This window comes from Myxococcus guangdongensis, assembly GCF_024198255.1.
GTDB classification, from domain to species: Bacteria; Myxococcota; Myxococcia; order Myxococcales; family Myxococcaceae; genus Myxococcus; species Myxococcus guangdongensis.
In genome coordinates this window covers 114,727-172,397 of the sequence record NZ_JAJVKW010000009.1, presented here as the reverse complement: position 1 = coordinate 172,397, position 57,671 = coordinate 114,727, and the positions used below count along the sequence as shown (strand labels likewise).

At 70.8% G+C, this 57,671-nt stretch carries 43 protein-coding genes (2 of these 43 only partly in view); 20 read left to right on the top strand and 23 right to left on the bottom strand.

Annotated features, from left to right (window positions below; all coding sequences use genetic code 11):
- The 8 genes from purH to pssA all read right to left on the bottom strand — a co-directional run.
- Nucleotides 1–1,310: the 5' portion of a bifunctional phosphoribosylaminoimidazolecarboxamide formyltransferase/IMP cyclohydrolase gene (gene purH / locus LXT21_RS26620; protein WP_254041004.1), read on the bottom strand. The gene continues 235 nt to the left of window position 1, outside the view; the window shows 1,310 of its 1,545 coding nt (coding positions 1–1,310); its start codon is at nt 1,308–1,310; its stop codon lies off the left edge, out of view.
- A 104-nt stretch (nt 1,311–1,414) separates the two neighbouring features.
- On the bottom strand, nt 1,415–1,906 hold the full coding sequence (locus LXT21_RS26615) for a sigma factor-like helix-turn-helix DNA-binding protein (RefSeq protein WP_141322767.1): 492 nt from the start codon (nt 1,904–1,906) through the stop codon (nt 1,415–1,417).
- A gap of 60 nt (nt 1,907–1,966) precedes the next feature.
- On the bottom strand, nt 1,967–2,491 hold the full coding sequence (locus LXT21_RS26610) for a MerR family transcriptional regulator (protein ID WP_223750101.1): 525 nt from the start codon (nt 2,489–2,491) through the stop codon (nt 1,967–1,969).
- A 348-nt stretch (nt 2,492–2,839) separates the two neighbouring features.
- Nucleotides 2,840–5,122, bottom strand: a complete 2,283-nt coding sequence (locus LXT21_RS26605; RefSeq protein WP_254041003.1) for a serine/threonine-protein kinase — start codon at nt 5,120–5,122, stop codon at nt 2,840–2,842.
- A 22-nt stretch (nt 5,123–5,144) separates the two neighbouring features.
- Nucleotides 5,145–7,583, bottom strand: a complete 2,439-nt coding sequence (locus tag LXT21_RS26600) for a protein kinase domain-containing protein (protein ID WP_254041002.1) — start codon at nt 7,581–7,583, stop codon at nt 5,145–5,147.
- Nucleotides 7,584–7,727: 144 nt separating this feature from the next.
- Nucleotides 7,728–8,072, bottom strand: a complete 345-nt coding sequence (locus tag LXT21_RS26595) for a hypothetical protein (protein WP_046713170.1) — start codon at nt 8,070–8,072, stop codon at nt 7,728–7,730.
- 197 nt (nt 8,073–8,269) lie between these two features.
- On the bottom strand, nt 8,270–11,221 hold the full coding sequence (locus tag LXT21_RS26590; RefSeq protein ID WP_254041001.1) for a choice-of-anchor D domain-containing protein: 2,952 nt from the start codon (nt 11,219–11,221) through the stop codon (nt 8,270–8,272).
- Between the two features lie 162 nt (nt 11,222–11,383).
- Nucleotides 11,384–12,028, bottom strand: coding sequence for a CDP-diacylglycerol--serine O-phosphatidyltransferase (gene pssA / locus LXT21_RS26585; protein WP_254041000.1), 645 nt, complete (start codon nt 12,026–12,028; stop codon nt 11,384–11,386).
- Between the two features lie 154 nt (nt 12,029–12,182).
- Between pssA and LXT21_RS26580 the strand changes: the two genes are divergently transcribed.
- Nucleotides 12,183–14,699 carry a penicillin acylase family protein gene (locus LXT21_RS26580; protein ID WP_254040999.1) on the top strand — a complete coding sequence of 839 codons (2,517 nt, stop codon included), beginning with the start codon at nt 12,183–12,185 and terminating at the stop codon, nt 14,697–14,699.
- 375 nt (nt 14,700–15,074) lie between these two features.
- The gene (locus LXT21_RS26575) at nt 15,075–15,524 is read left to right on the top strand and encodes a DofA protein (RefSeq protein ID WP_254040998.1); all 450 of its coding nucleotides are present in this window, start codon (nt 15,075–15,077) and stop codon (nt 15,522–15,524) included.
- 27 nt (nt 15,525–15,551) lie between these two features.
- Here LXT21_RS26575 and LXT21_RS26570 read toward each other — a convergent pair whose 3' ends face one another.
- The gene (locus LXT21_RS26570; RefSeq protein WP_254040997.1) at nt 15,552–16,370 is read right to left on the bottom strand and encodes a ThiF family adenylyltransferase; all 819 of its coding nucleotides are present in this window, start codon (nt 16,368–16,370) and stop codon (nt 15,552–15,554) included.
- A gap of 496 nt (nt 16,371–16,866) precedes the next feature.
- Between LXT21_RS26570 and LXT21_RS26565 the strand changes: the two genes are divergently transcribed.
- Nucleotides 16,867–18,225: an alpha/beta fold hydrolase gene (locus tag LXT21_RS26565; RefSeq protein ID WP_254040996.1), complete on the top strand. Its 1,359-nt coding sequence runs from the start codon at nt 16,867–16,869 to the stop codon at nt 18,223–18,225.
- Between the two features lie 10 nt (nt 18,226–18,235).
- Here LXT21_RS26565 and LXT21_RS26560 read toward each other — a convergent pair whose 3' ends face one another.
- Nucleotides 18,236–20,023, bottom strand: a complete 1,788-nt coding sequence (locus LXT21_RS26560; protein ID WP_254040995.1) for a sigma 54-interacting transcriptional regulator — start codon at nt 20,021–20,023, stop codon at nt 18,236–18,238.
- A 132-nt stretch (nt 20,024–20,155) separates the two neighbouring features.
- A complete protein-coding gene (locus LXT21_RS26555; protein WP_254040994.1) occupies nt 20,156–20,746 on the bottom strand; it encodes a GNAT family N-acetyltransferase in 591 nt (196 codons plus the stop codon).
- Between the two features lie 207 nt (nt 20,747–20,953).
- Between LXT21_RS26555 and LXT21_RS26550 the strand changes: the two genes are divergently transcribed.
- The 9 genes from LXT21_RS26550 to LXT21_RS26510 are packed head-to-tail and all read left to right on the top strand — an operon-like array spanning nt 20,954 to nt 31,434.
- On the top strand, nt 20,954–21,658 hold the full coding sequence (locus LXT21_RS26550; RefSeq protein ID WP_254040993.1) for a hypothetical protein: 705 nt from the start codon (nt 20,954–20,956) through the stop codon (nt 21,656–21,658).
- A gap of 3 nt (nt 21,659–21,661) precedes the next feature.
- Entirely contained in the window at nt 21,662–22,456 is a 795-nt protein-coding gene (locus LXT21_RS26545; RefSeq protein ID WP_254040992.1) for a DUF4126 domain-containing protein, read from the top strand.
- A gap of 24 nt (nt 22,457–22,480) precedes the next feature.
- On the top strand, nt 22,481–23,107 hold the full coding sequence (locus LXT21_RS26540; RefSeq protein ID WP_254040991.1) for a 4Fe-4S single cluster domain-containing protein: 627 nt from the start codon (nt 22,481–22,483) through the stop codon (nt 23,105–23,107).
- A complete protein-coding gene (locus LXT21_RS26535) occupies nt 23,104–24,189 on the top strand; it encodes a hypothetical protein (RefSeq protein WP_254040990.1) in 1,086 nt (361 codons plus the stop codon). The genes LXT21_RS26540 and LXT21_RS26535 overlap by 4 nt, the downstream gene beginning before the upstream one ends.
- Complete coding sequence (locus LXT21_RS26530) at nt 24,186–24,752, top strand: hypothetical protein (protein ID WP_254040989.1); 567 nt, start codon at nt 24,186–24,188, stop codon at nt 24,750–24,752. The genes LXT21_RS26535 and LXT21_RS26530 overlap by 4 nt, the downstream gene beginning before the upstream one ends.
- On the top strand, nt 24,749–26,866 hold the full coding sequence (locus tag LXT21_RS26525; RefSeq protein WP_254040988.1) for an AAA family ATPase: 2,118 nt from the start codon (nt 24,749–24,751) through the stop codon (nt 26,864–26,866). The genes LXT21_RS26530 and LXT21_RS26525 overlap by 4 nt, the downstream gene beginning before the upstream one ends.
- The gene (locus LXT21_RS26520) at nt 26,859–27,125 is read left to right on the top strand and encodes a hypothetical protein (protein WP_254040987.1); all 267 of its coding nucleotides are present in this window, start codon (nt 26,859–26,861) and stop codon (nt 27,123–27,125) included. The genes LXT21_RS26525 and LXT21_RS26520 overlap by 8 nt, the downstream gene beginning before the upstream one ends.
- Entirely contained in the window at nt 27,125–30,391 is a 3,267-nt protein-coding gene (locus LXT21_RS26515; protein WP_254040986.1) for a hypothetical protein, read from the top strand. The genes LXT21_RS26520 and LXT21_RS26515 overlap by 1 nt, the downstream gene beginning before the upstream one ends.
- Nucleotides 30,388–31,434 carry an AAA family ATPase gene (locus tag LXT21_RS26510; protein WP_254040985.1) on the top strand — a complete coding sequence of 349 codons (1,047 nt, stop codon included), beginning with the start codon at nt 30,388–30,390 and terminating at the stop codon, nt 31,432–31,434. Before LXT21_RS26515 ends, LXT21_RS26510 begins: the two co-directional genes overlap by 4 nt.
- Before the next feature lie 51 nt (nt 31,435–31,485).
- Here the strand turns inward: LXT21_RS26510 and LXT21_RS26505 are convergent, their stop codons facing one another.
- The gene (locus LXT21_RS26505; RefSeq protein WP_254040984.1) at nt 31,486–32,952 is read right to left on the bottom strand and encodes a hypothetical protein; all 1,467 of its coding nucleotides are present in this window, start codon (nt 32,950–32,952) and stop codon (nt 31,486–31,488) included.
- A 203-nt stretch (nt 32,953–33,155) separates the two neighbouring features.
- On the opposite strand from LXT21_RS26505, the gene LXT21_RS26500 reads away from it, so the two are divergent.
- The 5 genes from LXT21_RS26500 to LXT21_RS26480 all read left to right on the top strand — a co-directional run bounded on the left by LXT21_RS26500 (nt 33,156) and on the right by LXT21_RS26480 (nt 40,061).
- Complete coding sequence (locus LXT21_RS26500) at nt 33,156–34,646, top strand: hypothetical protein (RefSeq protein WP_254040983.1); 1,491 nt, start codon at nt 33,156–33,158, stop codon at nt 34,644–34,646.
- A gap of 44 nt (nt 34,647–34,690) precedes the next feature.
- Nucleotides 34,691–36,052, top strand: a complete 1,362-nt coding sequence (locus LXT21_RS26495; RefSeq protein WP_254040982.1) for a WGR domain-containing protein — start codon at nt 34,691–34,693, stop codon at nt 36,050–36,052.
- Between the two features lie 7 nt (nt 36,053–36,059).
- Nucleotides 36,060–37,211 carry an STM4014 family protein gene (locus tag LXT21_RS26490; RefSeq protein WP_254040981.1) on the top strand — a complete coding sequence of 384 codons (1,152 nt, stop codon included), beginning with the start codon at nt 36,060–36,062 and terminating at the stop codon, nt 37,209–37,211.
- Between the two features lie 95 nt (nt 37,212–37,306).
- A complete protein-coding gene (locus LXT21_RS26485) occupies nt 37,307–38,515 on the top strand; it encodes a type 2 periplasmic-binding domain-containing protein (protein WP_254040980.1) in 1,209 nt (402 codons plus the stop codon).
- A gap of 211 nt (nt 38,516–38,726) precedes the next feature.
- Nucleotides 38,727–40,061, top strand: coding sequence for a reverse transcriptase family protein (locus LXT21_RS26480; RefSeq protein WP_254040979.1), 1,335 nt, complete (start codon nt 38,727–38,729; stop codon nt 40,059–40,061).
- Nucleotides 40,062–40,118: 57 nt separating this feature from the next.
- On the opposite strand, the gene LXT21_RS26475 is transcribed toward LXT21_RS26480, so the two are convergent.
- From LXT21_RS26475 to LXT21_RS26425, 11 genes are all read right to left on the bottom strand, one after another.
- Nucleotides 40,119–43,271, bottom strand: a complete 3,153-nt coding sequence (locus tag LXT21_RS26475) for an efflux RND transporter permease subunit (RefSeq protein WP_254040978.1) — start codon at nt 43,269–43,271, stop codon at nt 40,119–40,121.
- Nucleotides 43,272–43,283: 12 nt separating this feature from the next.
- Nucleotides 43,284–44,447 carry an efflux RND transporter periplasmic adaptor subunit gene (locus tag LXT21_RS26470; protein WP_323394996.1) on the bottom strand — a complete coding sequence of 388 codons (1,164 nt, stop codon included), beginning with the start codon at nt 44,445–44,447 and terminating at the stop codon, nt 43,284–43,286.
- Between the two features lie 360 nt (nt 44,448–44,807).
- Nucleotides 44,808–45,731, bottom strand: a complete 924-nt coding sequence (locus LXT21_RS26465) for a carboxylesterase family protein (RefSeq protein ID WP_254040977.1) — start codon at nt 45,729–45,731, stop codon at nt 44,808–44,810.
- Nucleotides 45,732–45,901: 170 nt separating this feature from the next.
- The gene (locus LXT21_RS26460; protein WP_254040976.1) at nt 45,902–46,132 is read right to left on the bottom strand and encodes a hypothetical protein; all 231 of its coding nucleotides are present in this window, start codon (nt 46,130–46,132) and stop codon (nt 45,902–45,904) included.
- A 168-nt stretch (nt 46,133–46,300) separates the two neighbouring features.
- The gene (locus tag LXT21_RS26455; protein WP_254040975.1) at nt 46,301–47,185 is read right to left on the bottom strand and encodes an STM4011 family radical SAM protein; all 885 of its coding nucleotides are present in this window, start codon (nt 47,183–47,185) and stop codon (nt 46,301–46,303) included.
- Nucleotides 47,182–48,498, bottom strand: a complete 1,317-nt coding sequence (locus tag LXT21_RS26450) for an STM4012 family radical SAM protein (RefSeq protein WP_254041195.1) — start codon at nt 48,496–48,498, stop codon at nt 47,182–47,184. The genes LXT21_RS26455 and LXT21_RS26450 overlap by 4 nt, the downstream gene beginning before the upstream one ends.
- Nucleotides 48,499–48,509: 11 nt before the next feature.
- Nucleotides 48,510–49,304, bottom strand: a complete 795-nt coding sequence (locus LXT21_RS26445; RefSeq protein ID WP_254040974.1) for an STM4013/SEN3800 family hydrolase — start codon at nt 49,302–49,304, stop codon at nt 48,510–48,512.
- Nucleotides 49,295–50,050 carry an HAD family hydrolase gene (locus LXT21_RS26440; protein ID WP_254040973.1) on the bottom strand — a complete coding sequence of 252 codons (756 nt, stop codon included), beginning with the start codon at nt 50,048–50,050 and terminating at the stop codon, nt 49,295–49,297. Before LXT21_RS26440 ends, LXT21_RS26445 begins: the two co-directional genes overlap by 10 nt.
- Before the next feature lie 42 nt (nt 50,051–50,092).
- Nucleotides 50,093–51,238 carry an LOG family protein gene (locus tag LXT21_RS26435; RefSeq protein WP_254040972.1) on the bottom strand — a complete coding sequence of 382 codons (1,146 nt, stop codon included), beginning with the start codon at nt 51,236–51,238 and terminating at the stop codon, nt 50,093–50,095.
- Between the two features lie 37 nt (nt 51,239–51,275).
- Nucleotides 51,276–52,235, bottom strand: coding sequence for a L,D-transpeptidase family protein (locus LXT21_RS45465; RefSeq protein ID WP_254040971.1), 960 nt, complete (start codon nt 52,233–52,235; stop codon nt 51,276–51,278).
- Between the two features lie 47 nt (nt 52,236–52,282).
- Complete coding sequence (locus LXT21_RS26425) at nt 52,283–54,535, bottom strand: AAA family ATPase (RefSeq protein WP_254040970.1); 2,253 nt, start codon at nt 54,533–54,535, stop codon at nt 52,283–52,285.
- A 434-nt stretch (nt 54,536–54,969) separates the two neighbouring features.
- Between LXT21_RS26425 and LXT21_RS26420 the strand changes: the two genes are divergently transcribed.
- From LXT21_RS26420 to LXT21_RS26410, 3 genes are all read left to right on the top strand, one after another.
- Nucleotides 54,970–56,232: a heparin lyase I family protein gene (locus LXT21_RS26420; protein WP_254040969.1), complete on the top strand. Its 1,263-nt coding sequence runs from the start codon at nt 54,970–54,972 to the stop codon at nt 56,230–56,232.
- Nucleotides 56,233–56,324: 92 nt separating this feature from the next.
- A complete protein-coding gene (locus LXT21_RS26415; protein ID WP_254040968.1) occupies nt 56,325–56,642 on the top strand; it encodes a putative quinol monooxygenase in 318 nt (105 codons plus the stop codon).
- Nucleotides 56,639–57,671, top strand: partial view of an iron-containing alcohol dehydrogenase gene (locus tag LXT21_RS26410; protein ID WP_407667032.1) — the 5' portion only. It continues 143 nt past the right edge of the window; only the first 1,033 of its 1,176 coding nucleotides appear in the window; its start codon is at nt 56,639–56,641; its stop codon lies beyond the right edge, outside the window. Before LXT21_RS26415 ends, LXT21_RS26410 begins: the two co-directional genes overlap by 4 nt.

Here is a 57,671-nt window from a genome sequence, read left to right as displayed (position 1 = left end):
TTCGTCTGTCCGCCGCCCTGCGCCAACAGCTGGCTGCCCGAGGCGAAGACGATGGCATTGCTCTTGACGTGCTTGCACACCTTCCAGGCGAAGCGCAGGGCGCGCTCCTCGTCCGGTGTGGGTGCCCGTTTGGACACCACCTTCCAGCCCAGCTCCGGCTCCACCGCGTCCCGGTCCATCAGCAGCAGGCCCCCGGACACGCTCCGGCCGTCCAGCTGGGCCCTCGGCCGCGCGGTCGGCGACGCCAGCGCCGCGCCCGCCTCCAGGAGCCGCAGGTTCTTCTTGGCCGCCAGCACCTGGAGCGCCGCCTGCGAGTACGACGGGGCGATGACCGCCTCCAGGAACGTCTCCGCCATCGCCTGCGCCGTGGCCTCGTCCACCTCGCGGTTGAACGCGACGATTCCGCCGAACGCGGAGGTCTCGTCCACCGCCCGCGCCGTGCGGTACGCCTTCACCAGCGCGTCATCCACCGCCACGCCACACGGCGTGTTGTGCTTGATGATGACCGCGGTGGGCCGCTCGGCGAACTCCAGCGCCAGGCCCAGCGCCGCGTCCAGGTCCAGGATGTTGTTGTACGAGAGCTCCTTGCCCTGGAGCACCTTGGCGAAGCCAACCGTCGGCTCCGAGGGCGCGGAGTGCTCGCGGTAGAAGGCGCCGCGCTGGTGCGGGTTCTCCCCGTAGCGCAGGTCCTGCGCCTTCTGGAACGACAGCGACAGCTCTCCGGGGAAGGGCTCGCCCGCTTGCGTGGACAGCCACGCGGAGATGGACGCGTCGTAGGCCGCCGTGTGCGCGAACGCCTTGCGCATCAGCTTGCGCCGCGTCGCCTCGCCCACCGCCTTGTGCTGCTCCAGCTCCGCGAGCACCGACGGATAGTCGTCCGGGTCCACCACCACGGCGACGTGACGGAAGTTCTTCGCGGAGGCGCGCACCATCGCCGGCCCGCCGATATCAATCTGCTCGATGACGTCCGCCTCCGCCGCGCCCGACGACACCGTCTGACGGAACGGATACAGGTTCACCGCGACCAGCGAGATGGGCTCGATGCCGTGGGCCTTCATCTCCTCGCGGTCCGACTCCAGCTCCAGGCGACCGAGGATGCCGCCGTGGATGCGGGGGTGGAGCGTCTTCACGCGGCCTCCGAGAATCTCGGGACTCTGCGTGTGCTCGGACACCTGGGAGGCGGGGATGCCGGCGCCCTTGAGCGCCTCCAAGGTTCCCCCCGTCGACAGCAACCGGAACCCCAGGTGAACCAGCCCCTGGGCGAAGGGAACCAGACCGCGCTTATCGGAAACGCTGAGGAGAGCCAGCACGTGTGCGCCTCGGTGTGCGGGAAGCGGCGGTAGTAGCAACCACCCCCTGGGGTGTCAACGCAACACGTCGGCGCGACGTTGGCGGCACAAGGCCGCCGGTCGATTCAGGGCTTGCGGGCCGAGACAGGCGGCTCGGCTTCGGTGGCCTCGCGCAGCTTCATCAGCCCGCGCGTCTCCACCTGACGGATGCGCTCACGGGTGAGGTTCATGATCTCCCCCACCTCCTCGAGCGTGATGCCGCCCTTCTCCGCCACGTCCAGGGCGCAGGTGTGCTCGAGCTCCCAGATCTCCTTGTCCGGGAAGTTGAGCTTGATGGACCCCGTCTCCGGGTTCACGTCCAGATACAGGTTGTGCTTGCAGGAGACGAACATGCACGGACGCGGTCCGTTGACGCAGTCCGCGCGCGTGCGCGGCCGCGTGTCGTCCATCTGCTTGAGCAGGTCCGCCTCTTCCGGGTCCACCTGCCCGGTGAGCCGACGGCGGCGCAAATCACGCGCCATCTCCTTGCGCGACATCGTCTTGGACCGTCGGCGCTCCTGTGCCAGGTCCTCTTGCGCCTGGTCTCCGCCCTCCTCCACTTGCTTCACTTCCGACATGTCCCCTCCACGTGAGGCCAGTCTAACCGGGTCCACCGGTCGCAGGGCCGGCATCTTATTTTATTGCGAACTCATCGTTTCGTCTTCGCGTGCGGTCACCGCGCTGCCCAGCCGGGCCACGTCCCGGACCAGATCCTGCGCTCTTTGCCGCAGCGTTGCCAACTCCGCCTCGAGCGAACGTCGATGCTCCCCCCCGAAGGCGCGCTCTCCCAACTCCTCCTGGAGCCCATCCAATAGACCGCCGAGGTCGCGTTCCACCTGGTCGATGTGGTTGCGGTGGAAGACGAAGGACTTCTTGATGTCCTCCAGGGTGTGCCCCTCCGCCATCATCTTCTTGATGACATTGATACGGCGCACCGCTTCCACGGGGTAGAGCCCCAGGCTCCCCTGGTGCTTCCCCTTCCGCCCCACCCGGCGACTCCTCGGTAGCAACCCCGCCTGGACGTACTTGCGGAAGGTCGCCTCCGACAGCCTCACGCCCCTCGGACGAAAGATTTCAAGGATGGCGCTCGCGGGCAGACCGCCCGCGTTCTCGCGCTCGATCCGAGCAATCTCGTCGGGAGCCAACAGGTCCATCGGTTCCATTGAATATAAGCCACTCAGTAGAAGACACTGAGTGCCAGAAACGACCATTCGGTGTCAAGGCAGACCGCTACAGGACTGTTGTGCTGTCGGCCTGTTCACGCTTTCGAGAGCGACGGCGAGCGCGCCCGCGCCCGAGCGAACGGCGCTTCGGACGAAGTGCGCGCGGACTCGGAGGACCCCTCGGTTTTCCACGAGACGAAGCGCGACACGGGGTGACAGGAGACCCGGCGCGCGACGCGGACGCGGAGTGATGCGGGGCGGACGGCGGGCCGGGTCAGCTCACGGCGCGCGGAGAAGGCGCGCGCGGAGACGACACGAGGCCTCGGGGTACGACGTCGATGCGGAGGTTCAACGACCGCGCGGCGGTCGGAACTCTCGCGTCACCGTGCTGCCCGCGGTGAGGGTGACGACGAAGAGCTTCTCTCCCGCCGGGTGGTGGAAGAGCAGCTTGTAGGTGCCCGGCGCCACCTTGAAGGTCGCTCGCCCGGAGACCTCGCCGAGCTTCCGCCCGTCGAGGTACACCGTGGCGTACGGCGTGGCCCGGACGAGCAGCGTGCCCGTGCTCACGGCGGCCTGCGACGAGGGCTCGGGGACGGACGCCCCCTTCGAGGGAGTCGGTCCCGCCGCAAGCGCCTCCTCGCGCTTCATTCCCTCGACCTCGGCTTCGGAATCCGAAGAGGGCTCCGCCGCCGGGCTCGCGGAGTCGCCGGTTCCCGCTTCCGCGTTCGGCGCGGCGGGAGTCGGACCCGTGCCGCCACGCGCGCTGAACTCGCTCGGCGCGGGGGCCCGAGCAGCAACGGCCTCGGGTGGAGTCGTCACCGGAGAGACAGGAGGAGCCTCCGCGCCGCCCGGCACCGGGCTCCATCGCTCCCGCGTCACCACGACGGCGGACACGAACAGCGACAGGCCCAGACCGCCGACGAGCGCCCACGTCCTCGGCCGCCGCCACTTCGACGTCGCGGCGCTGCCCGGCGATGAATCCGTGACGGTGGGGACCTCACTGCCCGACAGGGACTGGGGCCCCCCTGCCCTCGCATCGAGCACCGCGGCGGCGGAGACGCCCGTCGCCGGTCCATCCGTCGACGACCGCGCACGGCCCTGGCTCGCGTCTCGTTGCGCCCAAGCGCCCGAGTGGCCCCGGTCCAGCGCCCCGTCGCCGACAGGCGCTGGAGCTCCCTGCAGCCCGGGCCAGGACGGCGCCGCCCCCTCGGACTCGTCGGCCGAGCGCTCCGAGACCTCGTCGTCACGCGTCGCGCTGGAGTCCCGGCGCGCGACAGCGGCCACATCGCCCGGGCGGCTCGGCGTCCGAGCAGGCACCGCGCCGATGGGCAGCGCGACCGACGATGTCCCCTCCGGGCGGCTCGGGCGCACCGAGACCAGCGGCGCGGCCACGGGCGGAGTGAGCCTCCGAGGCACCGGTGACGACGCCACCGCCGGCAGCGGCATCATCGGCGTGGCCATGGGCGGCAACGGAACGCGGGGCGCCTCCATCTCTGCCTCGTCGCGCCGAGGCAGCACGAAGGTGGACGCATCGAAGTCCTCGTCGGGCGAGGACGGTGCTCCCCCACCCGCGCGCCCCGGCCGCATCACCGCGGTGGGCTCCCTGCGCGACGGAGCCAGCGGCGCCACGTCCTCGTCGTCACCCTCGGGCACCTGCTCGCCCGGGAGCACCTGCGTGCGCTCCTGCACCGCGGGCAGCGCCATGGTGGGCGTCGTGGGGAACAACCTCCGCAGGAAGCCGGCCAGGTCCGTGTCATCCACGGAGCGGGCGTGGCGCAACACGCACTGCGCCAGGGCGCGCTCCAGCTCTCCCGCCGTCTGGAACCGCGCGGCCGGGTCTCGCTCCAGCGCGCGCATCACCACCGCGTCCAGCTCCGCGGGCACCTCCGGGTTGAGCCGTGCCGGGGGCGGGATGACGCTCTGCTGCACCGCGCGCAGCACCGCCAGCTCCGAGTCCCCGTCGAACAGCCGCCCGCCCGTCAGCATCTCCCACAGGACGACGCCCAGCGCGAACAGGTCCGTGCGCGAGTCCACGTCCTCGCCCCGCGACTGCTCCGGGGACATGTACGCGAACTTGCCCTTGAGCATCCCGGGCTGCGTGAGCTTCTTGCCCGCCTTGGCGATGCCGAAGTCCGTCAGCTTCACCGCGCCGTCGTACGAGAGCAGCACGTTGTGCGGCGTCACGTCGCGGTGCACCAGGTCCAGCGGGTGCCCGTTCACCTTCAGCCGGTGCGCGTAGTGCAGCCCCCGGGCGACCTCCGCGCCGATTTGCGCCACCAGCATCGGCGGCATCGGCTCCATCAGCTCCTTGCTCTTGCGTCGCAGCTCCCACAGCGAGCAGCCGCGCACGTACTCCATGGCCAGGTAGTACGTGTCCTCGTGCTTGTCGAAGTCGAAGATCTGCACCACGTTCGCGTGGTTGAGCCGCGAGGCCAGCCGGGCCTCCGCGATGAACATCCCCACGAACTCCGGGTCGCTCGCCAGGAACGCGCGCACCCGCTTGATGACCACTTCCTTCTCGAAGCCCTCGGCGCCCCGGGCGGTGCAGAGATAGATCTCCGCCATCCCGCCCTCCGCGAGCTTGCGGCGGACGACGTACTTGCCGATCTGCGTACCGGCGAGGAGCGTCAAGAGAGCTTCCGGAGCATGTGCGCTATTCGAACTTCACGCTCACGACGTTCAAGTCGATGGGCTTCACTTCGATACGTCGACTGAGCGTCTTCTTGAGGTCGGGATTGAAGAATTTGCAGTCGTAGCTGCCGACACGCAGCTCTACCGCCTCGAAGGGCGTCTCGCCCAGCTTCTTCCCCCCACACGTCACCTCGGCCCACGGCCTGACGGCGAAGCGCACCTTCGCCATCCGCGTCTCCCCCCGGACCTCCTGCCTGGGCGGCCGAGGAGGCGCCACCACCGGGGCCACTCGCGCCTCCGGCTGCAGCGTGAAGCGCTCCACCTGCTCGGGCCCGGCGCCCACCGTGACGGTGCGCTCGCTCGGGTGGTGCTTCGCGGCCTCCACGCGGACGGCCAGCGCCACGCCCGGCGCGGACTCCACCACCAGCGGCGCCGCCCCCTGCTGGCGCCCATCCACGTACACGAGCGCCTGCGCGGGCTGCGACTCCAGCCGCAGACGGACCTTCTGCGCGGCCCGCGCGGGAGGCGGCTCCACGGGCGCCTGCTCTGGAGCAGCGACGGGCGGCGCGGGCGCCTGCTTCTCCGCCGGCGCCACCGACACCAGCTTCAGCACCCCCAGCGGCACCGGCCCCGAGGACTGGACCTCCAGCTCCGTCCTCAGCTCCTGGTAGCCCTCCAGGGACACCAGGAGCGCGTAGCGCCCCTCCGGCATCCCCGGCAGGGTCAGCGGCGTGCGCTCCGCGAGCTCGCGCCCGTCGAAGACCACCCGCGCACCGGCGGGTTCCGTCTCCAGCCGCGCCTGCACCGGCACCGACTCGCCCGGCTTCATCCAGGCCCACAGCAGCACCAGCACCACCAGCCCCAACCCCACCGCGGGAATCCACCAGCCCAGCCGTGACGACGTGGTCGCCGGCGGCACCTCGCCCGTGCGCGCCGCGCCCTTCTTGCGTCCCGGCCGCGACATGCCCAGCGACAGCGTGGGCGCGTCCTCCTCCTGCTCCTCGACCTCCACGCGCGGCAACGGCAGCGACAGCCGGGACGGCCTCGACGGCGGCGGCGACGCCAGCTCCGGCATCGCCAGCGTGGGCGCGTCCTCCTCCACGTGGTGGCCGTGGTGCACGACGACAGGGACGGCCCGCGTCGGCGGCCTGCCCTCGGGCTTCGGCTCGGTGGCCGCCTTCACGTCCGTCAGCGTGGCCCTGGAGGCCGCGCGTCCGTCCATCGTCGGCGCGTCCTCCTCCACCCGGGGCACCGCGGGCATCCCCGCGCGCGACGCCCGCTCCGGCACGGCCGAAGGCTCCAACGCCCGGCGCTGGCCCGTCAGCCGGCCCGCCGGCGACTCCAGCGCGATGCGCCCCGTGTTCCGCGTCTGCCCGCGAGGCCGCAGCGCCGCCGTCTCGCCCTCGGGCGCCACCGCCGAGCGCGACAACGAGGGCCGCAGCGCACTGCGACGCGGGGCCTGCTCCTGGCGCCCGGAGCCCGACGCCGGGTCGGAGTCCTCCATCGGCACCTCGCCCGAGCGCGCCTCCGACGCCAAGCGCTCCGCGTAGATGTCCTTCATGTACACGGCGACGTGCGCCGTGGACGAGGGCAACCGGTTCGCGCTCAGCCAGTCCTCGAGCGCCAGTTGCAGGTGGACCGCCTCCTGGTAGCGAGCCACCGGGTCCTTCGCGAGCGCCTTGAGGACGATGGCGTCCAGGTCCTGCGGCACCCGCGGGTTCACCTGCGAGGGCGGCAGCACCTTGCACTCGGCCACCGCCGCCAGCGTCTGGATGTCGCTGGGGCGCTTGAACAGGCGCGTGCAGGTGAGCAGCTCGTACAGCACCACGCCCAGGGCGAAGATGTCCGCCCGGCAGTCCACGCGCTGACCCGCGGCCTGCTCTGGGGACATGTACGAGTACTTCCCCTTCAGCACGCCCGAGCGCGTGACGGTGGCCTGGTCCGCCGCCTTGGCGATACCGAAGTCCACCACCTTCACCCCCCCCTCGAACGTCACCAGGATGTTCTGGGGGGACACGTCGCGGTGGACGATGCCCAGGGGCCGCCCCGTCGACGGGTCCGTGCGCTTGTGCGCGTAGTCCAGGCCCGAGCACGCCTCGATGAGGATGCGGCACACCAGCGGCACCGGCACCGGCTGCCCCATCGCCTCCGACTGCTTCCAGATGCGCCGCAGGTCGTCGCCATGGATGTATTCCATGGCGATGAAGAACGAGTCGTCCTGCGCGCCCAGGTCGAAGATCTGCACCACGTTCGCGTGGTTCAGCCGCGCGGCGATGCGCGCCTCGTCCAGGAACATCTTGACGAAGTCGTCGTTCTCCGCGAGGTGCGGAAGGATTCGCTTCACCACCACCAGCTTCTCGAAGCCCTCCGGGCCCTGCTGGCGCGCGAGATAAAGCTGCGCCATCCCGCCCATGGCGAGTCGCTTCAGGAGCTGGTACCTGCCATACGTTTCAGTGGTCACGGCGACCTGACCGGCACTCCACAGGGATACCCACGGCCCGTGGCCTACCGGAATCCGGGCGCGGCGAAGTCCCGAGCGTAAGCCCACACGACAGGGGGGTCAAACCCTTGTAGGTACGGCGGAACCTGATAATCCCGGCCCGCGCTACCGCCGGGCCACCCGGACCTCGCGCGTCTCGCGCATCAGCGCCTCCAGCTCGTCCAGGTGCCGCTTCAACACCGGCATCAGCACCGGCGCCCGATCCACCCGGTCGAACAAGTCCAGGACGCGATCCACCTTGCGCTCGATTTCCTGGGCTCGCGCCGGCGAGATGCGACGAAGGAGGAGGTCGGCGCCGGCCTCCATCAGGGCGCGGGCGACGGCATCCCGGGACGCGAGCGGCTCTTCCTTGCGGCGGCCCTCGCCCTGGATGACCCGCAGGCCCGGCGAGCGCGCCGCGCTGGGGCGGGCGGGGCTCGTCGTCTTGGTTCCTTCGGAGTCTGGGGACATCACCGGGTGCCTCCTCGGCGGGAGCGGGTACGACCTCAGGGTACACACCGTGAGGAGCGCTCCAATTTTCTGGTCATCCGCACAGGCGGAAGCAGACCTGTAGCACCCGGGACCGACATGAACGTCGAGGGCCGGATGACCGGCCCTTCGACTGGCTCACACCTCCTGTCTGCAAGCCCCCGCCCGCGCCCGCCCGCTCACCCGGCGTCGCAGGAGCGGCGGTAGCTGATGGACACCTTGGCGCCAGGCGCCGGCACGTTGGTGAAGACCACGCTGTTGGTGGGCGCGTCGTAGCGCCAGCCCGTCGTCACCGGGGCGCCATTGACGGTCACCGTCACGCTGCCCGGCTCCGGCGAGTCGCTCAGCGGGAAGCGGTCCTGGGCGGAGAAGGCCTTGTTGGCCACCGCGGACAGGAGCGGGCCGTAGTTGGCCGCGCAGACGTTCATCACCTCACCGCCGGTGCGCGCGGTGGCCTCCGCGTAGCGCGTGCCCGTGCCGCCCGCGGTGCCACACGCCGTCGCCGTGGGGGCGATGGCGTAGAACGTCGCGCGCTGGGGCTGGTTCTGCCCCTTGAGCTGCTGGGCCCACGCCACGTAGGTGTCCACCGCGTCCGGCGAGTGATCATCCTCGTCGCCCACGAACACCACCACCAGGGCCGCCGCGTCGCGCAGGAAGCCCAGGTTGCCGTCGCGCGGCAGGGGCGTGCGCGGGTCATCCGCGTTGTTCACCAGGGGCGGCGACAGCGCCCGGCGCATCGCCTCGAAGCCCTGCTCCACCTGGGCGCACTGCCCCACCTGCACGTTCTGCTGGAGCAGCGTCGTCAGGTTCGGCGTGGCCTGGGTGAGGATGCGCGGCCGGGCGTTGTCCGCCGGGAAGAAGCGGCCGGCCTCTCCACCCTGCGCGCCACCGGGGCACACGTTGGAGACGGACGTGATTCCCGTGGTCGTGACGGCCACGTGCATATCCACCTGCTTGGCCAGCGCGGCGTCCACGAAGGACGGAATCGCCGAGACGAGCCGCGGGTGCTCCTCCACCATGGACGCGGTGTTGTCCACGACGAAGAGCACGTCCACCTTGCTCACGTCCTGCTGCGTGAAGTGGTCGGTCTTGTCCGTGCGCTTGGAGGACTCGCCGATGAGCGGCACCAGGAGCGGCGCGGCCAGGTCGTCGGAGCTGACGAACAGCGGCGACAGGTTCATGCCGTACACCTGCGCGGTGTAGTCCAGGTCCACCGTGAAGGCCTCGCCCGGCTGCAGCGTGAAGGGCAGCGGCGTCGGCACGCCGCTCACGGAGAACTCGCCGTCCGTGGTGCCGGGGCCAATCCACACGTTGGACACCGACACGGGCATGGTGCACGCGTTGAGGTAGTTCACCTCGCGCGGCTCGGGCGGACAGTCGCGCCGGGCCACGCCCCAGTCCACGTACCAGGGCGACGGGATGAGGCACGTCGCCTGCGCGTTGGCGATGAGCGGCACCAGCACCACCGGGTTGGCCGGCTCCATCTGCTCCACCTGCAGCGTGCCCGCGAAGGTGCCGCCGGTGACGGGCATCTGCACCGCCACCTGGAAGCTGAACCAGTCGCCCGGGTAGATGATGACGCCGAAGAGGTCGCCGCCCGGCATGCGGAACACGCCGCCGTCGCTGTCGCGCAGCTGGATGTTCTTCACGGGGCACAAATCACGCCCCTTGTTCTCCAGCTTCACGCCCAACACCGCGCCCCGCCCCGGCGGCACCGTGCCGAAGTCCAGCGCCATGGGCGTGACGGCCAGCTCGCAGGGCGCGTGCGCCAGGGCCGTGCCCCGGAAGTCCATCTGCACCGTGGCCGCGGAGAACGCGTTCGTGGTCATCACCAGCGCGCCCGACGCGGAGCCCGTGCGCGTGGGCTCGTAGAAGACGGGGATGTTGATCTCCTGCCCCGGCTGCAGCGTGTGCGGCATCGTCAGCGGCGCGTGGTTGAACTGCCCTGGGCCCGCCGGGTCCGGCTGCCAGGTGAGCGACTGCAGCGTGAGCGCGCCCGCGTTGGACGAGCCGCAGTTCTTCACGTTGACCATGACGCGCGTCTTCGAGCCCAACGGCTGCATGCCGAAGTCGTACGTCACCGGCGACACGCACAGCTCCGCCGCGCCGCCGAAGCCCTTGAGCTTCACGTCCGTCGTCGGGTGGCGCTTGCTCACCACGTGGTAGCGCGCCATGTCCTCCGCGGGCCCCATGTGGCCGGGGCTGTAGCGCAGCTGGAAGCCGCGCACCTCGCCGGGCTGGAGCACCAGCGGGAAGCCCGTGTTCGCCTGCGAAAAGGACACATCCAGCCCGTCCAGCGTGAGCTGGTTCACCGTCATGGGCTCGGTGCTGATGTTGCGGATGCGCGACTCACGCAGGGCATCGCGGTCCACCGGCACCGAGCCGAAGTCCACCACCGGAGGCTCGGCCACCACCGCCTGCTCCAGCGACTCGGCCGCCACCAGCACCGGCACGTCCGCGCAGCCCCGGCACGGCGTCACCGCCAGCGCCACCTGCTTGCGCCCCACCTTCACCGGGTTGAACTGGATGGGCAGCTCCACCGTGCCGCCCGGCTCCACCACCACGGACTTCGCCACGAACTCGTCCTTGTCCGCGCCGACCAGCCGGGGCGTCACCTCCACCGCCAGCTCCGTGGGGTTCTCGAGCGACAACGCCAGCGTCTTGCTGGAGTCCGCCTCGATGCGCCCGAAGTCCAGCGCGCGCGGAGACACCCGCGCCCACGCGTCCACGCCCAGGCCCGTGAGGGGCACGCGCAAGAGCGGCTCGATGCGCGTGTCCGAGCGCACCACCAGCATCGCCGGCTGGCCCCCCTCCTTCGTCGGCGCGAAGCGCACCTTCAGCGACGCCGCGCTCCCCGGCGCCAGGCTGTGGGGAACGTCACTGGTGAACTCCGCCCGGTAGGCGCCTTCCGGCCCCTCCACCCAGACCTCGTTCACGTCCACCGGCGCACGCCCCACGTTGCGCAGGGAGATCTCCGTCTCGCGTGCGTCGTAGAGCGCGACCTTCTGGAAATCCATCCCACCCGGGGTCGCCGTCAACCGCCCGTCCGCGAGCGTCGAGCGCTCGCGATCCGCGCACCCCGCAACCAGCCCCAACACCGCGAGGGCCACAATGCCCAAGCGCCCCGTCATGGCTTCCACCCTTCCCCGCGCCCATCGCCCTGTGCCGCTTGCTTGCCGCCAGTGAGGCAGCCGAGCGGACCCGTTGGCGAAACTAGGCACCCACCCAGGGGCGGGCAACCACCCACGAGGGCCAATCCCGGTGTCAGGGGGGCCTGCGACGTCCGATTTCCCTCAAATCTTCGGGATGCGCAGCGTCTTGGAGATCATCGCGCTGCCGCTGGCCGCGTACAGCAGCACCAACGGGTGCATCACCAGGGGGCCCACCTGCCAGGTGCCCCCCAGCAACGCGTCGCCGATGCGCCCCATATAGGTGGCCACCGCCAGCACCAGCACCAGGGCCAGGCTGGTGGGGATGGGGGTGCCCTCGAAGTACTTCACCTTCCCCGTCGGATCGGCCAGCTCCGCCGACGTGACGTTGAAGCGCGCCAGCCGGCTGATGCCGCAGGCCACGAAGTACAGGAGCACCGCCACGTCCAGCGCCCCGCGCATCCCCACCGCGAACGCCAGCGCCGCCGGCGCCATGCCGAAGGAGATGACGTCCGCCAGGGAGTCCAGGTCCGCCCCCAGGGGCGACTTCTTGAAGCGCCACCGGGCGATCCTCCCATCCAGGACATCCATCACCAGCGCCAGGGGCATCAGCGCGAAGGCCACCCACATCCAATGCACCTGCCCCGTCGCCAGGTACTGCATCGCGGCGAGGATGGTCCCCGCTCCCGCGAAGCCGTTGCCCAGCGTCACGAAGTCGGCGAGCACGAAGGTGCGGATCATCGAGAAGTGGCGGCGCGGGCGGCGGGCTCGCGGCTGCTCGGTCGTCATATTCGCGCTCTCCTAGCACAGGGAACCCCCACTGCCGGTCCCTCGCTGTCGTGTTTCATGCCGCGGTGCGTCTGAGTTCAGGCTCTCAGGAATCATCGAGTGCGAGAAAACTTTTGACGGGTGAATCAGCCCCTTCCTACGCTCGACGACTGCCATGCATCCAAACCCAACCGTGTCCTCCCCGCGAGGGGCGTCCTGGAAGTCCGGGCGCTCTCGCTGGCACCTCACCCTTTTCGCCGGCGTGAGCCTGGCGCTCGCCACGGCCTGTGGTGAGGATGATGATGGGAAGCCCACCCCGCCAGCGCCGGAGGAGCCCGCGAAGTACGAGGCCACCATCCGCCGCACGGCGCATGGCATCCCCCACATCATCGCGGACGACCTGGGCAGCCTGTCCTATGGCCAGGGCTTCGCCTTCGCCAAGGACCATGTCTGCATCCTGTCGGACCAGATCCTCAAGGTCCGCGGCGAGCGCGCCCGCTTCATGGGCCCGGGCCCGGGCAACACGTACGCGGGCAGCGACTTCGGCTACCGGGTGCTGGCGCTGGACAAGAAGGCGGAGGCCGCCTTCCCCAAGCTGCCGACGGACGTGCAGGAGATGTTCAACGGCTACGTGGCGGGCTTCAACCGCTATGTGAAGGAGACGCCGCCGGACAAGCTCCCCGCGCCCTGCACGAACGCGCCCTGGGTCAGGCCCATCAGCGCGGTGGACCTGCTGGCCTATGACATCAGCGTGGGCCTGGCGGCCAGCAGCTACCAGCTCATCCTCGCCATCGCCGCGGCCACGCCCCCCATCCCGGGCGCCGGCAGCGAGGGCCGCCCGGCCCCCGGCAGCTTCAAGGTGGAGCGCCCGGAGTGGAGCAGCGTGGGCAGCAACGGCTGGGCCATCGGCGCGGAGCGCTCGGCCTCCGGCCACGGCATGGTGGTGGCCAACCCGCACTTCCCCTGGGAGGGCGAGCTCAAGCTGTGGGAGAGCCAGCTGACCGTCCCCGGCCAGCTCAACGTCTACGGCGTGGGCCTGCTGGGCGTGCCCGCGGTGCTCATCGGCTTCAACGAGCAGGTGGCCTGGACGCACACGTTCTCCTCCGGCCAGCGCATGACGCTCTACGGGCTGCAGCTGGTCCCCGGCAACCCCACCCGCTACAAGTACGGCACCGAGGAGCGGGACATGGTGGCCCAGGACATCACCATCCTGGTGAAGCTGCCCGAAGGCTCGCTCACGCACATCACCCAGCGCTTCTACAGCAGCCACTACGGCCCCGTCATCGTCATCCCCGGCACCGCGCCGTGGACCGCGCAGTCGGTGCTCACCTACCGCGACGCCAACGTGGACAACACCCAGCTGGTCAGCCAGTTCGTGGGGATGAACCGGGCCAAGAGCCTGGAGGAGTTCCAGAACGTCTACGCCAACGTCCAGGGCATCCCCTGGGTCAACACCATGGCGGCCGATCGCGCGGGCAACGTCTGGTACACCGACGCGACGCCCACCCCCAACCTGTCGCCCGTCGCCATCGGCACCTGGCGCGCGGCCTCCGCCGGCGCGGACCCGACGACGGCCGCCATCTGGAACAGCATGGGCCTGGTGCTGCTCGACGGCAGCAACCCGGAGAACGAGTGGCGTGACGCCGCGGGCGCGCGCGGCCCGGGCCTGGTGCCCTTCAGCGGCGTGCCGAAGCTCGCCCGCCGCGACTTCGTCTTCAACGCCAACGACAGCTACTGGCTGGCCAACCCGAACCAGCCGCTCACGGGCTTCTCGCCCCTGCACGGCCTGGAGGACGTGGGCCAGACGCCGCGCACGCGCATCAACGCCAAGCTGCTGATGGAAGAGAACGGCGCGTCGGGCGCGGACAACAAGTTCACCGTGGCGGAGCTGGAGAACGCCATCCTCAGCAACCGGGGCATGGTCTCCGAGCTGCTCAAGGACCAGGTGGTGGCGCGCTGCACGGGCGTGAATACGGTGCAGTACAACACCACGCTGATCGACATCCGCGCGGGCTGCGCGGCGCTGACCGCCTGGGACGGCCTGTTCAACGCGAACAGCCGGGGCGCGGTGCTCTTCCGCGAGTTCTCCGGTCACCACACCATGGGCACGCTGTCCAACGGCGGCACCCTGTTCGCGGTGCCCTTCAACGCCGAGCAGCCCGTGACCACGCCGCACACGCTGGCGGCGGCGCCCGCGACGGGCGCGGACCCGGTGCTGCAGGCCCTGGCCGTGGCCGTCTACCGGCTCCAGGTCGCCGGCATCCCCGTGGACGCGCCGCTGGGTGAGGCGCAGTACTCCACCCGCGTGGACGGCAAGAAGATCCCCATCCACGGCGGCGGCAGCTACGACGGCACGGCGAACATCGTGTCGTGGGGCACGCTCAAGTCCACCACGCCGGACTCCGACTTCAGCGCGGTGCGCGGCAACACCGTCATCAACTCGCGCACCAACCTCACGGACCAGGGCTACGTCATCAACAACGGCAGCAGCTTCATCATGGCCATGGGCTTCACCGACACGGGCATCGAGGGCCGCGCGGTGCTGACCTACAGCGAGTCCAGCGACAAGAGCTCGCCGTACTACGCGGACCAGACGGAGCTGTTCTCCAACAAGCAGTGGCGGAACATCATCTTCACCGAGGAGGCCATCAACGCCGCCAAGGTCGAGGAGACGAAGATCTCCGGCAACTAGCCCCGACGCCGTCCGGGCGCGCGCGCCGCACGCGTGAGCGCCCGCTCGAGGCACCCCAGGCCCCTGCCCTTGTGGCGGGGGCCTTCTTTTTTCCGGGTACCCGGGCGGCGCCGACCCGCCCCCGCTCGGGGCCGCGGGACGTCGCGCCCGCGAGTCCGCCACGCGACAGCGGCCGGGGCGCGGGCAACCTCGAGCCGACACTCGACGCGACGAGGGGACGAGCGTCATGTCGGGCGGGCGATGTCCGCCCCCTCGGGCGGGTGGCGTCACGGCGGGGCGAACCCAGGATGCGCGGGCAGACCGCCCGGCACCGCGAGCAGCACGCGGTGAAACGGCCCCGGGGGGACCGGTACTGCGAAGGAGTGGGAGCGCACCATGACGACGACACCCGTCTACAAGACCGCCATCATCGACAGGGTCTTCTTCTTGCGGTGGGAGTCACCCCCCAACCGGCAGGACATCCAGAGCGTGTTCCAGCAGATGCGGGACGCGCACGCACGGCCACAGCCGCCCCTGGTGCTGGTGGCGAGCCTGTCCTCGAAGTCCGCCGTCCCCAACAGCGAGCAGCGCACGAACCTGTCCGCGTTCCAGACGGATGCGCGGCCGCTGTTCACGGAGATCCACGCCATCGTCGAGGGCAATGACCTGCAGTACAACCTCCAGCGCGTCATCATCGCCGGCATCAACATCGTCACGGGCACCTACGACAAGACGCTCCAGCGCGTGCACCAGCGCGCCGAGCAGGTGGCCCCGCTGCTCTCCGGCACCCTGGGCGTGGACGGGCCCCGGGTCATCGAGGAGGCCCGCAGGCGCGGCGTGGTGTGATTCACCGGCCCGGGCGTCGGCCCGCACTCACGCGGGCTGGCGCACGGGCTCCTCGGTCCGCGGCCGGGCGCGGGCCTTGACGTAGCGGTGGTCGAAGAGGTCGACGTAGAGGTACTCCGGCCACGACACCATGGTGTGGGCGCCGAGCATCACCCCCCGCATCAGCTCGCTCACCATCATCCCCGCCGCGGTGGTGGCGCCCACGACGCAGGTGGGCGCGGGGCCCTTGCCCGCGAAGCACGCCTCCATGGCGGCCCGATGCAGGTAGTCGCCCAGATGCGGGATGATGGCCGGCAGGTCCACGCGGCCATCCGGAAGGATGTAGAGCGCCTCGTACAGCGGGGCATCCGGTTGGAAGACATGCAACGCCGCGCCGAAGCCCAGCATCAACCCCGTCATCGCCGGGACGCCGCGCTCGCGACACCCCTTGTGGAGGGCCTGCTTCGCGCGCGCGCCCGCGATGTCGATGACCTCCACCACGTAGTCCACCGGCGGCAGCACCTGGGTGCCCGCCAGCACGTCGGTGACGTTGTCCTCGGTGATGCCCTCGTGGACCAGCCGCAGGCGCAGGTCCGGGTGGATGTCCAGGCACATGCGCCCCACCACGTCCACCTTGGACGCGCCGAGCGTGCTCTCGAAGCACCCCACCTGCCGGTTCATGTTGTGGACCTCGTAGGTGTCGAAGTCGGCGAGCGTCAGGCACCCCACGCCCAGCCGCGCCAGGTCCACCGCGCACTGGCCGCCAGCCCCTCCCACCCCGGCGACGAGGACGTGCGTGCGGGCCAGCCGCGCCATCACCTCGGCGCTCACCACTCCCAGATTGCGCTCGAAACGGGGCTCCACCATGACGCCTCCCCCTGCTTCCCGGGGAGCGTCGCGGTGCGCGTGGGTCCTGGCGCCCTCGCGTCTCTCCAGGGCCCGTCGATGTGGTCCTCGTCCCCCGCTGCCGGGAGGGGCCGCCGCCCCGGGATGTTCACCAGTCCGCCTCCCCCCGGGAGGGTGTCCGGCGCACGGCACTCGGCACGTCCAACGGCCCCAGCCGTCAGGCCCGCGCCACACCCGTGATGTGCCTGCTTCAGTCGTGAAGCGGGGTCTTTCCCACCACACCCGCCAGGGCATGTCAGACGGTTGCTTCACAGTGGACATCAGGCGTGAAGTCCAGGGATAGGAGGCACTCCGCGAGTTTCGTGTGTTCAAACTCTGGCGTGAATTCTGCTCAGCGGGTGACACGGCACGGAGGAGCCAGGACACCGGCACGCGGCCTCTTCCGAACCCTCTTCTTCGATTCGAGGTCTCTATGCGTTTGAGGTTCAGCCTTCTTGTCTGTCTGACATTCTTGTCATTGGGTTGTGGGAATTCCGAGCCGCCCGCCACACCGGAGGCGCTGCGGGACAGCGCGACGGAGGCGCTGGCGACGAACAGCTCCGCGCTGTTGGGCGTGGCGAGCCCCGCCAGCGCGCGGAAGGCGACGCGCGAGGTGCTCTTCGGAGACCTGGCGCACTACCGCTTCGAGCTCAAGGTGGGGCCCGGCGAGCATGACGTGGTGACGGTGCACCGGGTGGTGCGGGAGAGCGCGCCCTGGTGGCCCGCACGGGCGCAGCGGGCGGTGTTCATGCTGCACGGCGACGCGTGGGGCTTCGACGCCGCGTTCCTGTCGAGCGTGGGCTCCGCGCACGTGCCCAGGGAGCAGTCCATCGCCGCGTACCTGGCCCAGGAGGGCGTGGACGTGTGGGGCATGGACATGCGGTGGGTGGGCGTGCCCGCGGGGCAGCAGGACTTCTCGTTCATGGCCGGGTGGAACCTGGGCACGCACGCCAAGGACCTGGGCGCCAGCATCCTGCTGGCCAAGACGCTGCGGTTGACGAATGGCAGCCTGGGCTCGCTGCACCTGCTCGCGTGGAGCCGGGGCGCCATGGTCGCGTACGCGTATCTGAACGACGAGGCGCGGCTGCCCAGGGGGCTGCGCCAGGTGGATGGCTTCATCCCCGTGGACATGGTGATGCGCCATGCCCCGCGGGACGCGGAGCAGCAGGCCTGGGCCTGCGGGCGTCACGCGGCGCTGAAGGCCCGGCGGGACTCGGGCATCTACGAGGGGGGGCTGCTCGGCTCGGCGCCGGGAATCACGTTGCAGGCCATTGGCCAGCTCGCGGCCCTGGCGCCGTCGGCGCCCTCTCCGCTGCTGCCGGATGATGTCTTCGGCCCCGGCACGGGTCGGCCCACCAACCGCCGGGCGGCCATCGTCTCCGCCGCGGCCACGGGCGCCCTGTTCAAGCCGCTGGAGCCGCTCGCGCCGGGCTACCACCTGATGGCGGGCAAGCCGGACGCGACGGGGCTGCCCGGCAGCCTGACGTACACGTCCGAGCCCTACCTCTACGAGTACGCCCAGCGCGCGGCGCCCTACCAGAGCCTCAACGAGGTGGTGGAGTCGGATGCGTGGACGTGCGGGCTGGACGTGCCCTACGACGACCGGCTGGGCCAGGTGAAGCTGCCGGTGCTGTACGTGGGCGCGGGCGGCGGCGTGGGCGAGTACGGCGTGTTCTCGACGTCGCTGCTGGGCAGCAATGACGTGGTGTCCCTCATCGTGAGGGACCACCCGGTGGCCGAGCGCGCGCTCGACTTCGGTCACGCGGACCTGTTCCTCGCGACCAGCGCCCGTCAGCGGGTGTGGCGGCCCATCCTCCAGTGGGTGCGCGCCCACTGACGCCCGGCCGTCAGTCCTGCTTCCACAGGCCGTGGCGCCGGGCCCGGCGACCCAGCGTCACCGGGTCCATGCCCAGCGCCATGGCCGCGCGGCGGAGCACTCCCCCATGGCGCTCGAGCGCTTCGCGGATGAGCTCGCGCTCCACCCGCTCCAGCCGGGCGCGCAGGGAGCCGTCCCCCGCCAGCTCGTTGCGGGGCGGGGACGCGGACACCAGGCTCGGCGGCAACAGCCGGCGCGACACCACCTCGCCCGGCCGCGACAGCAGCACGGCGCGCTCCAGCACGTTGCGCAGCTCACGCACGTTGCCCGGCCACGGATAGGCCCGCAGCATGTCCTCCACGTCCTGGGACATGCCGCTGGCCGAGCGGCGCAGGGTGCGGTTGAACAGGCCCAGGAAGTAGCGCGCCAGCTCCGGGATGTCCTCGGGCCGCTCGCGCAGGGGCGGGATGTCGATGGTGAAGCTGTTGAGCCGGTAGAACAGGTCCGCGCGGAAGCGCCCCGCGCGCACCTCCTCGCCCAAGTCCTTGTTGCTCGCGGCCAGCACGCGCACGTCCACGTGGCGCACCTGGGTGCCGCCCACCGGACGCACGTCGCCCGTCTCCAACACGCGCAGGAGCTTCGACTGCAGGTTGGGGGTGGTGTTCTCGATTTCGTCCAGGAAGATGGTGCCGCCGTTGGCGAGGACGAACAGGCCCGGGTGGTCCGCCACCGCGCCGGTGAAGGCGCCCTTCACGTGGCCGAACAGCTCGCTCTCCAGCAGCGTCTCCGTGAGCGCGCCGCAGTCCTGGATGACCAGCGGCGCCTCGCCGCGTCCGCTGAGGCGGTGGAGGATGCGCGAGAGCACCTCCTTGCCGGTGCCCGTCTCGCCCTGCAGGAGGACCGCCACGCGGTGCGGGGCGACCAGGCGCACCATCTCCATCACCCGCTGCATGGCGGCGCTGCGAAGGCCCACCTCCTCCTCGCCGCGGCCCCCCGGCACCGAGGGCAGGGCCTGCGACAGCGCGCGCTCGCGCAAGAGGTTGCGCTCCAGCTCCAGCGCCATGCGCCACTGCTCGGTGCGCACGCCCCGCTCGCGGCCTGCCTGGAGCACCGCCTGGAGCACGGCCTCGGGAGGAGGTGACTCACCGAGCGCGCGGAAGACGAGCCCCGCGTTGAACAGGGCCACCAGTCGCTCGGGCGCGGCGGGCGCGCAGTAGATGATGCGCGAGGTCAGGTCGGACGGCGGCCCCGCGGAGGACAGGTCCACGTCCTCGGCCGGCGCGCCCAGCCCCGCCACCAGCGCCAGCGCGCGCTCCTCGTCGCGGCCGCAGACCAACAGCGCCGCCGCGTCGCCTCGAGACAGGAGCGCCTGGGCCTCCTCGGCGCTCGACGCGAAGTGCGGCACCGCCTGGCCCTCGAGCGCGGCCCGCACGTCCTGGGCCTCCTCGTCGCTGGCGAACGCCACCACCACGTGGAGCCGCGCGGTGGCCAGGTAGCGCGCCAGCTTCACCCCATCCGAGTCCTCGAAGGCGTGGAAGAAGACGCCGAGCGCCGTCACCGCGCCGCCCGTCTCGTGTCGCCAGCGCACGTCACCGCGGGCGCGGATGTGCTCGCCCGAGTCCGGCAGGGAGAAGGACAGCTCCATGGACTCGCCCTCGCACGGGCCTTCCTGCGGGCCGTGTGGCGTGGCGATGAGGCCGATGCCGGTCTCGCTGATGTTGACGGCCCAGCACCCAGGGAGCGCGGGCTGCGTCACCACCTTCACGTACAACGGCTTGCGCTCGCTTCGAGGGGCGTAGGCGGACACAGGCCGCGTCATGACGCCCGCAGTCTACTTCACGGATGAAGCCTTGCTGGGAAATTGCGGCGGTAGGCGAAAGACAATGTCGCCGTCCGGCCGTGGAGGGGCGGTGCGGGCAAGCCCGGTGGCGCTGTGAGGGTGGAAGCCGACTCAGGTCTGCTCCGGGTGGAGCAGCAGGCTCATGAGGAGGTCGTCCACCCAGACGCCCTGCTCGGTGCGGAGGAAGTCTCGGCGGATGCCCTCGAGGACGAAGCCGAACGAGCGGTAGAGGGACTGGGCGCGAGGGTTGTCGCCCCGGACCTGGAGCTCCACGCGGTGGACCCTGTCGCCGTTCGCGTCGCGGTGGACGCGCAGCCACGCGAGCAGATGGCCCAGCAGCGCGCGTCCCACGCCCAGGCCCTGGGCCTCGGGGTGGACGATGAGCCAGAGCACGCCTCCGTGGCGCAGCATCCGGTAGCTCGGCCTCAGGAAGGAGGCCTCGCCCCACAGCGCGCCTCGGGGTCCGGTCGCGACGAGGGGGAACGCGGTGCCGTCCTGACGGTGGAGCCCCGCGGCCTCGCGTCGGGCGGCGAAGGCGGTGATGTCCGCGGGCAGCTCCTCCGGAAGCTTCACCACGCCCTCCCGGGCCTTGGCGACGGCGCGCTCCAGCTCGAACAACGCCGGGCCGTCCTCGGGCGTCGCCTCGCGGATGAGGCAGGGACGACCATCCTTCAGCGACAGCGACACGGGCGGGAAGCGCATCGGTGCATCCTTCATCGAGCAAGACGCCGGACAGCGAGAAAACAGGGGCACGCCACACGCTGCAAGAGCCCCCCGCATGGGCTGGCTGGCACGAAGACAGGGACGCCCCGATAGCAGGACCATGGGCGCGACGGGGCGGAGAGACCGGGCCTGACTCGCTCGCGAGTTCGAGGCATGATGCGCACGCAGATGAGGGGGAGTCCCATCTTGACGATGACCACCACCGCGAGCCCTCGCGGCGAGGAACACGAGCTCGCGCTGCTGCTCGGCGGACGCTGTCGGCGATGCGCCGAGCGGATCCCGGGAGGAACCGCGCTGCGCGGCCGCCCCTGCCCTCGTTGCTCGGAGGCCACGCTCCCCAGCCCCGAGGACCGCGCCGTGCTCCACCAGCTCGCCACGCAGCGCGCCACGGTGCGCCTGAGCGTCGCGGTGGTGGGCGTGGCGGCCGCGGCCCTGGTGGCCAGCTGGGTGCCGTTGCTCACGTCGTTCCTCCTGGTCGCCGCGCTGGTGTGGCTGCGGGTGACGCTGGTGACGCCCGCGCTCCAGTTGCTCTCGCTCCAGCGCAAGCTCGTCGCGCGCTGGACGCTGCGACTGGCCGCGGGCTGCTTCGTCGCGCTGTCCGTCCTCGTGCTGGAGCTGTTGACGCTGGTGCCCGGACTGGGCGCGCTGGCGAAGGTGGCGCTGAGCGCGGGACAGGTCGCCGTTGCGGGCCTCTTCGCACGTCGCTACCTGGCGTGGCAGACCGGGCGAGAAGCCCAGGGCGTGCCCGTCGCCTGGTGGGAGATGGGCCTCCTTGCAGCGTGGATGCTCCTGTTACTCGCCTTCACCACGGCATCGGTGCTGCTGGTCCTCTACGTGCTCCAGTCGCTGGGGCTCGTGCGGGAGTTCCTCGTCATGCCGGTGGGAGGCTGAGCCATGCTCACGTACGCCCTCGTCTCGCAGGCCATCGGCCTGAGCGGTGCTTCGGGGACTCGCGCGGGAGGCAGCCTGCTGTTGCTCGCGCTGGCCGCGCATGCGCAGTACCTCACGCTGCCTCCAGAGCTGACCTGGCTCGCCACGCCTCAAGCACTCGGGGCCATGGTCGCGCTGCTCGCGTTCGAGATGTACACGCAGCGGGACAGCGACCTGCGCATGGTGCTCGGCCTCGCGCAGTTCGCGCTGAGCGCGGGCAGCGGCGCCACGGTGGCGCTCGCGGCCGTGGGCGTGGGCACCGACGGTCTGCCGCCCTGGGCCGTGGGCGCGGTCGGCGCCTTCGTCGCCGTGTCCACGCTGTCCATGCGGCAATGGCTGCACACGCGCGTGGACCAACTGGAGACCGAGGTCCTGCGTCCCCGGAAGTGGCTCCTGCGCATCGAGGACTGCTTCGGCCTGGGGCTCGCGGCGGTGGCCATCCTCTGGGCCCCACTGGCGCTGGTGCTCGTGCTCCTGTTCACCGTGGCCTGCGGCGTGGCCGGAGGGTTCGCCTACCGACTGGAGGCACGTGGCCGTCGCCCCTGCCCCGCCGGCTGTGGCGCTCGCATCCGCCAGGAGGCCTCACGCTGCCCGAAGTGTCACGCGGATGTGCCCGTCGCCCGGACACTGGACCTCCGGCTCGCGGGCCGGATGCGGGATGCGCTCCATAACGCGCTGAGCTCCGGGACTTCCGGTGTTTCCCGCGCGGACCCGAGCGTCCAGCGCGGCGGCGGCAAGCTCCCTTCCCGACTGGGGTGATGCGCGGTCCTCGGGGTTCCTGGCATGCTGCGCCCCTCCGCCATGTCCTCGAGCCCGGACACGTCTTCGACCGGCCCGGTGCTTCGGGTCGCCCAGCAGGTTCCTCGCACCGAGGCGGAGGGCCCCGGGCGCCGCTTCGCGCTCTGGGTCCAGGGCTGTCCCCTGCGCTGCCCGGGCTGCTGCAATCCCGAGATGTTCGCGATGGAGCGCGGCACCGTCGTGACGGTGGAAGCCATGGCGGCCCGGGTGCTCGCGACGCCCGGCATCGAGGGCCTCACGATTCTGGGCGGTGAGCCCTTCTCCCAAGCCGCCGCCGCCGCGGAGCTGTGTGAGCGCGTGCGCGCGGGCGGGCTCAGCACCCTCGTCTTCACCGGCTACACGCTGGCCGAGCTGAAGGCGCAGGGCCGCCCTGAGGTCGAGCGCCTGCTCGCCTCGCTGGACCTGCTGGTGGATGGGCGCTACGAGAAGGACCAGCCGGAGACGCGCCGGCGGTGGATCGGCTCTCGCAACCAGGTCATGCACTTCCTCACCCCGCGCTACGCCCCGGAGGACCCGACGTTCACCGCGCCGAACACGGCCGAGGTCCACCTCATCGAGGGGCGCATCATCGTCAACGGCTGGCCCGACCTCGCGGACCGACTGCGCCCATGACGCGCGTCTCGTCCTCCGAGCACCGGCTGCTCACGCTCGCGCGCGCCATCCTCGGCCAGGGCCCCTACATGCCCGTGGAGGATTTGTTCCGGGGCAGTCACGTCTGTCCGCCCCAGCTCGGCCCCGCGGCCCTCTCCGCGCTGAGAGGAATGCTGTCCAAGGGCACCGTGCTCGCCCTCGCGCGGATGGGCGGAGGTCGCAAGCGCCGTCACCTGCCCCCCACCTCCGGCCCGACGCGGCTCTGGGAGCGACACCCGCCCCGCCCGCTCCACTTCTCCGCGCTGTGCTTCCACACCCTGCGCTGGCTGGTGGAGCAGCCGCTCACCTTGCCCGACCACCGCCCGCTGGACGTCGACGCGCCTCCGACACTCGCCGACGAGTTGTTCCTGTATCTGTGCTGCCGGATGCTCGTGGGGACCTCCTGTGCGCCGGCGCTCGCCAAGGCGCACCAGTTCCGCCGCTCCGCCCTGTGCCGGCTCGGGTTCCCCGACCTGTTCGCCTCCGTGTCCGAGCCGCTCTCGGCCGACGACTTCGCGCCGCTGCTCTCCGAGGGCGCCTGGCTCCTGGAGGCCATCCAGGACGAGCTCGCCCTTCGCTGGCGGAAGATGGAGGAGGCCAAGAGCTGGCGAATCGACCCCCGGGAGCTCGTCGAGCTGGGGGCCTCGCAGACGCGGGTGCTGGACGCCTTCCTCGATGCGCTGGACCGCGCGCGCCGAAGGGACCTCGCGGGCTTCCTGCTGGACGCGCTGCGCCCCCTCGTGGACCAGCCCGCGGCCCGGTGGGTGGCCAACCTGTCACCCCGCGCGCCCCTGGGCGCGAAGGCCGAGGCGCGCCGTGGCGCGGGCGCGGGATTGCGCGCCCTGGCCCGACTGGCCCGGTGGGACCAGGAGCACCGCGCGGTGCGCTTCTTCGACGATGACCACGATGACGCCCAGTTGCTGCTCTCCGAGTGGGCCTCCTTCGGCGACGCGGGCTTCCGGCTCGCGGCGGACCGGGAGCGTGAGCTGGGCTCGGACCTGATGGTTTCTCCAGAGGACCCCGACGACGGGACCTCTTCCCCTCTCACCGGGAGCGCCCCATGAGCCGCGCCTATCGCATCTCCGTCTCCGAGTCCCTCAACCGCATCGTCCACGCCGACGACGGCGTGTGCTCCAAGCTGGAGCTGTTGCCGCTGCTGTCGCGCGAGGAGACCGCGGGCCTGCTCGCCGCGGACCTCGCCACGCGAGGCTTCGTCCAGGAGGGGGACGTGGCGGTGCGCACGGAGGCGGACGGCGTGCGCGTGGCCGTGGACGTCACCACCGGCGAGGTCAGCGTCACGCTCGCGGCCCAGCAGGAGGTGGAGCTGACGGCCGTGGGCGAGGTCCAGACCAACAGCCCCGCCGCCACCGAGGCCACGACGAAGCTCGCCCGGGAGAAGGCGCGCGCGAAACTGGAGGACCGCGCCCAGGACGCCACGGAGGCGCTGCGCGAGGAGGTCACCCGCCAGCTGGAGGGCCGCCTGCGCGACCTCAAGGCGGAGCTGGACGCCATCTCCAACAAGGTGACGGCCGAGGCGCTCAAGGTGCGCGCGTCCCAGCTCGGCACCGTGGAGGAGGTCCACGAGGACGCGGCGACGGGCTCGCTCACCATCAAGGTCCGCGTATGAGCCAGCGCATCCCCGAGGAGTCGCTCCCCACGGAGCTGACGCCCTTCCAGGCGGTGGAGGCCGCGTACCCCGCGGAGCTGGAGCGCACGCGCGAGGCCCTGCTGCGCGGCCTGCCCGTCATGGTGGAGACGGACAAGGAGCTGACGCCCTACTTCTACAAGTGCCTGCGAGACAGGCTGAAGAAGGACGGCAAGCAGTTCCTCTACCTGGACGGACGCGCCGCCGCGGAGCCACCTCCGGGCATGCCCGCGCCCAGCATGATGGCCACGCTCATCGGCCAGCTGCGGGACGCGGTGCGCGGCGCGGTGCGAGAGCGCATCGTCGTGCTGCCGCACCTCGACCTGCTCACCACCAGCAGCGGGGGCCTCACCTCGGAGGCGCGCGAGGTCATCCCGCTGCTCTACGAGAACCCGGAGATGGTCTGGGTCGGCTTCAAGGACCCGTCCTTCCCGCTGCCTCGGGTCATCGAGAACCTGTTCCCCCACAAGGAGAGCATCCTCGGCGTGAGCCGCGAGCGGCTGCGCCACCTCGTCACGCAGCGCGAGTGCCGCAAGTTCGGCCGGGGCCTCCAGCCGTACGCGCTCTACAAGCACGTGTCCGGAGTGAACGCCGTCCGGCTGCGGCGGCTGCTCGGCGCCATCACCGGCGAGGACTATCCCAGCGACGCGCGGCCCGCGTACGCACAGCTCCGCTCGGCCACGCTGAGCGGCTCGCTGAACGTGCCGGACCTGGACCTGCGCTCGGACATCGGCGGCTACGCGCAGGTGAAGGAGCGCCTGCAGCGCGAGATCCTCGACGTGCTCGCGCACAAGGACACGCTGTCGGACCCGGAGGCGGTCAAGCGCGTGGAGGGGCTGCTCCCGCGCGGGATGATCTTCTGGGGCCCTCCCGGCACGGGCAAGACGCTCTTCGCCAAGGCCATGGCATCCTCGCTGGGCGCGGCGGTGCTCGTGGTGAGCGGCCCGGAGCTCAAGAGCCGCTGGGTGGGCGAGAGCGAGGAGAACCTCCGGCAGATCTTCGTCCGGGCGCGACAGGCGGCGCCGAGCATCATCATCTTCGACGAGCTGGACTCGTTCGCCGCCGCGCGTGGGACCTATACGGGCTCCGGCGTGGAGCACTCGATGGTGAACCAGCTGCTCACGGAGATGGACGGCTTCCGCAAGGAGGAGCTGGTCTTCGTGGTGGGCACCACCAACTTCGTGGAGTCGTTGGACCCCGCGCTGCTGCGGCCGGGGCGCTTCGAGTTCCAGCTGTGCATCCCCTACCCCAACAACACGGACCGCCGGGCCATCCTGTCCATCTACAACGAGAAGATGGCCCTGGGCATGACGGAGCGCGCGCTGGACTACGCGGTGAAGCGCACCGGGGACCGCGTCGAGGGCACGGGTACGCGCTTCTCTGGCGACCACATCCAGGCGCTGTGCCGGGCCCTGGCGCGACGCCGGCTGCGGGAAGACGCCCGGACGCCCACCGAGCCCGTGGACATCGAGCGCGCCCTCACCGACTACCTGGACCGCCCCGCGCTCACGCCCACCGAGGAGCGCGTCGTCGCCACCCACGAGGCCGGCCACGCGGTGTGCGCGCTGTTCTGCCCCAGCGCTCCCGCCATCGACCGCATCAGCATCCGGGGTGACCTGGCGGGCACGCTCGGCTTCGTGCAGTACGCGGACCCCGCGCATCGCCACGTCGTCACCCGAGGGCAGCTGCTCGACAGCATCTGCATGCTCTTCGGCGGACGCGAGGCGGAGGCGCTGCTGCTCGAGGACCTGTCCATCGGCAGCGCGCACGACCTGGAGCGCGCCACGGAGATCGCCCGCGAGCTGGTGGAGGAGCTGGGCATGGGCGGCGACGGCCATCCCGTGCGCCGCTTCGCCGCGCCGGGGAGGGACGCGGACCGACACGCGCTCTCCGACGCGACGCGCGGCACGCTGGAGGCGGCCATCCTGGAGGTGCTCGAGGTGCAGCGGGCCCGGGCGCGCGACATCCTGCGCCGCGAGAAGCCCCGCCTCGTCGCGCTGCGGGACCTGCTCCTGGAGCGCAAGGTGTTGGATCGCGAGGCATTCGTCCACCTGGCGCCCGAGGCGGCGCCGCAGAAGGAGCCCGCCCATGGCTAGTCTCATCCTCCGCCTGCTGGTGAATCCGCAGACGGGCCGCAAGGACGTCGTCATCCAGTACGAGAGCGACTCCGACGCGCTCCCCATGGAGCACGAGGAGGAGCACCGCCGCCTGGTGGACCAGCTCGTCGCGGGGGGCGCCCTGAAGGCGTCGGAGCTGGGACAGGTCATCGTCCAGCGCGACACGCCGTCCGGGCAGACGTCCACTCCCGAGTCCACGTCCGACGGCAACGCCGAGAAGGTGAGCCAGAAGGCCTGATGTCCACGCTCGTCTTTCCCACCCGGGAAGCGCTGCACCTCGCGCTGACCTCCCGACTCGTCCCCCCCGAAGTCCAGGCCGCGCCAGCCCATCACCGCGCCAGCGCCGAGGGCCCGCTCTACGTCACGCCCCACGCGCCGCTGACGAAGGCGGCGCTCGCGGAGCTGGCCACGTTCGGTGTCCGCGTCGACACGAAGGCGCCTCGCGGGGAGGCCTCCGTGCGGTGCTGGGCGGAGCTGCTGCCCACCCGCCGCGTCCCGCTGGACGGCGTGCTCCCCGCCACGGTGATGTTCCTGCCCACCGACGCGGACGCGCTGCTCGCGCTCGCGGGGGAGCTGCTGCGCCTGGGGTGCGACCGACAGGAGCTCTGCTTCGCGAAGGGCGAGGCGGGCTCGCGTGCGCTGCTGCGCGCGGTGGCGCCTCCGTACTTCACGCTCACGGGCGCCATCGACCGCGCGGGCGGGCTGCGCGCCTTCGTCCCCGCCGTCCCGGGTCAGACATCCGTCTGGGTGGAGCTGGGACATGTGCATCCGCTGGCGCGAACGCTCCATCCCGCTGCGGGCAACGTGCTGCTCATCCCGGGCGAAGGCGAGTGGTTGACCGCCGCGGATGGCCCCTGGCTGGACCTGTACCAGCTCACCGACCTGCGGCTCCCGGAGCCCGCGAGCGCGTGGGAGCCCCTCCCCGCCCCCGGGCGGCTGTCCGTCCCGCTGCGCCTCACCCGCGCCGCGCGCACCGAGGCCGCGAGCCTCTGGGTGCTGCGTGAGAACGCCGTGGCCCAGGTGGAGTCGCTCGTCCACACGCTGCCCGAGCCCGTGCTCGCGCAGCTGCGCTTCGCCGTGACGGGGCCACCGGACGCCCCCTGCATCATCCTGCGCGCGCGCGCCGGTCGTGAGCGGCCTCCGGAGCTGGGCCTGTCGGCCATGGCCTACGCGCCGCTGCCCCAGGTGGCGGAGCTGTACCTGCCATGCGACGGCTTGCTGGAGCCGCCCGTGCGCAAGGAGCGGCTGCGCGCGCTGCTCGTCCCCACGCCGGAGACGGTGACGTGGCTGCACCCCACGGGGGATGGAGGCTTCCGCGCCGAGCGCATCTCCGAGAAGGCCTTCCAGCCGCTCGAGTCCTGGGTGGACTACGTGGTGGACGCGGGCGCCGTCGCGCTGGAGCCCTGGATGAAGGGCGCGACGTTCGACTTCGACGCCATCGAGCTCGCCGACGGCGAGTGGATTCCTGGCGCCACGCGCACCCCGTCCGCCGAGAAGAAGCCCACCGACGCGCAGTCCTCGAAGCCCGAGCGTCGCGCCCGTGGCACCACCGAGCCCGAGCCCGTGGCGGCGCCCACGCGGAAGGCCTCGACGAAGGCGGCCGCGAAGGCCGGCAGCGCTCCCCTGGTCCCCCTCGCGCCCGAGCGACAGGACGCGGCGGCCGAGGCACTGGCCCGCGTGGAGAAGGACTTCCTCGCGCTGGACGTTCCCGCGGATGCCCCCGAACGACAGGCGCTCTGGGTGCGCATGGCGGAGCTGCAGGTGCAGCTCGGACGCGCTCGCGAGGCGACCCTGTGCTGGACCCGTGCGTTGTGGAACGCCTCGGGCGATGAGGCCACGGAGCTGGCCGAACGCTGGGCCCTCTCCGGGAGTCGCAACGGCCAGCCCCCCGAGGAGTTGCTGTCCCGGGACACGCCCTCGGAGGAGGACGTCCGGAGCCTCGCGAGCGCGGTCGTCCACGCGGCGCGGGTGTCGGGAGGACCGACGTTCAGCGATGTCCCGACGCTGCAGCGCTGGCTCGACAAGCACGACACCGCGCTCGACGTGCGCACGCTGTGGCTGTCCCGCGCGGCGCTGGACAAGCTCGCGGGAGGAGACCCGCTGAGCCTCGCGAAGGCGGGAGACCGCGTGCAGGAGATGCTCCTGCGCGGACTCTCCCTGTCGCGCGACGTGCCCCTCTTCCTGCGCGGAGGCACGGACGCGGCGCTGCTGCCCCGGCTGGCGACGCACCTGACGACGCTGTTGGACCGCTTCGAGCGCACCACGCGCCGACGCTCCTCGGTGGAAGCGCCGACCGCGCTCACCCAGGCCTATGTCCGCCTCGTCTTCGCCTGCGGGCTCGCGCGGGTGGGCCAGCCGGAGCACTCGCGCACGCTGGTGGAGGCCGCCACGGCGGCGCTCTCCAAGTCGGACCCCATCCACGGCTTCCTCGTCCGGGCCTACGGCGCACGCGTGACGCAGGCCATGGAGGGCGAGCCCCTGGAGACGCCACTCCCCGCGGACATCGCCGCGGAGCTCAACGCCCTGGTCACCTTCCAGCGGTACAAGGTGGACCGGCTGCGCCAGAGCTCCGGACTGCTGGAGCCCAGCGAGCGGCTGGACCCGGCGCGCGCCTTCGGACGGGGGACGCGCGACCTGCGTGGCGAGGAGTTCGCCGCGCTGCGAGACATCCGCGACCCGGAGGTCGTCGATCACGAGGTGCGGCAGCTCGTCCAGCGCGCCACGGGGGCGAAGCTGAACGCGGCCGAGCGCCAGCGGCTCATCGGCGGTCTGCTGGAGACCCTGCCCCGACTCTCGCTCGCGCGCGCGCTGCCGTTGATGGACTCGCTCGTGGCCGCGGTGGACTCGCTGCCGGGCGAGGTGCAGGCGCGGCTGCTCGGGGACGCGCTCGCGCTGGCGGCGCTCTTCGGCCGGGTGGACCGCGCCACCACCTTCGCGGGACGACTTCGCACCGTGCTGGCGGGCCTGCCGCCCGACTCCCACGCGTGGAGCGCGGGCATCCTGGAGGCGAGCCTGCGCGGCCTGCGCCGGGTGGGCCTGACGCGCGAGGCGGGCGACCTGGTGGAGGCGACGCGCGGCCTGCTGACGCGGCCCAAGACGCCCGTGGCCGCGCGACTCGGCGTCGCGTCCGGCATGGCCTTCGTCGGCCGCGTGCAGGAGGCGCTGCCCGTGTTCGACGCGGCGTTCGAGGCCCTCGACGCGTTGAAGGGCACGCTGCCGGAGCGACTGGCGTTGATGCGCAGCCTCGCGGGGGCGCTGTCCCATGCGCCCGCGGACCTGGCGCTGTCGGGCCTGGCGCGCCTGTCCGAGGTGCTGCCCTCGGTGACGGACAGCTACAACACCAACAGCCACTTCTGCCTCTCGGTGGTGGAGCTGGCGGACATGCTGGTGCTGGGACACGTGGAAGTGGCGCGAGGCTCGGGTGAGCGCGCGCGTGGTTGGTTGGATGAGGATGAGTTCCTGGTGCGACGACGCATCCATCAGGAGTTGGAGGAGCGTCTATGAGCAGTGTTCCCCGGCGTGAGGAGCCCGCCGCCGACCCCATCACCTCGCTGACGTTCGATGCGCTGTCGCGCGAGGCCCAGGGCCTGAGAGACCGACTCAACCGCTTCCGTCAGGCGCTGGGCCGGCACTTCGTGGGCAAGCAGACCCTGGTGGACTTGATGACGGTGGCGGCGGTGGCCCAGGAGCCGCTGCTGCTCGTGGGCCCTCCGGGCACGGCCAAGTCCGACCTGGTGCTCAAGTTCCGCGAGGCGCTGCGCATCCCCTCCGAGGACTACTTCGAGTACCTGCTGACGCGCTTCACCGAGCCGTCCGAGGTGCTGGGCCCCATCGACATCAACCTGCTGCGCCAGGGGCGCTACATCCGCCGCGAGGGCGGCAAGCTGCCCACCGCCCGGCTCGTCTTCCTGGACGAGGTCTTCAAGGCGAGCTCCGCCATCCTCAACGCGCTGCTGACGGTCATCAACGAGCGCAAGTTCTACCAGGACGGCGCGCCCCAACCCGTGCGCCTCAAGGTGCTCTTCGCCGCCACCAACGAGCTGCCCGAGCACGCGGAGCTGGGCGCGCTCAAGGACCGCTTCTGCCTCAAGGCCGCGTGCCGGCCGGTGCAGGAGCGCTACTTCCTGGAGCTGCTCGACTCGGGCCTGGAGTCGCAGACGCACCGGGAGCTGAACCAGAAGCCCTGGGCGGAGGGGCACGCCACGCTGGAGGACGTGCTCAAGGCGCACCGCTACCTGACGCTGATGATGGGCCGCAAGGAGGCCGGGCCGGATGGCCGCGAGCTGCGAGATCGCGACCTGTTCTTCCGCGACGAGCTCCTGCGGGAGTTCCGCCGCGTGGTGCAGACGCTGACGCGCGAGGACGGCGTGTTCATCAGCGACCGCAAGCTGGTGAAGCTCTACCGGCTCTTGCGCACGCGCGCGTGGATCTTCCACGGCGGCGCCGTGGAGCGGCAGGACCTCCAGCTCCTCTCCTACCTGGGAGAGACGCGGGAGGAGATCGACCTGCTCGAGGAGAAGGTGCCCCGGCTGCTCGGCCTGACCTGAGCCCGGGAGGAGCGGAAGGCGGCGTGCTGCCCTCCGCTCCCGTCCCTTCGGCTACGGCGTGCAGCTCACGTTGGAGGGCATGCTCCAGAGCTGGTGGTAGAGCGAGCCCTCCCCCCGCGCGCCGAAGTAGATGCGGTTGCCCACCCGGGCGAAGGCGACGCCGAGCCCGGCCCCGGTGGGGCTCGTGGTGATCTGGGAGGTCGTGGCGTCAGTGCCATAGGACACCCAGGGCCTCGAGCTGTCCGCGGTGAACGCCACCCCGCCGTTGTCCGTGGCGATGAGCGGAGACCAGTACTCGTCGGAGGTGCTCAGCTCCGTGGAGACCCGGCGCGTCGTCGCGGCCGTCCCCTGCGTCACCCACAGCCACACCGTGCGCGGAGCGGGGCTCGACGTCCCGATGGCCACGGAGAAGTACAGCTTGTCACCCGAGCGCACGAAGTTCTGGACGAAGGTCCCCGCGTCCGGATCATTCGGCCAGGGGTTCTCGAGCTGGGTGATGTTCGTCTTGCCTCCGCCCGCCAGCGACACGCTGGAGAGCGTCATGATCGGCGGCCCGTAGGTGGCATCCACCAGGTACACCGAGGCGCCCAGCGAGCCGAGCATCTGCATGCGCTTGCCGAAGGTCTCCAGCCGCACCGTGCCCGCGGCCGTCCCGTCCGTCTTCCACACCTCCGTGTTGCCGCCATCCAGCAGGGTGAACAACCCCACGGCGCCATCCTGCGTGGTGCCCACGTCCCTCACGGGGACCTGTCCCGCATCCAGCTTCTTGACGAAGACCGTCCCGCCCGCGGTGCCATCCGTGCGCCACAGCGACGTGCCGTCCGTCGGGTTGGACATGAAGAAGAAGTGCGCGCTCGTGGTCCGCACGTACTGCTCCGCCAGCGTGCTCAGCACGCCCAGGTTCACCTCCATCCGCGTGCCGGCCTCCGTGCCATCCGTGCGCCACAGCTCCACCTGGGTCCGGGGCGGCGTGAGCACCTGCCGGGTGCGGAAGAACGACGCGCTGCTGCCCCAGACGGAGACCTGCGACATCGACGTGCCGCCCGGCCCGGGGGTCACGTCCTTGAGCAGGCGCGTGCCCGCCTGCGTCCCGTCCGAGATCCATGGCTCGTAGCCGGCCTCCGGCGTGTGGATGGTGAACAGCAGCTTGTCGCCGAGCGGCGCCCGCGGAGACAACGAACGCTCGGGCCACATCGCGGAGAAGGCGCGGACCTGGACCGTGCTGCTCTCGGTGCCTTGCGTACGCCACAGCACGGAGGCACCGTCAGGATAGTTCACGGTGAAGTACGCCGTGCCCTGCACGCCCACGAAGCCGCCGGGTGACAGCCCCGCGAACGGCGGCGGCTCGGGCGTCCCCGGTGGAATGACTTCCTTCACCTGCTGCGCACCGCCCGTGGGGCAGGACGGCGCCAACAGCGACGCCTCTCCGGCGCTCGGAGGCGTCTCCACCCCCACCTCCGGCCCTCCGCAGCCCAGGGCCCCCAGCAACATCACCGCCCAGCCAGACTTCGCGCGCATGTGGCCTCCTCTCCCGAGAGGGAGCAAGGAAGCGAGGGTGGGAACCGACCCTGCACTGGACAACTGCCCTGAAGTCGCAAGGGCCTGTCCGCATCGAGACAGGGATCGCTCCTCCGGCCCCCTGCCGAAAACACGGCGCCACGGCGCTGCTCACCGACACACCCCTGCATCCACCCCGGCGGGAAGTGATACAGGGTGGACGCATGGGAGTCCCCGAGCCGCGAGCCCCCCAGGACCTGGAACGCTGGTTGTGCGCGGGGCTCTGCCTCGCACGGCAGGAGGGACTCGACGCGGAGGCGCTCGCCGTGAGCCTCCCCTGGGTGGGGGCCACGCTCGCGGAGGCCCCCACGCTCCCGCCGCCCGCGTTCGTCTCCGACCTGGGGCGGCTCGTCACCGGTCAGCCTCCCGCGCCGTCCCTGCCCATCCCCGACACCCTGCCCCGCCTCCGCGACGCCGTGCGGGCCTACGACGACCACGTCCTCGCGCGCCTGGCCGCCGAACCTTCCCTGGAGGCCGTGTCCGCGGCGCTGGCCCGCGTGCCACAAGCCCTGCGTCCCAAGGGCATGGCCTTCCTCGTGGGCCGCGTGCTCACGCGACTGGGCTTCACCGCGGGCACGCCGGTGAGCCCCGCGCTGGGACGGCGCATCCTCGAGAAGCCACCCGGTGAACTGTTGCAATCGGGATACACCGCGCTGCGTGAGCGGGACTCCGGGCTCGAGTCGCTCGCCCAGGGCTACGAGGCGCTGGCCACCGGAGCGCGCCGCGCCAACGCGCTGCTCGGCGACGCCGAGGTCTTCACGCTGGAGAACCTGGAGCACCTGAAGGGCAAGGCGCAGCGCCTGGCGTTGGAGCAGGCCGTGGAGGCCGCCGAGTCGCTGTCGCGCACGCTGCCGCCGCGTCTGCGCGCGCGCGCCGTCTCGCAGGGCCCCGCGCCCACCGCGCTGGATGACGAGGCCGCGTTCCCACAAGGCGGCTTCTCGTCGGTCTCCAACGTGGGCAGCCTGGAGAACCTGGTCACCTCCGAGCTCGTCTACATGGAGGACGAGCCCACGTTGGACCTGTTCGACGTGCGCTACGTCGAGGGCGAGCTGCTCTACTACACGCGCGACGAGAGCCTCGCGGTGCGCCGCCGTCGGGTGCTCGTGTTCCTCCTGCTCGTGAGCCTCGCGGACGCGCGCGTGAAGGACAGCGGCGTCAGCTGGCAGCGCGCCGTGGTGGCGCTGGGGCTGGTGCTGTGCCTGGTGCGCCGGCTCTCCGTGTGGCTGGGAGACCAGGACCTGCGCTTCCAGGTGGTCTTCCCCTGGGAGGGACCAGGTCCCCACCCGCTCGAGGCCGAGCGTGGGCTGTGCGAGCTGCTCCTGCGCGAGTGGCGCGCCCGCGGCACGGTGGAGATTCTCACGCCCCGAGACAATGAGCAGGTGCTGGAGCAGGTGCGCGTCGACGCCAGGCGAGCGCGCGTGGACGTGCTGTGGCTCGACGCGGTCCGTCAGTCGCCGCTCGACACGCGCGGGCTGCCCTCGCACGTGAGCGTGCACCGGGTGGACCTGAGCGGACCGAGCCCTCGGGTGCACACGTCACGACCGGGTGTCCCCGCGCAGGGAATCCCGGAAGATGGGCAGGAAGGGCGCGTGCCGGAGACTCCATGGGAAGCCTGGATGGGCGCGACGCTTGAGCTTGCGCGAGGGCTTCTCTAGCTTCCGGTCCGGACGCGCCACGCTCGGCGCAGGAGAGGACGGCCATGCCGCGGTACGAGTTCAAGGAAGGCAGCTCCAGCAAGTTCTGGGAGATCAAGCTCGAGGGCGACTCCTTCACCACGCGTTGGGGCCGCATCGGCACCGATGGGCAGGAGAAGACGCAGTCGTTCGACTCCGACGAGAAGGCCCAGAAGGAGTACGACAAGCTCGTCCGTGAGAAGGAGAAGAAGGGCTACGAGCTGGTGGGCGACGGTGAGGGTGGCGACGACGATGAGGACGAGGGCGAGTCCGTCGAAGGCAAGTCGAACCCGGAGCTCGAGGCCGCCATCCAGAAGGACCCGGACAACGTCGACGCGTACCTCGTCTATGGCGACTGGCTCCAGGCCCAGGGCGACCCGCGCGGCGAGCTCATCGCGCTGCAGCACGCGCTCTCCAAGGCGTCCGGCGCCGAGGCCACCGCGCTCAAGAAGCAGGTGACGGCGCACATCAAGAAGCACAAGGCGCTGCTCATCGGCTCGCTGGCGAAGGGCTGGAGCGACGAGGAGGTCACCCTCGAGTGGCACCTGGGCTTCATCCGCTCGGCGCGGCTGGGCCGCAAGGAGTACGACTCCGAGTTCGACGTGGGCGAGGGCGTGAAGACGCTGCTGACGCACCCGTCGGGCCGCTTCCTCCAGTCGCTCACGGTGGGCATCGTGGACGCCTCGGACGGCGAGAACAGCTACGAGCCCGTGATGGAGGCGCTGCAGGAGTCGCCCCCCGCGGGGCTCAAGACGCTGTTCCTGGGTGACTTCGAGTACCCGGACGAGACGGAGATCTCCTGGTCCTACGTCAACGACGTCTCGGCGCTCTACAAGCTGGTGCCGAACCTGCGCTCGCTGCGGCTGCGCGGCGCGGGGGCGGACCTGGGGGACATCGACCTGCCGGAGCTGCGCGAGTTCACCATCGAGACGGGCGGCCTGCCGCTGGGCGCGGTGAAGTCCATCGCCAGCGCGAAGTGGCCCAAGCTGGAGAAGCTGGAGGTGTGGTTCGGCCAGGACAGCTACGGCGCCGAGGGCGGCATCGCGGACATCCAGCCCATCCTCGACGGCAAGGGCCTGTCGAACCTCAAGGTGCTGGGCCTGCGCAACTCGGAGTTCACCAACGACCTGGTCAAGGTGCTGCCCACCGCGAAGGTGCTCCCCCAGCTCGAGAAGCTGGACCTGTCCATGGGCTGTCTGACGGACGATGGCGCGAAGACGCTCGCGGAGAACGCCGCGGCCTTCAAGCACCTCAAGCACCTGGACCTGTCGGAGAACACGCTCACCGACGCGGGTGAGAAGCTGGTGGCGAAGATCGCCGGCGCCGTGGCCGCGGGCAACCAGCGCGATTACGACCCGGAGTACCACTACGCCGCGGTGGGCGAGTAGTCCTCCCATGTCCGCGTTGCCCGGCTTCATCCTCATCGGCAACGCGGAGAACCGGCGCGTCTCGCTGTTCCAGGACGCGCTGGTCCGTCAGGGCCTGCCCCCCGCGAAGGTGGTGCCCTGGCGGCAGCTGCTGGACTCCCCTTCCCTCCTCGCCGCGCTCCCCGACACGGAGGCGTTCGTCCGCATCGACTCCGCGGGTGAGAGCTGGGAGGTGGAGAAGGGCCTGTTGAAGCGGGGCTACGAGGACGCGCTCGCGCACGGGGGACAGGTGCTCGCCCCCAGCGAAGTCGACGCGCTCGTCGAGGACCATGGGCGCATCCTCGCGCCCCGGCAGGGACACCTCGGCTTGCTCCGCGTCCTCTCGGAGCTGGAGGCCGTGTTCCGCGAGCGCCCGTCCTGGCGGGTGCTCCAGTCGCCCGCGAGCATCCGGGACCTGTTCGACAAGCGCGTCACCTCGCGACAGTACGCCGCGCTGGGAGTGCCCGTGCCGGAGCCCCTGGACGGGGTGACGGACGTGGCGTCGTTGCGCGAACGCATGGACGAGGAGGCGTGGCGCGAGGTCTTCGTGAAGGTGTCCTGCGGCTCGTCCGCGTCGTGCCTGGGCATCTTCCGACGACACCGGGGCCACGAGTCACTGGTCACCACCGTCGAGCAGTCCTCGCGGGGTTGGTTCAACACGCTCAAGGTGCGCCGCATCCGCGAGCCGGAGCCGCTGGAGCAGGTGCTCGACTTCCTGCTGCGCGAGGGCTCGCAGGTGGAGCGCTCGATTCCGAAGGCGCGGTTGGGTGGCGACCTCTTCGACTGCCGCGTGCTGGCGGTGCGCGGCGAGCCAGCGTTCATCGTGGTGCGCCAGAGCCGCTTACCCATCACCAACCTGCACCTGGGCGGCTGGCGCGGAGAGCTGGAGGAGTTGGAGGCGGCGGTGCCCCGGAACGAATGGGACGCGGCGATGGAGAGCTGCCGCCAGGTGGCGCGCGCCCATGACTGCCTTCACGTCGGCATCGACCTGATGTTCGAGGAGTACTTCACCGGGCACCGGGTGGTGGAGGCGAATGCCTTCGGGGACCTGCTGCCCGGCCTGAAGCGCGACGGCCTCACCGTGTACGAGTGGGAGATTCGCGAGGCGCTGCGGTCCGCCGGCTTCGACGCTCCCGCCTGACGCCGTCACCGCAAAGACAAGCACGGACGTGAAAGAGCGGTTTATCCGCCTCACCGAGCCTAGAGTGCGAACCTTTCTAGAAGGAAGGTTCCGCCATGAATTGGAAAGCGTCACTCGGTGCGTTGCTCTTCACGCTGACGGCCTGCTCGGAGTCTCCGGACCCGACGCCCACGCCGCCCCGGCCGATGAAGGCCGTGCTGTTCCCATACATCCCGGACACCGTGGGAGACGGCTTCGCGAGCCTCGCGGCGCGCCTCGAAGCGGACTTCGAGCGGGAGCACTCGGACATCGACCTGGACGTCGTGTTCGATGCCAACCTGGATGTGTATGACCTGGACGATGGCGGCGCGCTGAACCAGCTGCTCGGCTCCGGCCCCACGGCGGCGCAGGTGGTGGAGGTGGACACGCTCATCCTGGGCTCGCTGGTGTCGAAGGGCTGGATCCAGCCGGTGGCGCCAGCGGCGGGCACGGTGCATCCCGCGGCCGAGGAGGCGGTGCGCATCTCCGGCACGAGCTACGGCATGCCCACGTACCTGTGCACCTACGTCGTGTACTCACGGAGCACGAACATCCGCTCCGCCACGAATGGCGCGACGTTGGTGGACATCCTGCGGGACGTCTCTCCGGGCAAGCGGCCGCTGGCGGCGAACTTCGACGGGAGCTGGACGCTGCCCTCCTCGTACATCGACGCGTGGGGAGACACCCACCCGGCGGACGCGTTGCCTGGCGCGCTGGCCCTGCCGCTGGATGCGACGACGCTCGCCCCGTTCGGGGCCGTCGTGGACAGCTGCGCGATGGAGCCGGGCGTCAACCCGTGCCTGGATGGGACGTACGCGGACAACACGGCGGCGGAGGAGGCGTTCGCCATGGAGCAGGCCAACGGGTTCATGGGCTACACCGAGCGCCTGGTGCCCATCCTGAAGGCCCGGCCGGGGATGGCGTTGCCGGACGTCGTCTCGGTGCCGCTGGGTGGCGGCTCGGCGCCCACCGTGTTCGTGGACGCGCTGGTGGTCAACGCGGGCTGCACGGGCACGTGCGCGGAGGACGCGAAGGCGCTCACCTCGTTCCTGGGCAGCACCGAGGTGCGCAGCCTCATCGCCTTCAGCGGCGAAGGGCCGCAGGGCACCCTGCCCCGCTACCTGCTCCAGGCCAACCGCGCCTTCTACCAGCAGGAGCCCGCGCGCTCGGACCCGATGTACCGCAAGTTCGAGCCGCTCATCGCCGGCGCGCGGCCCTTCCCCAGTCAAGGCTTCCCGGAGAACCGCAAGGCCATGCAGGCCGCGCTATTGGACGCGCTGAAGTAGTAGGGTCCACCCCCGCCATGCGGCGGCTCGGAAACCCAGCGCGTAGACGGTCCGTGGTGACACGGCCCTCTGCTTCTCCGGGGTACCCCCGGGGGTTCTTCATGAGGAACACACTCCCACGCGAGGCCGGTATCGCGGCGAGCCGCGACTCTGGCCACGCCAGACGGGACAGGTGGGCCCGAGCCGCCGCATGGCACCCAGAGGTCCGGACGTGAGCACGCGCCCCCCCGTGGCGGCGGCGCTCGCGTCCGCGTTCCTCGCGGGCGAATGGACCGCCGCGGGACTGAGGGAGCGCGGAGCCCATGTCGTGGGCGGACGCTCGCGGTGGCTGCTGTCCATCATCCGCGGCACCCTGCGGTACTTTCCCCGCCCGCCCCATGCCCGCATCGAGTTGCTCACGGACCTGCTCGCGACGCGGCCCGCGCTCATCCGAGCCTGCGGCAACAGCGCCGCGCCCATCCGCATCCACCACTGGCTGGACGCGGAGCCTCAGATGGGACGGCGGCCCTGGCCCGTTCCCGAACTCACGACGCAGGCCGCCCTCGCGCAGTGGCTCGGGGTGACGGACGCCCAGCTGAGATGGCTCGCGGATGGCTCGGGCTTCGAGCGCACGTCCCGTCCCGGCCAATGGCGACGCTATCGCTACGTCTGGATTCCCAAGCGCACGGGAGGCAAGCGACTCCTGGAGCAGCCGGGGCTGGACCTCGCGCGACTGCAGCGCAAGGTCCTCCACGACATCCTGGACGTCATTCCGCCCCACGCCGCGGCACGCGGCTTCGTCCGGGGCCTCGGGGTGAAGGACTTCGCCGAACCCCACGTGGGCCGGGCAGTCGTGGTGCGTGTGGACCTGGAGGACTTCTTCCACGCGGTGCGGCCCACGCAGGTGTGGGGCGTGTTCCGGACGGCCGGCTATCCGGATGGCATCGTCAACGCCCTCGCCGGGCTCTGCACCAATCGCACGCCGGGCGCCGTCGTCGAACAGGCCCGTCGAGCGGAGAGCGCGAAGGAGCTGGACACCTGCTGGAGACTGTCGCGCAGGCTCTCGGCGAGACACCTCCCACAGGGAGCGCCCACGTCACCGGCGCTCGCCAACCTCGCGGCCTATCGACTCGATGTCCGGCTGTCCGCGCTCGCGGCGACGCTGGGCGCCCGATACACGCGCTATGCGGATGACCTGGCCTTCTCCGGTGACGAAGCCCTGGCGCGACGCGTGCGCAGGCTGCTCGCGTGCGTCACGCGAATCATCCGTGAGGAGGGCTTCACCGTGCGCCAGGGGAAGACGCGCGTGATGCACCAGGGCCAGCAACAGCGGCTCGCGGGCGTCGTGGTGAACGCGCACCCCACCGTCCCTCGAGAGGACTACGAGCGCCTGAAAGCCGTGCTGCACCTGTGCCGCACACGCGGCCCCGAGAGCCAGAACACCACACAGCATCCGGACTTCCGCGCGCACCTGCTCGGACGGATTGCCTGGGTGGAGCACCTGCACCCGGCACGAGGTGCCCGCTTGAGGGCCACCTTCGAGCGCATCCCCTGGGCGCCGGAATGAAACGAGGCCGCCGACAACGCGCCGGCGGCCTCTTCGAGCTTCACGTCGTCCCGGGACTCAGGACGTCGCGTGTGAGTCACCCACGGGAGGCGAGGACTCCGTCGGCGTCTTGCGTCGGGTGAACAGGCGCTGCACCACGACGAAGAACAGCGGCACGAAGAAGATGCCCAGCAGCGTGCCCACCAGCATGCCGCCGAGCACGCCCGTGCCGATGGCCCGCTGGGCACCGGCGCCCGCGCCCGAGGCGATCGCCAACGGCACGACGCCGAAGCCGAACGCCAGCGACGTCATCAGGATGGGCCGCAGTCGCGCGCGCACCGCGAGCAGCGTGGCCTCCACCAGCTCCATGCCCTTCTCGACGTTCTCCTTGGCGAACTCCACGATGAGGATGGCGTTCTTGCTCGACAACCCCACCGTGGTCAGCATCGCCACCTGGAAGTAGACGTCGCGGTCCATGCCTCGCATGAAGCTGCCCAGCACCGTGCCGAGGATGCCCAGCGGCGCCACCAGCAGCACGGCCGTCGGGATGGTCCAGCTCTCGTACATGGCCGCCAGACACAGGAACACCAGGAGCAGCGACAGCGTGTACAACAGCGGCGTCTGCGAGCCCGCCTGCCGCTCCTGATACGACTGGCCCGTCCACTCCAGGCTGAAGCCCGGAGGCAGCTGCGCCACCATCTGCTCCACCGCGGCCATGGCATCGCCGGAGCTCACCCCGGGCGCCGCCTCGCCGGTCAACTCCATGGCCGACACGCCGTTGAAGCGCTCGAGCCGGGGAGAACCCGAGCCCCACCGCACGCTCGCGAACGCAGGGAACGGGACCATCTCCCCCTTCATGTTGCGCACGGACCAACGGCTGAAGTCCTCCGGCACCATGCGGAACGGAGCGTCCGCCTGGATGAACACGCGCTTCACGCGGCCCCGGTCGATGAAGTCGTCGATGTACTGACCACCCCACGCCGCCGTCAGCGTGTTGTTGATGTCCGCCGTGGAGAGCCCCAGCGCGGTCGCCTTCGCCACGTCCACGTCCACGCGGAACTGCGGCGTGTCCTCCTGGCCGTTGGGCCGCACGTAGGCAATCAGCGGGTTCTGCATCGCCGCGCCCATGAACTGGTTTCGCGCGGCCGTCAGCGCCTCGTGCCCCTGTCCGATGTTGTCCTTGAGGAAGAACGTGAAGCCGGCCGAGTTGCCCAGCTCCGACACCGCGGGCGGCGGGAAGGCGAACGCGAGCGCGTCCTCAATCTGCCCCAAGGCCCCCGCGGCGCGACCCGCCACCGCGTTGACGCCCAGCTCCGCCGACTTGCGCTCCTTCCAGTCCCTCAGGTTGATGAAGGCGATGCCGGCGTTCTGACCGCTGCCGGCGAAGCTGAAGCCCTGCACGCTGAACAGCGCCTTGACGGTGTCCTTCTCGTTCTCGAGGAAGTGGTTCTCCAGCTGCTCGATGACCTTCATCGTGCGCTCCTGCGTGGCGCCCACCGGCGTCTGCACCAGGGCGAACAGGAAGCCCTGGTCCTCGGACGGGAGGAACGACGTGGGCAGCTTGAGGAACAGCACGACCATCAGCGCGACCATGGCCACGAAGGCGACCATGAAGCTCCACGCCCGGCCCAGGATGCCCTTCACCACCGACTGGTAGCGGGCATTGCTCCAGTCGAACGCGCGGTTGAACGCGCCGAAGAAGCCCCTGGTGGCCGCGTGGTGGCCCTTGGGAATCGGCTTGAGCAGCGTGGCGCACAAGGCCGGCGTGAGCACCAGCGCCACCAGCACCGACAGCGCCATGGACGTCACGATGGTCACCGAGAATTGCCGGTAGATGACGCCCGTGGAGCCCGCCAGGAACGCCATGGGGATGAACACCGCGGAGAGCACCACGCCGATGCCCACCAGCGCGCTGGTGATCTGCGACATCGACTTGCGCGTGGCCTCCTTGGGGGACAGCCCCTCCTCGCTCATCACGCGCTCGACGTTCTCCACCACGACGATGGCGTCGTCCACGAGCAGGCCGATGGCGAGCACCATCGCGAACATGGTGAGCATGTTCGCCGAGTACCCCAGCGCGGTGAGCACGCCGATGGTGCCCAGGAGCACCACCGGCACCGCGATGGTGGGGATGAGCGTGGCGCGGAAGTTCTGCAGGAACAGGTACATCACCAGGAACACCAGGAGGATGGCCTCCAGCAGCGTGGTGACCACGCCCTGGATGGCCACGCGCACGAACGGCGTCGTGTCGAACGGCACCACCGCCTTGAGTCCCTTGGGAAGCGTGGGCTCCATCTCCTTCAGGGCCGCCGCCACGCCCTGCGCGGTGTCCAGGGCGTTGGCGCCCGTGGCCAGCGACACGGCGATGCCCGTGGCGGGCTTGCCGTTGTAGCGGCTGATGACGCTGTAGTCCTCGGAGCCCAGCTCCACGCGGGCCACGTCGCCCAACCGCAGCACGGAGCCATCCGAGTTGCCTCGCAGGACGATGTTCCGGAACTGCTCCGGCGTCTGGAGGCGGTCCTGCGCCGTCACCGTCGCGTTGAGCTGCTGGCCTTTCACCGCGGGCGTGCCGCCCAGCTGGCCCACCACCACCTGCTGGTTCTGCCCGCGGATGGCGCCGATGACGTCCGTGGGCGTCAGCGCGTACGTGTCCAGCTTGTTGGGGTCCAGCCAGATGCGCATGGCGTACTTCGTGCCGAACACCTGCGTGCTGCCCACGCCCGGGACGCGGGAGATGGGGTCCACCATGTTGGTGGCGACGAAGTCCTGGATGTCGTCCCCCCCCATGCTGCCGTCCTCGGACACGAAGCCGATGACCTGCAGGAAGCCGGAGGCCGCCTTGGTGACGCTGATGCCCTGCTGCTGCACGGCCTGCGGGAGCAGCGGCGTGGCCAGCTGCAGCTTGTTCTGCACCTGCACCTGCGCGATGTCCGGATCCGTGCCGTTGGCGAACGTGAGGGTGATGGTCGCCGCGCCGTTCGACTCGCTGGTCGACGACATGTAGAGCAGGTTGTCGAGCCCCTTCATCGTCTGCTCGATGACCTGCGTGACGGAGTCCTCGATGGCCTTCGCCGAGGCGCCCGGGTACACGGCGCCCACCGTCACCGTGGGCGGCGCGATGATGGGGTACTGCGCGATGGGCAGCCGGGTGATGGAGAGCGCGCCAGCCATCATGATGATGATGGCGAGGACCCACGCGAAGATGGGTCGATCAATGAAGAATCTTGCCATGGCCGCGTTCCGTCACTCGTTGGGAGCCGGCGGGACGAGGGGCGCGGCTTCGCCCCCCTTCGTCTCGCTCGGCGGGGCTTCCGTCGCCTGGACGGGCATGCCCGGCTGGATCTTCTGGAGGCCGGAGACGATGACGCGATCACCCTCGGACAGGCCGCTGTCCACGAGCCAGCGGTCGCCCACGGTGCGGCTCACCGCGACGGTGCGAGGCTCCACCTTGCCGTCCTTGCTCACCACGAGCGCGGAGGCGTTGCCCTTCGCGTCGCGCGCGATGCCCTGCTGCGGGACGAGGAGGCCCTCCTGGCGCAGTCCGTTGCCCACGAGCGCGCGCACGTACATGCCGGGCAGGAGCATCTGGTCGGGGTTGGGGACGGTGATGCGCAGCGCGAAGGTGCCGGTGCCCGGGTCCACCGTCACGTCGGAGAACGTGAGCGAGCCCGGGTGCGAGTAGCGGCTGCCATCCTCCAACAGGAGGGTGACGGGCGTGCTGTCGGTGGGCTTGAGCGTGCCGGCGCTGAGCTCCTTGCGCAGCCGCAGGAGCTCGCTGCTCGACTGGGTCAGGTCGACATAGAGCGGGTCCAGCTGCTGCACGACGGCGAGCGCCTGCGGCTGGTTGGCGGTGACGAGCGCGCCCTGGGTGACGGACGACTTGCCGATGCGACCGGTGATGGGCGAGGTGATGCGCGCGTGTCCGAGCGTCACGCCAGCGCGCTGGACGGCGGCCTGCGCGGCCTTGACGTCCGCCTCCGCCTGGGCGAGCGCGGCGACGGCCTTCTCGTTGTCGGCGGGGGTGACGGCCTCGAGCTTGAAGAGCTCGGCGGAGCGCTTCGCGGAGAGGGCAACCGAGGTGAGGGTCGCCTGAGCGCGCTCCAGCGCGGCCTTGGCGCTGGCGTAGTCGGCGCGGTAGGTGGCGTCATCGAGCTCGTAGAGGGCCTGGCCCTCCTTCACCTGGCCGCCCTCGGTGAAGAGCCGACGCTGGACCAGGCCGTTGACCTGGGGGCGGACCTCCGCGACGAGGAACGCCTGGGTGCGCCCGGGCAGCTCGCGCGTGAGCAGCACGGATTCCGACTTGAGGGTGACGACGGTGACGGGGGCGGCCTGGGGAGCCTGCTGCGGCTGTTGCTGCTGCTCGGCGGGCTTCTCACAGGCGACCAGCAGCGCGGCGCCAGACAGCATTCCAACGAACGCCGGCCGGAGCCGACGTGAACGAGACCACATGAAGTCCTCGGGGGTGGGGGACTGAAACGGGCGGCCGAAGTGACTCCGGCGCGGCCCTTCCTCTACCGAATACGCGCGCTCATGCCACCAAATCCGCATGCGCCCGGAGTGAATCCTCCTAAGCGACGTCAGCAATTCGCGGCGGACGAAATCCCGCTGGAATCCTGACAAGGATTGTGAGCACGCGAGTTTTCCGGTTGAGCGGTGTGCACACGTTTTCGAGCGCGACGAACGGTCGTTCTCGGGCGCGACACGCGCGCGACACGGAACCGAGGACGGGCGCCACCCCACGAGGGCGCCCGCCCTTGGCGTCGAAGCTCAGGGCACCGACGCGCGCTGCTGCGCGAGGAGCCAGTCCCAGAAGCCGTAGTTGTTGTAGGTCTGGGTCCAGCAGTCATGCGCGCTGCCGGGAATCACGGTGAGCCGGGCCTGGAGGTTGCCCGTCGACACGTAGCCCGGCTGGGACGTCCACACGTTGCTCGCGGCGCCGGCGAACAGGTACGTCAGCGTCGCGGACGGCTGCGGCACCGTCACCATCTGCCCCTGGTTGAAGTTCTTCGTCACGCCCATCAGCCACGAGCGCTCGGCCAGCAGCGACGTGCCATCCGCGAACGAGTGCACCGCCCACACCGGCACGTTCTTCAACTTCGTGATGGTGGGGCCCGGCCCGCCGATGTTCGTCGCCATGGGCGCCAGCGCCGCCAGGCGGTGGCCGTACGTGTACGCGTACTGCCAGGCGCCATAGCCGCCGTAGCTCAGGCCCGTGACGTAGATGCGGGACAGGTCCACGCGGTAGTTCGCCACGATGAAGTCGACGAAGTTGTTGACCTCGGCGGGGACCCAGTTCGTCGCCGCCTGCGGCGTGAAGATCATCACCTGCTTCTGGCCGAAGTACGTCTTGGCCGTGGCCTCGTAGCGGATCTTCTTCAGCGCGCCGTTGGACGTGCCCTTCTCGAACAGGGCCGCCTCGTTCTGGGCCGTGCCGAACTCACCCCGGCCGTTCAGGTGGATGATGACCGGATAGCGCGTCTCGGGGGACGTCAGGTAGCCGGGCGGCAGGTACTCGACGTAGCCGTACAGCGTGCCCGTGCTCGCGGGCATGCGCGTCACGAGCTGATCTTCCACCGTGATGGCGAGCCGCGAGCCCTGCTCCTCCAGGTACGCGTGCTCCCCTTCCCCCAGCTCCCCTCCGCAAGCAACAGCCCCCATCACGAAACACAGCAACATCAAACGCAGCCGCATGGTGTGCTCTCCAGGTTGAACGACGGTAGGCACCTGGAGTCTGCACAAAAACCGGAATCCCCGAAACGGCCACGACGCTGCTTTTACAACCTGGATTCAAATGCGACACGGGGGCCATCAACGCACCTGGCCCCCGCTGACCTCACATCAACCGCCGATGAGCACGGGGCTCAGGCACACTCCCAATAGCCCGGGGCAATGCAGGTACACCGCATGGCGCCACCGTCGTAGGTACAGATCGTCCTCGCCCCCGGGTTGCAGGTCGAAGGCAGGTCCTCACAGCGGCCGATGTCCTGACGCTGCTCGTCCAGCCCCTGCGCGTCCACCGCCACATCGCTCTCGCCACCACCACAGCCAGACAGCAGAACCGCGGCCAGGACTCCTCGAAGAATGCCTCGCACGTGACCTCCAGGGCAGCTGGGATTGACGACACTGCATGGCAATCATATCACAATGACACCAATCATGACAGCCCAGCCCCGGAACGGACCCCGGCCAGCGCCGTCAAAGATTGACGGCGTCACCCAACAGCCGCGCCATGTCTTGCTTCAAGACCGCGACGCCCAGGCTCAGCGACTGGCGACAGCCCCACGCCGCCACAGCGGCTCGGCCGGCACACGCTCCAGGATTCCGGAGCCGAAGACCCGATCCAACTCCAGGTAGTCCATGTGCACGTAGCCGATGTGGCAACCACAGGTCGCCTTCGAGCACGGCCGGGGACGCAGGGCCTGGTCGAAGTCCGGCGCGTAGATGTTCCCGATCGCCTCGTCGATGAAGTGGCACCGCCGCGCCGTGCCCTCCCCGTCCACGGAGATGACCGACTCCCCTCCCCGGCACGCCTTCCCCAGGCTCGGGTGGCGCACGTTGTTCACCGGGAAGAGCGGATCCAACTGCGTGAAGCGCGCCACGTCCTCGGGCGTGTAGGGCTCCTCCTGCCCGTCCTTCACCGCGTTGATCCACAGGTACGTCTCGGCCGGCAGCTCGCGGCGCAGCGTCTCCGCCTCCTCGACGAAGCGCAGGAAGCCCACCACGCCCACGCTGTGCCGGACGCCCAGCGACACCAACGTCTCACACTGCTTCAGGAAGCGCGGCCGCTTCGTCCACTCCGGGTGATACGTCGCCCAGATGCCCAGCTTCTCCGCGCGGCAGTCCTTCACCCAGTCCAGCCGGCACGACAGGTTCGTCTGCGCCGCCACCCGCTCCACGTGCGGCAGATGCGTCAGCCGCGCCAGCGCCTGCTGATACCAGGGCCAGATGAGCGCCTCGCCCCACGGCGTGAAGAACACCGACACCGTGTCCTCGGTGCGCGCCTCCACCCACGCGATGAACCGCTCCAGATCCGCGCGGTCCTTCGCCAGCTCCTCGTCCGTGTGCTTCCACTTCCCGAAGGGGCAGTACTCGCAACCGTAGTTGCAGCTCGACAACGGCCCCCGATAGAGCACCGTGAGCTTCATCGCCAGGCGTACTCCGACGACAACGCGCGCACCCCATCCGAGTGCAGCCACGGCCCCAGCAAGTCCGAGCGCTCCACCCCCGCCGCCGTCAGCCGCAGCCCCGTGGCGTCCCTCCGCCCCAGGCCGTGCGTCTCCAGCTCCAACAGCTCCGGGAAGTCCTCGAAGACATCCGCGCCGAACCGCGCCCGGTACGCCGCCATGTCCACCCCTTCGGCGAGCAGCGACAACAACATGAACCTGCGCCGCCGCTCCGCCTCGTCCAACCGGAAGCCGTACCCCACCTCCCCGAAGGACTCCGCCGTCCGCGCGCTGTACGACGCGATGATGTTGCGCACCTCGCGCGAGCCCACCGCGTACTCGGACGAGTAGTGCACCGCCCCCGTGTACGAGCGCGCCCCGCACCCCAGCCCCACCATCCCGTCCTCCTGGCAGCGGTACACCGGTCCACCCGCGTCCGGCGCGTGCTTCGCGCGGAACATGCGCATCGACACCTGCGTGTACCCCTGCGACACGAGGAAGTCCCGGCCCGTGCGGTACAGCGACAGCCGCAGGTCATCCCACGCGCGCGCCTTCTTCCCCAGGAAGGTCAAGGGGCGCACGTACAGGGGATACAGGTAGATCTCCTCGGGCGAGAAGCGCAGGGTCTCCCGCAGCGAGAACAGGAAGCTCTCCGGCGTCTGCCCCTCCATCCCGTAGATGAGGTCCAGGTTCAGCGTCGGGAAGCCCGTCGAGCGGATGAGGTCCAGCGCCGACTCCACCTGCGCCGTCTTCTGCGGCCGCTTCACCGCGGCCACCTCCGCCTCGATGAAGCTCTGCACGCCCATGCTCACCCGGTCCGTGCCGCGCGAGCGCAGCACCCGCAGCTTCTCCGCGTCCACCGTCTCCGGCGACACCTCCACCGACACGGGGATGTTCCGCGGGTCCGCGCCCAGCACCTTCTCCGCCAGGTCGAACACCTTGTTCAGCCCCGCCACGTCCAGCAGCGTCGGCGTGCCTCCGCCCAGCGCCAGTCGGGCGAAGCTCGCCCGGCCCAGCGCGTCCTTCACCCGCCGCGTCTCCCGCTCCAGCGCGCCCAGGTACCCGTCCACCACGTCCTGCTTGGGGCCCGCCGCGGTGAAGAGGTTGCAGAACCCGCAGCGCATCTCGCAGAACGGGACGTGGAAATAGAGGAACAGCGCGTCGCGCCGCTCCTCGGCCCACACCGACTCCAACGAGAGGGGCGGCGTGAAGGGCCGATAGGCCGTCTTGTGCGGGTACCCATACAGGTACGCCACGTACGGCGACTCTCCCAACATCTGCTCCAGGCGCGTCATGGTGCTGGCTCTCACGGCAGGATGAACTCCGCGTAGGGCACCGTCCAGACGACGGGGTGACCCACGCGGTGACCGTTATAACCGTCCTCGCCGTACGCCGTGCCGTGGTCCGAACACACAATGCAGAAAGCCGTCCCCCGCCGCCGCAACGCGGCGAACAGGGGTGGGAGCTGACTGTCCACGTATTCCAGGGCTGCCGCGTGGGTCTCCCGGGAGTCCTCGCTCGCGCCCGGCAGGTAATGACGGTTGGGCTGGTGGAGCGCGGAGATGTTGATGAACAGGAAGATTCGCTGTTGCCTCGAGAGGGCGTCCAGGCGACGGACCGCCAGGGCCACCTGGTGCTCGGTCGAGCGGGGCTCGCGCACCCCCAGCTCCGGCGCCCAGTGGCTCTCCGCGAACAGGCCCGGCAGCACGTTGCCCAGCGGGTTGAGCTTGTTGAAGAAGCCCACGCCGCCGATGCACACCGTGTGGTAGCCGCGTCCGGAGAGCCCCGTCACCAGGTCCGGCGCGTCGAGCACGCAGGTGCCCTGCCCCGTCGTCTCGCTGCCCTCGAAGCGCATGGAGAACAGTCGCGGGTGGCGCCCCGGACGCGCGGGCGTGGGCAGGAAGCCGGCGAAGAAGGCGTGGTGCGCCGCGTAGGTGAAGCTCGCGGGCGAGTGCCGCTCCTCCCACTGTCCTCCGGGCAGCAGCGCGGCCAGGTTCGGGATGCGCCCCGAGGCGGCCAGCTGGGTGGCCACGTCGTGGCGCAGGGTGTCCAGCGTGAGCAAGAGCAGGTCGTGCGAGCCGACCACCTGATTCATGTCCATGTCGAGAGCACCCGCTCGAGGTCCTGCACGGCCGTGGAGACACGCTCCACGGTGAAGTCGGGCGGAGGCAGGGACGCGGGCCACTCGCGTCCGTGCGACACCCAGCACGTGGTGATGCCCAGCTGCCTGGCGCCGACGATGTCGCGCACCGGGTCGTCCCCCACGTGGAGCACCTCCGTGGGTGCCCGGTTCACGTGCTTCAGCGCCGCCTGGAAGATGGCCGGGTCGGGCTTCTCCACGCCCACCTCGCTGGAGAAGAACCCCTGTGGCACGCAGTGGTAGAGCCCGGCGTGGAGCAGCTTCATGCGCTGTGTGCCCGCGGCGCCATTGGACACCACCACCACGGGCTGACGGCCGGCCCGCGCGGCGAGCCACGCCACCAGCTCCGGGTCCGACGTCACCTGCCGCGCCAGCCCCACGTGGAACTCCGCGCGCAGGCCCTTCTCGGAGAGCCCCACCGGGAAGCGCTCGAGCAGGTCCTGGAAGAACGCCTGCCGGTCGCGCCCGCCCCGCTCGTCGAGCATGCGCAAGGTGGCCAGGTCGTCGGCGCGACGGTGCGCGGGGAAGACGTCCGGGAAGCGGGCCATGAAGTGCTCGAAGTAGCGCGTGAAGGCGCCGCCCCGGTCTATCAGCGTGTCGTCGACGTCGAAGAAGAGCGCCTTCGGACGCACCGGGCCATACTTCCCGAAGGCCCGGGGCTTGTTCATCCAGCGCTTGTCCGCGTACTGCCCGCCCTTCTTTCGCATCGCACCCTCCCGTGCCTCACGGCGCGGGTGAAGTCCAGCGGCTCAGCTGGCGACGTTCGACGAGCGGTCGTACGCCCGCAGCGCCTCGACGACCTCCTCGCGCGAGTCCGTGAGCAACAGGTGTCGCGCGTACTCGTGCCCCTGCGCGAGCTGCGCCAGCAGCGGGTACACCGGACGCGTGCGCGTCCAGAACTCGCGGCCCAGGAAGATCATCGGGCTGATGACGCCCACGCTGTTGTAGTGGTTCTGGCAGGCATCCTGGAAGACCTCCTGGATGGTGCCGGCGCTGCCGGGCGCGTACACGATGCCACCCTTCGCGATGGTGAGCAGGCCGTCCTCGCGCACGCTGTTGGCGAAGTACTTGGCGATGTGCGTGGCGAAGGGGTTGGGCGGCTCGTGGCCGTAGTGCCACGTGGGGATGCCCAGGCTGGAGCAGGCGAAGACGTCCTTGGGCCCGAGCGGGAACGCGCCTCGCACCTCGAAGGCCCGCGCCAGCCACTCGCGGTCCGTATAGCTGGGGGCCTTGGCGAGAATCGCGAGCGCCGCGTCGAGCGCCGCCTCCGTGCGCGTGGCGAACCAGGCGCCCACGTGCGTGGCCTCCATCGCGCCGGGGCCGCCGCCGCTCACCAGAAAGAAGCCCGCGCGCGTCAGCTCCCGGGACAGCGTGGCCACCTCGCGATAGTCAGGCATGCCGCGCTTCATCGAGTGTCCGCCCATGATGGCCACCACCTTCCGCGCCGGCCCCTCCCTGAGGAGCAGGCCCTCCATCGCGTTCGTGACCGCGTGGTCATGCAGGCGCTGCGCGAGCGTCTCCAGCAGCGTCGGCGGAGTGCCCCGGCCGTGCGATTCCCAGTGCCGGTAGATGCGCGCGTCGAGCGTGTCCTCGTACGTCTCCGGGCGCGTCAGGTCGAACCCCGCGTACAGCTCCTCGGGGGTGTAGAGGGTGCCCCGGTACGGCTGATAGGGCACTCCAGAGATGGGCGGGAAGACGAGCGCGCCATGGGCGAGCGCCGCCTGGAGCGCGTCCTTCTCCAGCTCGCAGCCCAGGAACACCGTGCCCGCCAGCGGCGCCGTGCTCAGCTCGGGCGTGTAGCGCCTCAGGTCCAACCCCTGGATGACGACGTTGGCGAGGCTGTGTCCCTCGCGAAGGTGCCGCTCGAAGGCCTCGGGAGTCTCTAGCTCGATCACCCCGGGAGGATTCCATGCCTCGCGGCCATCTTGAAGGCTAGAAGAGGACCACCATGGTGCCCTTGGGCATCCGCTCGTACAGCGTGGTGATGTCACCCGGGTGGAACACGACGCAGCCCCAGGACAGCCGCCCGCCGCTCTCTTCCAGGGACCACTCCCCCGACCAGCCGTGGAAACCGATGCCGCTGCCCAACCGGGTGCTCGCGTCCGTCGCCTCACGCGCCGTCCACGCGCGGGCAATCTTCTCGCGCGCCTTCTCCGTGAGCCACCCGTGCTTCACGCCCCGGCTCGCGTCCCACGGGTTCGGGTAGTTCACCCGCAGCCAGTGGCCCCCGTAATAGGCCGAGTACGGCCCGGTGATGTTCCCGCGCACCGTCTGCACGATGAAGTACATGCCCACGGGCGTGCGGTTGTCGCCTCGCTCCTGCTTGGGCCCCTCGCCCTGGCCGAACCCCACCTCCACCCGCGCCTGCTCGACCCCTCGCGCGTACAACCGGAGCTGGTTTTGCGCATGCGAGATGAGCACCAGCACGGGCTCGTCCAAGGGCTGCGGCAGGCGCGCCCGCTCGCGCGTGAAGCGCCGGGCCTCCGCCGGAGACAGCTTCCGGTCCGTGTGCAACACCACCGAGGCCTTCGGTCCGACGCGTCCGAGTTCCCGCCCGCGTGACACCCCGTCTCCGGGACGCAGTGTCACCGACGTCAGCCCCGAGTACACGGCGCGCACGCGCAGGAGCTCATGGTTCTCGTGATACAGATGTTCCAGGGTGACACTTTCGCCCGCGGCCTCCACCACGCGGCCTCGCGCCAGGGCACGCGCCTGGGCGCCCGGCTTCGTGCCGCCCAGGTCCGTCCACGCCTCGAACCCGTCCGCGAGAGCGTGGGCCGGACGCAGCCAGGCCTCGAAGACATCCGGAGCCTCGGCGAGGGCGCGCGGGCCGACCAGGGCCACCACGAGGCACGACAGGAGCCAGCCATGACGGAGCACGAATCGAGGCACGTGCCCTGGACACTCGGGCCGCGCCGACGGTTCCGTCAACCCCCTCCTCAGCGCCGGGCCTCCAGCGCGCGCAAGGCCGCCTGGGCCTGGAGCAGCTCCGGGTGGGCATTCGCCGCGGCGGCGTCCTGCGCGGCCAGTCGCAGCTGTCGCGCGGCCTCCTCGCGCTCTCCCAGCCGCAGGTGGGCGCGCCCCAGGGCACAGCGCAAGAGCGACTTCAGCTTCCGGTCTCCCAGCATCCCCGCGAGCTGGAGTCCCCGGACGGCGTCCTCCTTCGCCAGCTCCGGCGCGTCCGCCTGGCTGTGCAAGAGCGCGAGGCCATGGTGCGTGTACGCCATGCCGCCCCGGTCCCCCGTGCGAGCCTTCGAGTCCAGTGCGAGCTGGAAGTAGTGCACCGCGCGCTCACGGTCCCCCGAGCGCGCGTAGGCATCCCCCAGGTTGAACAGCGCCGTGGAGTGCTCCCACGTGTCCCCCGAGCGGTCCGTCCAGCGCAGCACCGCCGCGTACTCCACCGTGGCCTGCTCCGGACGCCCCTGCCGCATCAGCAGCATCCCCATGGCGCGGTGCAGGGACGCCTCCGCGCTCGCCCGGCCCACGCCCTCCTGGCCCGGCACCTGGAGCAGCCGGGCGCGCGCGCTCCCCAGCCGCGCCTCCGCCTCGGTGAAGCGGCCCAACCAGCACAGCGCGAGCGCGGACAGCGCGTCCAACGAAGCGCCGGCGACGAGCGCCGCCTCGGACGCCTCCTCCACGACGCCCAGCTCGCCCAGCGCCACCACCTCCTCGTGGCGCTCCAGCGACAACACCACCGAGACCAGCTTGCTCAAGCACTGGAGCCGCTCGGCCGTCCCCCCATTTCCCCCCACCTCGTCGAGGGACAGGGCGATGCGCCACGCGGACTCCGCCTCCACGCGCTCCCCGGCCAGCCGGTGGGCATCCCCCATCCGCTCCCACAACACCCGTCCCCACTGGCGCGCGGACTCCAACGACAACCGCGAGGACACCTCCAGCGCGAAGCGGTACACCTCCAGCGCGGCGGCAGGCTCCAGCGCGGCCAGGTTCCACCCGGCGACCTCCAGCAGGTGCGGCAGCGCGCGCTCCGGCCGCTTCGCCGCCAGCCAGTGACGCGCCACCTCCGCGCACGTGCGCCGACGCGTCTCCTCGGAGAGGGCCTCGTAGGCTTCCGCCACGCGCGCGTGGAGCGCCACCCGCTCCGCTTCCGTGAACGTCGCCTCCAGCCCTGGCGCCCGCGCCGCGCTCGCGTAGCGCCCTCCCGCGACGGGCGTGAGCCACCCCCCCGACTCCAGCCCCGAGAGCGACGCGAAGCCCCCCACGAGCGCGCCCAGCACCGCCCGGGGGAAGCAGGGTCCCAACACCGCGCTCACCCGCAGCGCCTCGCGCCGCGCGTCCGACAACGCCAGGAACCGGTCGGACACCACCTGGTCCGCCGTCGCGGGCAGCGGCTCCAACGGGGACTCCTCGTGGAGCGCGAGCGCCTGCAACAACTGGCGCGGATGTCCGGCCCCCACGCGCAGCAGGGCTTCCCGGGGCAGGCCCGGAGCCAGGCGCGTGGCGACCAGCGCCGCGGCCTCGCGCGCGCTCAGCGGTCCCACCTCCAGCACCTCCGCCGGGGCTGGCACGGACGCCTCCGTGCGCTCCAGCACGAGCACCAGCACCGGCGCATGCGCCAACCGCGTCACCAGCACCTCGAGCATCGCCCGGCTGAGACCATCCGCGTGCTGCCAGTCCTCCAGGACGAGGACGCGCGGGGTCCGATGCGGCAGCAGCGCATGGCAGAGCGCGTCGAGCAACGCGATGCTCTCGGCGGCGAGGCTCGCGGGCACGCCCCGCCACTCCCGCCCCTCCAGCCACCGCGCCACCCGCTCCGCCTCGGCGCTCGACATGCGCCCCACCCCCGCCACCGGCCGCAGTGAGCGCGTGGCGTCCAGCAGGTCCAGCAGCGGCCCCGCCGGAGTCCCCGGAAGGGCCCGCCCACTGCCCTCCCAGACGTCGAAGCGGTGCGTGGAAAGCGACTCCACCAGCGCGTCCTTCAGCCTGGACTTGCCGATGCCCTCTTCTCCCACCAACCAGACGGCCCGTCCCAGCCCTCGTCGAGCCTCCTCGGCGCACCACTTCAGTCGCTCCAGGTGCGCCACCCGCCCCACCAGCGGCGGCCGACAGGAGCCGAGCCCCCAGCGGCGCACCCCACCCGCCAGGGGCGCGAGCAGGAGCGCACGCGGGCACGTGGAGAGACCCGGGGAAAGTCGTGTCCCACAGGCCAGGCACACGCCCGACGACGCGGTCATGAGCACCTCCAGAGCCCGAACCTCTAACGCCACCCGCCCTTCAGGCGCCTCGCGCCCGGGGGCTGTGCGTCTGTATTGAATTCGCCTGTGGACCTGCCCTCCAGGCCACCGCACGCACGCACGCCCCCGCTGGATGTATGCGCATCCCCTCACGGCCCGCGCTGGCTCGCCACCAATGCCAGACATTTCCAACACCATCGCCCAGACCCACACCCCGAGTATGCGCGCTGCGTTTCCTGCCCAGCAGGCAGGCTCGACGAGAACTGTTGAATACGAAATAAAATGAGGCGATGGTTGTCCTCCGCTGCAACGCGGCGAACCCCCGCCGTGACCTTGGAGAAGCCCCGCAACTGAAATCAATCGCCGGCCCGTCGTGAGACGTCGCCGGACACACTCCCCGTCTGTCTGTTTTTGAATCCCCCAGAGGTATCCACATGAAGCAGTCTCTTCTGCTGGCCGGAGCGTTGCTCGGCCTTGGCGCCACCGCGTGCGGTCCCCAGGACTACAATGAGCTGGGTGAGGCCCCCTCGGGCGAGGAGGCCACCGCGTTCGCGACGTCCGTCTCCGCCGCCGCGCTGACCGCCTCCAACTGCACGCAGCTCACCGCCACCTCCGTCATCGCCAAGGGCAACGACGGCAACGTGCCGGCCAACACGATGGATGACCGGCTCGACACGCGCTGGAGCATGCTCGGCAAGGGCGCGTGGATCGACTACGACCTGGGCTCCGTCAAGTCGGTCTCCGGCGTCACCGTGGCCTGGCACGAGGGTAACACCCGCGCCAACACCTTCACGGTGTCGGTGTCGCCGGATGGCTACACGTACACGCAGGTCTACAGCGGCACGAGCGCGCTGCAGACGGCCGCGCAGACGTACTCCTTCGGCACCACGTCGGCGCGCCGGGTGCGCATCACCGTCATGGGCAACACCGTGAACGACTGGGCGTCCATCGCGGAGGCCCGCGCCTGCGGCAGCACCGTGACGTCCCCGCCGCCGACGCAGCCGCCCACCACCGGCAACAGCGTGGTGTGGGTGGGTGACTTCGAGACGGGAGACCGCACCCAATGGACGCGCGCGCAGATGGTGAGCGCGGACCGGCTGGCGCTGGTGTCCTCGCCCAAGCGTCAGGGTGGCTACGCGCTCAAGGCCACGGTGCGGAAGGGCGATGACCCCATCAACTCCAGCGGCAACCGCAACGAGCTGGTGCGGATGACGATGGAGCCGTCGGGCTCCGAGTACTACTACCGCTGGAGCACGATGTTCGACTCCACGTTCCCCAACGTGAACACGTGGCAGCTGTTCACCCAGTGGCACCAGGAGAGCGACACGGTGGGCGGCTCGCCGCCGGTGGAGTTCTACGTCTACGGCAATGAAGTGCGCCTGAACATCGGCGGCAACCCGGGCACCATCGTCTGGCGGGCGCCATTGGTGCGCGCCAAGTGGATGGACTTCATCTTCCACGTGCGCTGGTCGGCGGACGCGAAGGTGGGCTTCGTGGAGCTGTACGTGGACGGCAAGCTGGTGCTGCCCAAGCGCTACATCGCGACGCAGTACAAGAACCAGGTGAACTACCTGAAGATCGGCCTGTACCGGAACGACACCATCTCCCCCACCGGCATCGTCTACCACGATGGCTGGGTGATGGCCCGGAAGCTCGAGGACGTGCTGAACCCCACGGCCATCATCAAGGCGCGGTAGTCCGGGGACGGCTGTAAGGCACCCCACACCGTTTCAAGCTCCGGGCCCCGGTCGCGTCCCCACGCGGCCCGGGCCCGGAGTAGTTTCGGGGCATGCCCAACAGCCTGCGGGTCGTCCATGTCCATGTCCACGTGAAGCCCGAGCACGTGGAAGCCTTCCGGGAAGCCACCCTGGCCAACGCGCGTGAGAGCGTGAAGGAGCCCGGGGTGGCGCGCTTCGATGTCATCCAGGACAGCGAGGACGCCACGCGCTTCGTGCTCGTGGAGGTGTACCGGAGCGCGGAGGCGCCCGCCGCGCACAAGGACACCGCGCACTACCTGCGCTGGCGCGACGCGGTGGCGCCGATGATGGCGGAGCCGCGCACCAGTCGGAAGTACGTGAACCTGTTCCCCGAGGACGCCGGGTGGTGACGGCGGGGCCCACGGTCTTCGAGTTCGCCACCGCCACGCGGATCCTCTTCGGGCCGGGCAGGTTGTCGGAGGCGCCCGCGCTGGTGCGTGGACTGGGCGCGGAGCGCGTGTTGCTCGTCACGGGGAGCAACCCCGAGCGTGCGCGCGGGCTTCAGACGGCGCTGGAGGCCCAGGGGCTGGTGGTGAGCACGTTCTCGGTGGAGGGCGAGCCCACGGTGGAGCTGGTGCGGCGTGGGCTGTCGGTGCTCGCGGAGGGGCGCTGTGACGCGGTGGTGGCGCTGGGAGGCGGCAGCGCGCTCGACGCGGGCAAGGCGCTCGCGGCGCTGGCGACGCAAGGGGGAGACCCGCTCGACTACCTGGAGGTCATCGGTCGGGGACAGCCGCTCACCCGGGCGTCCCTCCCCTTCGTGGCGATTCCCACCACCGCGGGCACGGGGTCGGAGGTCACTCGCAACGCGGTGTTGGGGTCCAAGGAGGCGCAGGTGAAGGCCAGCCTGCGAGGACCGCAGCTGCTGCCGCGCGTGGCGCTGGTGGACCCGGACCTGCTCATCGGCGCGCCGCCGTCGGTGCTCGCGTCCAGCGGCATGGATGCGCTCTCGCAGCTCATCGAGCCGTTTCTCTCCGCGCGCGCCAATCCGCTCACGGATGCGCTGGCCCGCGAGGGATTGCGCCGGTCCGCGCGCTCGCTGCGCCGGGCCGTGCTCTCGTCGGCGCCGGATGCGGAGATTCGCGAGGACCTGGCGCTGGCCAGCCTCTTCGGCGGGCTGTGTCTGGCCAATTCGGGGTTGGGGGCGGTGCATGGCTTCGCGGCGCCGCTTGGAGGCATGTTCGATGCGCCGCATGGGGCGGTCTGCGCGGCCCTGCTGTCCGCGGTGCTCGAGACCAACCTGCGTGCGTTGCGGGAGCGAGCCCCGGAGCACCCGGCGTTGCCGCGCTACCGGGAGCTGGCGACGCTGCTCACGGGCCGCGAGGGCGCGAGCGCCGAGGATGCCCTCGAATGGGTGGAGTCGCTGCGAGAAGCGCTGCGCA

Coding starts and splice junctions, on each gene's coding strand:
- LXT21_RS26615 (WP_141322767.1), bottom strand. CDS start 1,906: ATGTCGGAAGTGAAGCAAGTGGAGGAGGGCGGAGACCAGGCGCAAGAG.
- LXT21_RS26610 (WP_223750101.1), bottom strand. CDS start 2,491: ATGGAACCGATGGACCTGTTGGCTCCCGACGAGATTGCTCGGATCGAG.
- LXT21_RS26595 (WP_046713170.1), bottom strand. CDS start 8,072: ATGTCCCCAGACTCCGAAGGAACCAAGACGACGAGCCCCGCCCGCCCC.
- LXT21_RS26590 (WP_254041001.1), bottom strand. CDS start 11,221: ATGACGGGGCGCTTGGGCATTGTGGCCCTCGCGGTGTTGGGGCTGGTT.
- pssA (WP_254041000.1), bottom strand. CDS start 12,028: ATGACGACCGAGCAGCCGCGAGCCCGCCGCCCGCGCCGCCACTTCTCG.
- LXT21_RS26580 (WP_254040999.1), top strand. CDS start 12,183: ATGCATCCAAACCCAACCGTGTCCTCCCCGCGAGGGGCGTCCTGGAAG.
- LXT21_RS26575 (WP_254040998.1), top strand. CDS start 15,075: ATGACGACGACACCCGTCTACAAGACCGCCATCATCGACAGGGTCTTC.
- LXT21_RS26570 (WP_254040997.1), bottom strand. CDS start 16,370: ATGGTGGAGCCCCGTTTCGAGCGCAATCTGGGAGTGGTGAGCGCCGAG.
- LXT21_RS26560 (WP_254040995.1), bottom strand. CDS start 20,023: ATGACGCGGCCTGTGTCCGCCTACGCCCCTCGAAGCGAGCGCAAGCCG.
- LXT21_RS26555 (WP_254040994.1), bottom strand. CDS start 20,746: ATGCGCTTCCCGCCCGTGTCGCTGTCGCTGAAGGATGGTCGTCCCTGC.
- LXT21_RS26545 (WP_254040992.1), top strand. CDS start 21,662: ATGCTCACGTACGCCCTCGTCTCGCAGGCCATCGGCCTGAGCGGTGCT.
- LXT21_RS26540 (WP_254040991.1), top strand. CDS start 22,481: ATGCTGCGCCCCTCCGCCATGTCCTCGAGCCCGGACACGTCTTCGACC.
- LXT21_RS26535 (WP_254040990.1), top strand. CDS start 23,104: ATGACGCGCGTCTCGTCCTCCGAGCACCGGCTGCTCACGCTCGCGCGC.
- LXT21_RS26530 (WP_254040989.1), top strand. CDS start 24,186: ATGAGCCGCGCCTATCGCATCTCCGTCTCCGAGTCCCTCAACCGCATC.
- LXT21_RS26525 (WP_254040988.1), top strand. CDS start 24,749: ATGAGCCAGCGCATCCCCGAGGAGTCGCTCCCCACGGAGCTGACGCCC.
- LXT21_RS26520 (WP_254040987.1), top strand. CDS start 26,859: ATGGCTAGTCTCATCCTCCGCCTGCTGGTGAATCCGCAGACGGGCCGC.
- LXT21_RS26515 (WP_254040986.1), top strand. CDS start 27,125: ATGTCCACGCTCGTCTTTCCCACCCGGGAAGCGCTGCACCTCGCGCTG.
- LXT21_RS26510 (WP_254040985.1), top strand. CDS start 30,388: ATGAGCAGTGTTCCCCGGCGTGAGGAGCCCGCCGCCGACCCCATCACC.
- LXT21_RS26505 (WP_254040984.1), bottom strand. CDS start 32,952: ATGCGCGCGAAGTCTGGCTGGGCGGTGATGTTGCTGGGGGCCCTGGGC.
- LXT21_RS26500 (WP_254040983.1), top strand. CDS start 33,156: ATGGGAGTCCCCGAGCCGCGAGCCCCCCAGGACCTGGAACGCTGGTTG.
- LXT21_RS26495 (WP_254040982.1), top strand. CDS start 34,691: ATGCCGCGGTACGAGTTCAAGGAAGGCAGCTCCAGCAAGTTCTGGGAG.
- LXT21_RS26490 (WP_254040981.1), top strand. CDS start 36,060: ATGTCCGCGTTGCCCGGCTTCATCCTCATCGGCAACGCGGAGAACCGG.
- LXT21_RS26485 (WP_254040980.1), top strand. CDS start 37,307: ATGAATTGGAAAGCGTCACTCGGTGCGTTGCTCTTCACGCTGACGGCC.
- LXT21_RS26475 (WP_254040978.1), bottom strand. CDS start 43,271: ATGGCAAGATTCTTCATTGATCGACCCATCTTCGCGTGGGTCCTCGCC.
- LXT21_RS26470 (WP_323394996.1), bottom strand. CDS start 44,447: ATGCTGTCTGGCGCCGCGCTGCTGGTCGCCTGTGAGAAGCCCGCCGAG.
- LXT21_RS26465 (WP_254040977.1), bottom strand. CDS start 45,731: ATGCGGCTGCGTTTGATGTTGCTGTGTTTCGTGATGGGGGCTGTTGCT.
- LXT21_RS26455 (WP_254040975.1), bottom strand. CDS start 47,185: ATGAAGCTCACGGTGCTCTATCGGGGGCCGTTGTCGAGCTGCAACTAC.
- LXT21_RS26450 (WP_254041195.1), bottom strand. CDS start 48,498: ATGACGCGCCTGGAGCAGATGTTGGGAGAGTCGCCGTACGTGGCGTAC.
- LXT21_RS26445 (WP_254040974.1), bottom strand. CDS start 49,304: ATGGACATGAATCAGGTGGTCGGCTCGCACGACCTGCTCTTGCTCACG.
- LXT21_RS26440 (WP_254040973.1), bottom strand. CDS start 50,050: ATGCGAAAGAAGGGCGGGCAGTACGCGGACAAGCGCTGGATGAACAAG.
- LXT21_RS26425 (WP_254040970.1), bottom strand. CDS start 54,535: ATGACCGCGTCGTCGGGCGTGTGCCTGGCCTGTGGGACACGACTTTCC.
- LXT21_RS26420 (WP_254040969.1), top strand. CDS start 54,970: ATGAAGCAGTCTCTTCTGCTGGCCGGAGCGTTGCTCGGCCTTGGCGCC.
- LXT21_RS26415 (WP_254040968.1), top strand. CDS start 56,325: ATGCCCAACAGCCTGCGGGTCGTCCATGTCCATGTCCACGTGAAGCCC.